The 55,106-nt window shown below is 66.0% G+C and carries 58 protein-coding genes (1 of these 58 running past the window's edge); 34 read left to right on the top strand and 24 right to left on the bottom strand.

Annotated features, from left to right (window positions below):
• Together AC1DQ3_RS31335 and AC1DQ3_RS31330 are read left to right on the top strand one after the other, a co-directional pair.
• Window positions 1–47, top strand: partial view of an FAD:protein FMN transferase gene (locus AC1DQ3_RS31335; RefSeq protein ID WP_477124009.1) — the end only. 769 nt of this gene lie to the left of the window's left edge; the window shows 47 of its 816 coding nt (coding positions 770–816); its start codon lies beyond the left edge, outside the window; the stop codon is at window positions 45–47.
• Window positions 48–143: 96 nt separating this feature from the next.
• On the top strand, window positions 144–536 hold the full coding sequence (locus tag AC1DQ3_RS31330) for a hypothetical protein (RefSeq protein WP_477124008.1): 393 nt from the start codon (window positions 144–146) through the stop codon (window positions 534–536).
• A 72-nt stretch (window positions 537–608) separates the two neighbouring features.
• On the opposite strand, the gene AC1DQ3_RS31325 is transcribed toward AC1DQ3_RS31330, so the two are convergent.
• The 9 genes from AC1DQ3_RS31325 to AC1DQ3_RS31285 are packed head-to-tail and all read right to left on the bottom strand — an operon-like array spanning window position 609 to window position 12,054.
• On the bottom strand, window positions 609–2,357 hold the full coding sequence (locus AC1DQ3_RS31325; RefSeq protein ID WP_477124007.1) for a glycosyltransferase family 39 protein: 1,749 nt from the start codon (window positions 2,355–2,357) through the stop codon (window positions 609–611).
• A 37-nt stretch (window positions 2,358–2,394) separates the two neighbouring features.
• Window positions 2,395–5,460: an efflux RND transporter permease subunit gene (locus tag AC1DQ3_RS31320; protein ID WP_477124006.1), complete on the bottom strand. Its 3,066-nt coding sequence runs from the start codon at window positions 5,458–5,460 to the stop codon at window positions 2,395–2,397.
• Complete coding sequence (locus AC1DQ3_RS31315; protein WP_477124005.1) at window positions 5,457–6,533, bottom strand: efflux RND transporter periplasmic adaptor subunit; 1,077 nt, start codon at window positions 6,531–6,533, stop codon at window positions 5,457–5,459. Before AC1DQ3_RS31315 ends, AC1DQ3_RS31320 begins: the two co-directional genes overlap by 4 nt.
• Window positions 6,534–6,577: 44 nt before the next feature.
• A complete protein-coding gene (locus AC1DQ3_RS31310; protein WP_477124004.1) occupies window positions 6,578–7,945 on the bottom strand; it encodes a TolC family protein in 1,368 nt (455 codons plus the stop codon).
• Complete coding sequence (locus tag AC1DQ3_RS31305; RefSeq protein ID WP_477124003.1) at window positions 7,942–9,261, bottom strand: ATP-binding protein; 1,320 nt, start codon at window positions 9,259–9,261, stop codon at window positions 7,942–7,944. The genes AC1DQ3_RS31310 and AC1DQ3_RS31305 overlap by 4 nt, the downstream gene beginning before the upstream one ends.
• 8 nt (window positions 9,262–9,269) lie before the next feature.
• Window positions 9,270–9,941, bottom strand: coding sequence for a response regulator (locus AC1DQ3_RS31300; RefSeq protein ID WP_477124002.1), 672 nt, complete (start codon window positions 9,939–9,941; stop codon window positions 9,270–9,272).
• Between the two features lie 27 nt (window positions 9,942–9,968).
• The gene (locus tag AC1DQ3_RS31295; RefSeq protein ID WP_477124001.1) at window positions 9,969–10,766 is read right to left on the bottom strand and encodes an ABC transporter permease; all 798 of its coding nucleotides are present in this window, start codon (window positions 10,764–10,766) and stop codon (window positions 9,969–9,971) included.
• Window positions 10,763–11,443, bottom strand: coding sequence for an ABC transporter ATP-binding protein (locus AC1DQ3_RS31290; protein WP_477124000.1), 681 nt, complete (start codon window positions 11,441–11,443; stop codon window positions 10,763–10,765). The genes AC1DQ3_RS31295 and AC1DQ3_RS31290 overlap by 4 nt, the downstream gene beginning before the upstream one ends.
• Window positions 11,440–12,054 carry a phosphatase PAP2 family protein gene (locus AC1DQ3_RS31285; protein ID WP_477123999.1) on the bottom strand — a complete coding sequence of 205 codons (615 nt, stop codon included), beginning with the start codon at window positions 12,052–12,054 and terminating at the stop codon, window positions 11,440–11,442. The genes AC1DQ3_RS31290 and AC1DQ3_RS31285 overlap by 4 nt, the downstream gene beginning before the upstream one ends.
• Before the next feature lie 320 nt (window positions 12,055–12,374).
• Here AC1DQ3_RS31285 and AC1DQ3_RS31280 point away from each other — a divergent pair, with 320 nt between their 5' ends.
• Together AC1DQ3_RS31280 and AC1DQ3_RS31275 are read left to right on the top strand one after the other, a co-directional pair.
• Window positions 12,375–12,602 (top strand): hypothetical protein, encoded by a 228-nt coding sequence (locus tag AC1DQ3_RS31280; protein ID WP_477123998.1) that lies wholly within the window; start codon window positions 12,375–12,377, stop codon window positions 12,600–12,602.
• 204 nt (window positions 12,603–12,806) lie between these two features.
• Window positions 12,807–14,504: an adenylate/guanylate cyclase domain-containing protein gene (locus AC1DQ3_RS31275; RefSeq protein ID WP_477123997.1), complete on the top strand. Its 1,698-nt coding sequence runs from the start codon at window positions 12,807–12,809 to the stop codon at window positions 14,502–14,504.
• 421 nt (window positions 14,505–14,925) lie between these two features.
• Here AC1DQ3_RS31275 and AC1DQ3_RS31270 read toward each other — a convergent pair whose 3' ends face one another.
• From AC1DQ3_RS31270 to AC1DQ3_RS31230, 9 genes are all read right to left on the bottom strand, one after another.
• The gene (locus AC1DQ3_RS31270; protein ID WP_477123996.1) at window positions 14,926–15,741 is read right to left on the bottom strand and encodes a shikimate dehydrogenase family protein; all 816 of its coding nucleotides are present in this window, start codon (window positions 15,739–15,741) and stop codon (window positions 14,926–14,928) included.
• A 45-nt stretch (window positions 15,742–15,786) separates the two neighbouring features.
• Window positions 15,787–16,764, bottom strand: a complete 978-nt coding sequence (locus tag AC1DQ3_RS31265; protein WP_477123995.1) for a 2-hydroxyacid dehydrogenase — start codon at window positions 16,762–16,764, stop codon at window positions 15,787–15,789.
• Window positions 16,765–16,784: 20 nt separating this feature from the next.
• Window positions 16,785–17,729, bottom strand: coding sequence for a sugar kinase (locus tag AC1DQ3_RS31260; RefSeq protein WP_477123994.1), 945 nt, complete (start codon window positions 17,727–17,729; stop codon window positions 16,785–16,787).
• A complete protein-coding gene (locus AC1DQ3_RS31255; RefSeq protein WP_477123993.1) occupies window positions 17,726–18,514 on the bottom strand; it encodes a sugar phosphate isomerase/epimerase family protein in 789 nt (262 codons plus the stop codon). Before AC1DQ3_RS31255 ends, AC1DQ3_RS31260 begins: the two co-directional genes overlap by 4 nt.
• Entirely contained in the window at window positions 18,511–19,245 is a 735-nt protein-coding gene (locus AC1DQ3_RS31250) for an amino acid ABC transporter ATP-binding protein (RefSeq protein ID WP_477123992.1), read from the bottom strand. Before AC1DQ3_RS31250 ends, AC1DQ3_RS31255 begins: the two co-directional genes overlap by 4 nt.
• A complete protein-coding gene (locus tag AC1DQ3_RS31245; protein WP_477123991.1) occupies window positions 19,232–19,882 on the bottom strand; it encodes an amino acid ABC transporter permease in 651 nt (216 codons plus the stop codon). The genes AC1DQ3_RS31250 and AC1DQ3_RS31245 overlap by 14 nt, the downstream gene beginning before the upstream one ends.
• Window positions 19,879–20,637, bottom strand: a complete 759-nt coding sequence (locus AC1DQ3_RS31240; protein WP_477123990.1) for an amino acid ABC transporter permease — start codon at window positions 20,635–20,637, stop codon at window positions 19,879–19,881. Before AC1DQ3_RS31240 ends, AC1DQ3_RS31245 begins: the two co-directional genes overlap by 4 nt.
• Before the next feature lie 55 nt (window positions 20,638–20,692).
• Window positions 20,693–21,496 carry a transporter substrate-binding domain-containing protein gene (locus tag AC1DQ3_RS31235; protein ID WP_477123989.1) on the bottom strand — a complete coding sequence of 268 codons (804 nt, stop codon included), beginning with the start codon at window positions 21,494–21,496 and terminating at the stop codon, window positions 20,693–20,695.
• Between the two features lie 269 nt (window positions 21,497–21,765).
• The gene (locus AC1DQ3_RS31230) at window positions 21,766–22,821 is read right to left on the bottom strand and encodes a LacI family DNA-binding transcriptional regulator (protein ID WP_477123988.1); all 1,056 of its coding nucleotides are present in this window, start codon (window positions 22,819–22,821) and stop codon (window positions 21,766–21,768) included.
• A 248-nt stretch (window positions 22,822–23,069) separates the two neighbouring features.
• Between AC1DQ3_RS31230 and AC1DQ3_RS31225 the strand changes: the two genes are divergently transcribed.
• On the top strand, window positions 23,070–23,507 hold the full coding sequence (locus AC1DQ3_RS31225) for a hypothetical protein (RefSeq protein WP_477123987.1): 438 nt from the start codon (window positions 23,070–23,072) through the stop codon (window positions 23,505–23,507).
• 134 nt (window positions 23,508–23,641) lie between these two features.
• Here AC1DQ3_RS31225 and AC1DQ3_RS31220 read toward each other — a convergent pair whose 3' ends face one another.
• Both AC1DQ3_RS31220 and AC1DQ3_RS31215 read right to left on the bottom strand, forming a co-directional pair.
• Window positions 23,642–23,839 (bottom strand): hypothetical protein, encoded by a 198-nt coding sequence (locus AC1DQ3_RS31220; protein WP_477123986.1) that lies wholly within the window; start codon window positions 23,837–23,839, stop codon window positions 23,642–23,644.
• A 149-nt stretch (window positions 23,840–23,988) separates the two neighbouring features.
• Entirely contained in the window at window positions 23,989–24,372 is a 384-nt protein-coding gene (locus tag AC1DQ3_RS31215) for a hypothetical protein (protein WP_477123985.1), read from the bottom strand.
• Between the two features lie 314 nt (window positions 24,373–24,686).
• On the opposite strand from AC1DQ3_RS31215, the gene AC1DQ3_RS31210 reads away from it, so the two are divergent.
• On the top strand, window positions 24,687–25,130 hold the full coding sequence (locus tag AC1DQ3_RS31210; protein WP_477123984.1) for a BON domain-containing protein: 444 nt from the start codon (window positions 24,687–24,689) through the stop codon (window positions 25,128–25,130).
• A 545-nt stretch (window positions 25,131–25,675) separates the two neighbouring features.
• On the opposite strand, the gene AC1DQ3_RS31205 is transcribed toward AC1DQ3_RS31210, so the two are convergent.
• Window positions 25,676–26,044 (bottom strand): hypothetical protein, encoded by a 369-nt coding sequence (locus tag AC1DQ3_RS31205; protein WP_477124032.1) that lies wholly within the window; start codon window positions 26,042–26,044, stop codon window positions 25,676–25,678.
• A gap of 713 nt (window positions 26,045–26,757) precedes the next feature.
• Between AC1DQ3_RS31205 and AC1DQ3_RS31200 the strand changes: the two genes are divergently transcribed.
• The 20 genes from AC1DQ3_RS31200 (at window position 26,758) to AC1DQ3_RS31105 (ending at window position 45,620) form a co-directional block, all read left to right on the top strand.
• Window positions 26,758–27,561: a DUF1120 domain-containing protein gene (locus AC1DQ3_RS31200; protein ID WP_477123983.1), complete on the top strand. Its 804-nt coding sequence runs from the start codon at window positions 26,758–26,760 to the stop codon at window positions 27,559–27,561.
• A gap of 360 nt (window positions 27,562–27,921) precedes the next feature.
• Window positions 27,922–28,650: a beta-ketoacyl synthase chain length factor gene (locus tag AC1DQ3_RS31195; protein ID WP_477123982.1), complete on the top strand. Its 729-nt coding sequence runs from the start codon at window positions 27,922–27,924 to the stop codon at window positions 28,648–28,650.
• A complete protein-coding gene (locus tag AC1DQ3_RS31190) occupies window positions 28,643–29,422 on the top strand; it encodes a lysophospholipid acyltransferase family protein (protein WP_477123981.1) in 780 nt (259 codons plus the stop codon). Before AC1DQ3_RS31195 ends, AC1DQ3_RS31190 begins: the two co-directional genes overlap by 8 nt.
• Window positions 29,409–29,681: a phosphopantetheine-binding protein gene (locus tag AC1DQ3_RS31185; RefSeq protein WP_477123980.1), complete on the top strand. Its 273-nt coding sequence runs from the start codon at window positions 29,409–29,411 to the stop codon at window positions 29,679–29,681. Before AC1DQ3_RS31190 ends, AC1DQ3_RS31185 begins: the two co-directional genes overlap by 14 nt.
• 90 nt (window positions 29,682–29,771) lie before the next feature.
• Complete coding sequence (locus tag AC1DQ3_RS31180) at window positions 29,772–30,029, top strand: acyl carrier protein (RefSeq protein WP_477123979.1); 258 nt, start codon at window positions 29,772–29,774, stop codon at window positions 30,027–30,029.
• A 6-nt stretch (window positions 30,030–30,035) separates the two neighbouring features.
• Window positions 30,036–30,584: a COG4648 family protein gene (locus AC1DQ3_RS31175; protein ID WP_477123978.1), complete on the top strand. Its 549-nt coding sequence runs from the start codon at window positions 30,036–30,038 to the stop codon at window positions 30,582–30,584.
• Window positions 30,577–32,286 (top strand): ApeI family dehydratase, encoded by a 1,710-nt coding sequence (locus AC1DQ3_RS31170; protein ID WP_477123977.1) that lies wholly within the window; start codon window positions 30,577–30,579, stop codon window positions 32,284–32,286. Before AC1DQ3_RS31175 ends, AC1DQ3_RS31170 begins: the two co-directional genes overlap by 8 nt.
• The gene (locus AC1DQ3_RS31165; RefSeq protein ID WP_477123976.1) at window positions 32,279–33,022 is read left to right on the top strand and encodes a glycosyltransferase family 2 protein; all 744 of its coding nucleotides are present in this window, start codon (window positions 32,279–32,281) and stop codon (window positions 33,020–33,022) included. Before AC1DQ3_RS31170 ends, AC1DQ3_RS31165 begins: the two co-directional genes overlap by 8 nt.
• Window positions 33,019–34,074, top strand: a complete 1,056-nt coding sequence (locus AC1DQ3_RS31160; protein WP_477123975.1) for an LpxL/LpxP family acyltransferase — start codon at window positions 33,019–33,021, stop codon at window positions 34,072–34,074. Before AC1DQ3_RS31165 ends, AC1DQ3_RS31160 begins: the two co-directional genes overlap by 4 nt.
• A 39-nt stretch (window positions 34,075–34,113) precedes the next feature.
• A complete protein-coding gene (locus tag AC1DQ3_RS31155; protein WP_477123974.1) occupies window positions 34,114–34,563 on the top strand; it encodes an acyl-CoA thioesterase in 450 nt (149 codons plus the stop codon).
• Window positions 34,560–35,183: an outer membrane lipoprotein carrier protein LolA gene (locus tag AC1DQ3_RS31150; protein WP_477123973.1), complete on the top strand. Its 624-nt coding sequence runs from the start codon at window positions 34,560–34,562 to the stop codon at window positions 35,181–35,183. The genes AC1DQ3_RS31155 and AC1DQ3_RS31150 overlap by 4 nt, the downstream gene beginning before the upstream one ends.
• The gene (locus AC1DQ3_RS31145; RefSeq protein WP_477123972.1) at window positions 35,176–37,620 is read left to right on the top strand and encodes an MMPL family transporter; all 2,445 of its coding nucleotides are present in this window, start codon (window positions 35,176–35,178) and stop codon (window positions 37,618–37,620) included. The genes AC1DQ3_RS31150 and AC1DQ3_RS31145 overlap by 8 nt, the downstream gene beginning before the upstream one ends.
• A complete protein-coding gene (locus AC1DQ3_RS31140) occupies window positions 37,617–38,846 on the top strand; it encodes an NAD(P)/FAD-dependent oxidoreductase (protein ID WP_477123971.1) in 1,230 nt (409 codons plus the stop codon). Before AC1DQ3_RS31145 ends, AC1DQ3_RS31140 begins: the two co-directional genes overlap by 4 nt.
• Window positions 38,834–39,502: a DUF3261 domain-containing protein gene (locus tag AC1DQ3_RS31135; protein ID WP_477123970.1), complete on the top strand. Its 669-nt coding sequence runs from the start codon at window positions 38,834–38,836 to the stop codon at window positions 39,500–39,502. Before AC1DQ3_RS31140 ends, AC1DQ3_RS31135 begins: the two co-directional genes overlap by 13 nt.
• Window positions 39,499–40,680, top strand: a complete 1,182-nt coding sequence (locus AC1DQ3_RS31130; RefSeq protein WP_477123969.1) for a beta-ketoacyl-ACP synthase — start codon at window positions 39,499–39,501, stop codon at window positions 40,678–40,680. The genes AC1DQ3_RS31135 and AC1DQ3_RS31130 overlap by 4 nt, the downstream gene beginning before the upstream one ends.
• A 2-nt stretch (window positions 40,681–40,682) precedes the next feature.
• The gene (locus AC1DQ3_RS31125; protein WP_477123968.1) at window positions 40,683–41,153 is read left to right on the top strand and encodes a hotdog family protein; all 471 of its coding nucleotides are present in this window, start codon (window positions 40,683–40,685) and stop codon (window positions 41,151–41,153) included.
• Between the two features lie 2 nt (window positions 41,154–41,155).
• The gene (fabG, locus tag AC1DQ3_RS31120) at window positions 41,156–41,887 is read left to right on the top strand and encodes a 3-oxoacyl-ACP reductase FabG (RefSeq protein ID WP_477123967.1); all 732 of its coding nucleotides are present in this window, start codon (window positions 41,156–41,158) and stop codon (window positions 41,885–41,887) included.
• The gene (locus tag AC1DQ3_RS31115) at window positions 41,884–43,113 is read left to right on the top strand and encodes a beta-ketoacyl-ACP synthase (protein ID WP_477123966.1); all 1,230 of its coding nucleotides are present in this window, start codon (window positions 41,884–41,886) and stop codon (window positions 43,111–43,113) included. The genes fabG and AC1DQ3_RS31115 overlap by 4 nt, the downstream gene beginning before the upstream one ends.
• A gap of 109 nt (window positions 43,114–43,222) precedes the next feature.
• Window positions 43,223–44,008, top strand: coding sequence for a 4'-phosphopantetheinyl transferase family protein (locus tag AC1DQ3_RS31110; RefSeq protein WP_477123965.1), 786 nt, complete (start codon window positions 43,223–43,225; stop codon window positions 44,006–44,008).
• Window positions 44,009–44,060: 52 nt separating this feature from the next.
• Window positions 44,061–45,620 carry an HAL/PAL/TAL family ammonia-lyase gene (locus tag AC1DQ3_RS31105; protein WP_477124031.1) on the top strand — a complete coding sequence of 520 codons (1,560 nt, stop codon included), beginning with the start codon at window positions 44,061–44,063 and terminating at the stop codon, window positions 45,618–45,620.
• A 33-nt stretch (window positions 45,621–45,653) separates the two neighbouring features.
• Here AC1DQ3_RS31105 and AC1DQ3_RS31100 read toward each other — a convergent pair whose 3' ends face one another.
• From AC1DQ3_RS31100 to AC1DQ3_RS31090, 3 genes are all read right to left on the bottom strand, one after another.
• Window positions 45,654–46,322 carry an anti-sigma factor family protein gene (locus AC1DQ3_RS31100; protein WP_477123964.1) on the bottom strand — a complete coding sequence of 223 codons (669 nt, stop codon included), beginning with the start codon at window positions 46,320–46,322 and terminating at the stop codon, window positions 45,654–45,656.
• The gene (locus tag AC1DQ3_RS31095; protein ID WP_477123963.1) at window positions 46,312–46,932 is read right to left on the bottom strand and encodes an RNA polymerase sigma factor; all 621 of its coding nucleotides are present in this window, start codon (window positions 46,930–46,932) and stop codon (window positions 46,312–46,314) included. The genes AC1DQ3_RS31100 and AC1DQ3_RS31095 overlap by 11 nt, the downstream gene beginning before the upstream one ends.
• Window positions 46,933–47,433: 501 nt before the next feature.
• Window positions 47,434–47,865, bottom strand: coding sequence for a host attachment protein (locus AC1DQ3_RS31090; protein ID WP_477123962.1), 432 nt, complete (start codon window positions 47,863–47,865; stop codon window positions 47,434–47,436).
• A 470-nt stretch (window positions 47,866–48,335) separates the two neighbouring features.
• Here AC1DQ3_RS31090 and AC1DQ3_RS31085 point away from each other — a divergent pair, with 470 nt between their 5' ends.
• From AC1DQ3_RS31085 to AC1DQ3_RS31050, 8 genes are all read left to right on the top strand, one after another.
• Window positions 48,336–49,976: a trypsin-like peptidase domain-containing protein gene (locus tag AC1DQ3_RS31085; RefSeq protein ID WP_477123961.1), complete on the top strand. Its 1,641-nt coding sequence runs from the start codon at window positions 48,336–48,338 to the stop codon at window positions 49,974–49,976.
• Window positions 49,977–50,052: 76 nt separating this feature from the next.
• Window positions 50,053–50,832, top strand: coding sequence for a protein phosphatase 2C domain-containing protein (locus AC1DQ3_RS31080; RefSeq protein WP_477123960.1), 780 nt, complete (start codon window positions 50,053–50,055; stop codon window positions 50,830–50,832).
• A gap of 25 nt (window positions 50,833–50,857) precedes the next feature.
• Window positions 50,858–52,528, top strand: a complete 1,671-nt coding sequence (locus tag AC1DQ3_RS31075; RefSeq protein WP_477123959.1) for a protein kinase domain-containing protein — start codon at window positions 50,858–50,860, stop codon at window positions 52,526–52,528.
• 129 nt (window positions 52,529–52,657) lie between these two features.
• Window positions 52,658–53,062, top strand: a complete 405-nt coding sequence (locus AC1DQ3_RS31070) for an RT0821/Lpp0805 family surface protein (protein ID WP_477123958.1) — start codon at window positions 52,658–52,660, stop codon at window positions 53,060–53,062.
• 23 nt (window positions 53,063–53,085) lie between these two features.
• On the top strand, window positions 53,086–53,814 hold the full coding sequence (locus tag AC1DQ3_RS31065) for a S1 family peptidase (protein WP_477123957.1): 729 nt from the start codon (window positions 53,086–53,088) through the stop codon (window positions 53,812–53,814).
• A 240-nt stretch (window positions 53,815–54,054) separates the two neighbouring features.
• Window positions 54,055–54,513 (top strand): OmpA family protein, encoded by a 459-nt coding sequence (locus AC1DQ3_RS31060; protein WP_477123956.1) that lies wholly within the window; start codon window positions 54,055–54,057, stop codon window positions 54,511–54,513.
• A 5-nt stretch (window positions 54,514–54,518) separates the two neighbouring features.
• On the top strand, window positions 54,519–54,725 hold the full coding sequence (locus AC1DQ3_RS31055; protein WP_477123955.1) for a DUF6494 family protein: 207 nt from the start codon (window positions 54,519–54,521) through the stop codon (window positions 54,723–54,725).
• Window positions 54,726–54,877: 152 nt separating this feature from the next.
• On the top strand, window positions 54,878–55,106 hold a 229-nt coding region (locus AC1DQ3_RS31050; protein WP_477123954.1), incomplete at its 3' end, for a hypothetical protein.

Here is a 55,106-nt window from a genome sequence, read left to right as displayed (position 1 = left end):
CGCTGCTTTATCGCGACGGAAGGCCAGACGAAAGAGACGACTGCTAGCCCTTTTCCATGCCATTCCGCCCGATGTCCAATCCCCATGTTTCCGCCCGCAGGCAGCGCCGGACTTCGCGTATCAGCCGACAGCGGCGCCTCGCCTTGTACGCTGCGTTCGCGCTGCTGCTGGGTACTGGCCTGGTGTGGTTGCTGGTGCACTTCCTGGGGCTCGATCCCGAATCGACGGCGCCGTGGCAAGCCTGGAGCATGAAAGTCCACGGGGCGGCAGCGTTCTATGTGACGTTCCTGCTGGGCATCATGTGGTCGGAACACATCCGGTCTTGCTGGATCCAGGGCCAGAATCGCCTTGCCGGCGGGTTGTTCGGCGCCGTTGTCGGATTGTTGCTGGTGACCGGCTTCGGCCTCTATTACTTCAATGGCGAAAGCCTGCGCAGCCTGACAGAATGGCTGCACTGGAGCGGCGGGATTGTGGTCGGAGCGCTGTTCTGGGTCCACCGCGCGGTGGGGCTGCGCAGGGCGGCGGGCCGCGATTGAGCGCGCATGCGCCAGATTCAAAAGCTGGATGCGGGCGCCATCACGGCGCCGCTTGTCGTGGATTTGCCCCGCTCAGGGGCGCGGCGAGGAAGCCGGCTGGAAATTCGCGGCCACGACACGCCGCAGATCCTGCGCGACCACGTGCATGGGCACCCCCCGCGCCGTCAGCTCGCGATAGGTGTCGGGCGACATCACGGCCATCGCTGGCGTGGCCGCACGCCAGCGGGCTAGGAAGGCGTCGAGCGTAGGCAGCCATTTCCCCGGCTCCTGGGTGGTGCCAAACTCCAGCTCGTCGGGGTGTTCCACCATCACCAGCGGATGGCCCAGGTAGAAAGGCAGCGTGTGGTCGAGCATGCGCACCCCGTAAAGCGGCATGTCCGCCTTGAGCACCGGCTGGATGTCCGGCACCAGGCTGGCGCCCGAGGCCGGGCCGCCGATCGATTCGTGTCCCAGCAGCGCGGCGGTGAAGCCGATGAACAGGGACAGCGCATAGGCCACGATGCTCGGCATCAGGCCGTGGGTGCGCAGCAGCCGGCGCGCCAGCCACAAGCCCGCCAGCATCAGCACGAAGGCGACGGCCACCCACACGGCGTACACGCGATATGCGGCATTCGGCGTGTGGTTGGAATGCAGCGTGGCCACCACCGGGCTGGCCAGCAAGCCGATCGCCATGATAGCCAGCATGCCGTTGAGCTGGCGTTTCCAGCCTCGCTCGTCGATGCGTTCCAGCGCGACCGCCGCCAGCATGCCCAGCGCCGGGAAGATGGGCACGATGTAGCCGGGCAGCTTGGAGTCGGACAGGCTGAAGAAGACAAAGATGGCGCTGGCCCAGACAGCCAGCAGCAGCGCCGGCCGGAATGGTCGGAACGGTTGGAATGGCCTGCCGGCCGCCGCGCGCGCCGCGGCGCCATCGTCGCGGATCACCTGCCACATGCGCGGCGCCAGGCCCAGCCAGGGCACGAAGCCCGCCACCAGCAAGGGCACGAAGTACCACAGCGGTCCCCCGCGCGAATGCACCTTCGAGGTGTAGCGCTGCCAGTGCTCGTGGATAAAGAAGAAGTTCGGAAATTCGGGATTGCGCTCGGTCACCAGCCAGAACCAGGGCACCGTGACGATCAGCATCAGCACGATGCCGGAGACCAGGTGCAAGCGGCGCCACAGGCCGAAATCGCGCGAGATCAATGTATAGATCACCAGCACCAGCCCCGGCAGGGCGATGCCCACCAGGCCCTTGCTCAGGATCGCCACGCCCATCGCCACCCAGCAGGCCCACATCCAGTAGCGGCGCGCGGCCGGCGTGGCGGCCGGATGCTGGGCCAGCAGCATGAAGGCCAGCACGCAGGCCATGGCGCCGGACAAGGTCATGTCCAGCGAATTGAAGTGCGCGGCGACGCTCCACATCGGTGCGGCCACCAGCACCAGGCCGGTCAGCAGGCCGGCGCGGATGCCGTACCAGCGGGTTGCCGCCAGCGCCGAGACCAGCAGGCCGGCCATGCCGGACAGCGCCACGCAGAGGCGGGCCTGCCACTCGCCCACGCCAAACAGCGTGTAGGCGATGGCCGTCGCCCACATATGGAAGGGCGGTTTCTCGAAGTACTTGAGCGCGTTGTAGCGGATCGTGACCCAGTCGCCGCTGGCGAACATTTCGCGGGAGATTTCGGCATAGCGGCCTTCGTCGGAACTGAGCAGGTGGCGGGCATCCAGGGTGCCGAACCAGACCAGCAGGACCAGCAGCCCGGCAAGCAGCCACACGGACAGCGGCAGGCCGGCAACCATGCGGTCGGATAACGCGGGGCGTCGGGCGTCGGATGAGACAGGCATCGGATCTCCAGGCGGATGAAATCGAACGGGGCGGCGTTCAGCCATGCGCTGCCTTGCGGTGCATCAGCGCATACAGCACCGGCATCAGCAGCAGCACCAGCGGCAGTTGCACCAGCAGGCCGGCGATGATGGCGATGGCCAGCGGCTGCTGCATCTCGGAGCCCTGGCCCAGCGCCAGGGCCAGCGGCAGCAGGGTCAGGATGGCGGCGAGCGTGGTCATGGCGATCGGCCGCATGCGCTGCTTGCCGGCCTCGGCCAGGCTGTGCGCCAGGCTTTCGCGCGTGGGCGCGCCGTCGCCGGCGAGCGTGCGCTGCTCGGAGAAATAGAAGATCGCCACTTCGGTGACGATGCCGATGATCATGGTCATGCCCATCATGGCGGAGATATTCAGTTCCGTGCCGGTGACCCACAGCCCGATGAAGACCGCCGACACCGACAGCAGCGACACGCACAGGATGGCGCTGGCCAGGCGGAAACTCTCATACAGGAAGAGTAGCAGCAGGTAGACCAGCGCGGTGGCGGCAGCGAACACCATCATCAAGCCGTGGAAGGCAATCTGCTGTTGCTGGTAGAGGCCGCCCAGCGTGTAATAGCTGCCGGGCGGCAGCGCGCCGGGCCGTGCCAGCGCCGTCTTCACGTCGGCAATCACGGAGCCCAGGTCGCGGCCTTCGATACGCGCGGTCACCGCTACCATCTGCTTGAGATTCTCGCGGGTGATCTGGGCCTGGCCGCTGATCGGTTCCAGCGTGGCCACTCGCCGCAGCGGCACCAGGTGGCCGTCCGGCGCGCGCAGGGGCAGATCGCTCAGGCTGGCGTCGGTGGCGCGCAGTGCGGGCGGGGTCCAGAGCCGCACGTCCACCATCTTCGGGCCTTGCGCGACGGAGGTGGTGACGGTGCCGGCCAGGTAGGCCTGCAGCGCACGCGTGATGGCGTCCGGGTCGAGGCCTTCCACGGCCGCCTTGACCCGGTTGACCCGCACATTGATGGCGTCGCCGGCGGGATTGATGCCGTTCTTGACGTCGACCACGCCATCGATCTTGCCGATGCTGGCGGCCACCCGGCCGGCCAGCGCCGGCAGCGTGGCGGCGTCCTGGGCGAACAGCTTGACCTCCACCGGCTGTGGCACCGCCGTCAGGTCGCCGATCAGGTCCTCCATCAACTGCGCCAGCTCCACGCTCAGCCCGGGCACCTCATGCTCGATGCGCCCGCGTACGTCCTGCATGACCTGGTCGACCGGCCTGCGCGGTCCGTTCTTGAGCCGGACAAAGAAGTCGCCCTGGTTGGTCTCCGACAGCCCGCCGCCCAGGCCGGTGCCGGTGCGGCGCGAATAGGTCTCGACCTCGGGCGTGGCCGCCAGGATGCCCTCCACCTGGCGCAGCAGCCGGTCGGTTTCCGACAGCGCCGTGCCTGGCTGCGAGCGATAGTCCAGCACGAAGCCGCCTTCGTCCATGGCCGGCATAAAGCCCGAGCCCACATGCTGGAAGGCGAACGCGCCAGCGGCCAGCAGTACGGCCATCGCGGCGAAGACCTGCCACGGGCGCGCCAGCGCGCCTTCCAGCCACAGCGCGTAGCGGCGGTGGCACCAGGCGGTGAAGCGGCCCGGCGCTGCTGCCCCGCGGTGTTCGCGCAGCAGGTATTGCGCCAGCAGCGGCACCGCCAGCCAGGTCAGCAGGAAGGAGATCGCCAGGCCGGAGGCCATGGTGATGGAGAGCGCCTTGAAGAAGGCGCCGGTGACGCCGGTGAGCAGGGCCAGCGGCGCGAACACGATCAGGGTGGCGGCGCTCGATCCGGCCAGCGGGCGGAAGAACTCGATGGCTGCCAGCATCACCCGGCGGGGCGTGTCCGCATGGCTGCCGCTGGCGCTGGCCAGGCGCCGCTCGATATGCTCGATCATGACGATGGCATCGTCGATGATCAGGCCCACCGCGGCCGCCATGCCGCCCAGCGTCATGATGTTGAAGCTCATGCCGAACAATTGCAGCACCACCACGGTGGTGGCCAGCACCGCCGGCACCACCAGCACGGCGATCACCGTGATGCGCAGGCTGCGCAGGAACAGCATCAGCACCACGGCAGCCAGCGCCACGCCGATCAGGATGGCGTCGCGCACGCTGGCGGCGGATGCGGTCACCAGCTGGCTCTGGTCGTACCAGTTCGACAGCTTGACGTCGCGCGGCAACTGCGCGGTGTAGCCGTCGAGCGCGGCGCGGATGTCGCGCGCGATCTGCACGCTGTTGCTGCCGGGCTGCTGGTATACCGCCAGCACCACCGCATCCTTGCCGTCGGCGGTGACGCGCAGCCACTGCGGCCGGGTCGCGCGCTCGACGGTGGCCACGTCGGCCAGCCGCACCAGGCCGTTGTTGCCGGTGGCCAGCACGGTCTGGCGGATCGCGTCGAGATCCTTGAAGCGGGTGTCGGAGACCACCAGGTAGAGCTTGTAGTGATCCTCCAGCCGGCCCACCGCGCTGATCACATTGGCCGCGCTCAGGGCCCGCCCCACGTCGTCCATCGATAATCCATACGCCTCCAGCCGCCGCGGATCGACGCTGACGCGGGTCTCCTCGATGGCGCCGCCCGACACCTGCACGCTGGCCACGCCCGCCACGCCGGTGAGCAGGGGCCGCAACTGGTACTCCGCCAGGTCGCGCAAGGCGATGAGCGACGTCCCGCTGGCGGTCAGGCTGTAAGCGATGATGGGGAACACGGTCGGGTCCATGCGACGCGTGGTCAGGCGCGTGCCGGTGGGCAATTGCGGCAGGATCTGGCCCACCGCCGCGCTGACCTGCAGCGTGGCCGCTGTCATATCGGTGCCCCAGGCGAAGTTGACCGACACCTCGGCGCTGCCGCGGCTGGTGCGCGAGCGCACGTCGGCCACGCCCGGGATGCGGCGCACCGCTTCCTCCACCGGCCGCGTCACCTCCAGTTCCATCTGGCTGGCGGGACGGTCGCCGGCGTCGAGCGACAGCGCCACGCGCGGAAACTCCACCGTGGGGAACAGCGAGACCGGCAGGCGCAAGGCCGAGACCAGGCCGGCGATGGCGAGCAGCGCCACCAGGAACAGGATGGAGCGGCGATGGCCGTGGACCCAGCGCGCGGTGCTCATCGGGCCTGCTCCGCGGCTGCAAGGCGTATTTTCATGCCGTCGGCCAGTTCATAGTTGCCTCGGCTCACCACCGGCAGCGCGGCGTCCAGCGGGCCGCTCACGCTCAGCCACTGGCCCTGTTCGGCCAGGATGCGCACCGCCACCCGGTGGGCCGTGCCTTGCCGCACCTGGTAGAGATAGGCGCCGGCGGCGTCGCCGAGCACGGCCAGCCTGGGCACCACCCAGCCCGGCTGCTCGCCGGTGCGGATCTCCGCCCGCACCTTCATGCCGGGTACGAAATCCGCCGCGGCACGCGCGGGCAGCGTGACCACGGCATCGATCAGCTGCGTCTTGGGATCGATCAGGTCCTGCAACTCGCCGATGCTGCCCTGGACGGTGGTCGCGGGCGCCTGCAGCGGCGCTAGCGCAACGGCGTCACCGGGATGCACCCGCGCGCGCTCCGCCGGCTCGATGCCCAGCACCACGCGCAGGCTGTCGATGCGCCCGAGCCGGACCAGGGCCGCGCCGGGCTGCACGCGCTCGCCCTGGGCGACATTGACTGCCAGCACCACCCCATCGAACGGTGCCGTCACCACGGCGCTGGCCACGTCGCCGCCCAGCTTGCGCTGCGCCTCGGCATTGGCGCGCGCGTCGGCCACCGCCTTGCCGGCAGCCTGGACCTGGCCGGCGGTGGCCAGTTGCAGCGCAAACAATTCGTTGGTGCGCGCGGCCTCGCCCTCGGCCAGCGTCAAGGCGGCCAGCGCCTGGCGGTAGGCGGCCTCGGCCATGGGATCGCTGGCCAGCGTGGCCAGCGGCGCGCCCTGGGCCACGCGCTGCCCCGGCAGCACCGGCAGGCGCAGCACCTGCCCGGCGCGGGGAAAGCTGATGCTCTCCGCGCGGCCGGGCGAGACCTCGCCGAAGACCGTCATGGTCAGCGGCAGCGCCGCACTGCGGGCGGCCACGGTTGACACGCTGGCGATCACCTCGGCGGCGGCCTTGGGCGGCGGCGCGGCCGGGCGCAGCCAGGCCCAGCCGGCCAGGGCTGCCAGCGCGAGCGTGGCGCTCAGGATCAAGGGTTTGGTCAATGGGGGCATGAACGGGGGCGGCAGGCGTGCCGCATCGAAGTATGAGGTGGGAATCAGTCCGGCGCCGCGCCGGGCGGATCGCCACCGAGCAAGGCTTGCAGGCCGATCTGCTGTTCGCGCATGGCCTGCTCCAGGTCGGCGCGCTCGACTTCCTTGGCCAGCACGCTCAGCTCCAGGGTGGCGAGCGCCAGCGCGTCGATGTTGCGAGCGGCGAACGCAGCCCGCATGCGCTCGCTGGCCTGCCGCAGGCGCTCCAGCGCGGCGCTGGTCTCGGCCAGCTGGCGCTGGTTGATCTGCTGCTCGGCCAGCAGGCGCTCGATCTCGGCGTTGCTGGCATTGAGGCGCTGCTGGTACTCCGTGCGCAGCTTGTCGCGGGTGGCCTGCTGCACCGCCACCTCGCCGCGGTTGCCGTTGAAGATGGGCAGGCTCACCGTGATGCCGAAGCCGCGGGTATTGGTGTTGCTGGTGTCGCGCGAACGCTGCACACCCACGTTGAGGCTGGGAAACTGGCCCAGGATGGCGGCGCGGTAGCGCGCATCCTGCGCGGCGTAGCCGGCCTGTAACGCAAGCAGGTCGGGGCGGCGGCGCGGCAGCGCTGGCAGCAACGCGCGCACCGCCGCGGCATCGGCGGCGGCCGGGGCCATGCCGCCCTTGAGCACCAGCTCGGTGGTGGGGGCAATGCCGAGCAACTGGTTGAGATCGTGCCGTGCCTGGTTGACCTGGCGCTCCAGGTCGTGGATCTGCTTGTCGACATCCTGCAGCGCGCTCAGGTTGGGCGTGACCGCATCCAGGGTCAGCAGGCCACGCTCCAGCGCGGTGCTGGTGCGCTGGTAGCGGTCGGCCAGCACCGCGCGGGTGCGCGCCAGCAGCGACATGCGCCGGGCGGCCGCGTCGAGGCGGACAAAGAGGATGCGGGCCTGCGCCACCACCTGCCACTCCTGCCACAGGAGGTTGAGATCGGCCTGCTGCGCGTCGTTGCGCGCCGCGTCCCGCGTGCTGCCATAGGTGAGCAGGCTGCTCACCGCGTAGCTCAGGGCCGCGTTGAAGGCGGTCGACGTGCCGGGGCCGCTGACCAGCGGGAAGTCGCGCGTCAGGTTGAATTGCGGATCGGGCAGCAGGCGGGCAGCAAAGGCCTGCGCCCGGGACACGTGCGCGCCGGCGCGGGCAATCTTGAGATCGGGATTGTTCACCACCGCCAGCATGGCGACGTCTGTGATATCCAGGCCGCCGGCAGGATCGAAGCGGTGCGCGGCCAGTGCCGGCAACGGCATGCTGGCGGCATCGACCCGCACATGCGCCGGATCCGCCACGAAATCCGGCGCCGTGGGCAGCGGCTGGGGGCGGTAGAGCGTGCAGCCGGCCGCCAGCAGCAGCGGCAGGCAGGCGGCAAGGCTGGCGGCAATATGGGCGGGCCGGTTCATGCGCCGCGCTCCGGCGGGAACACCACCGCCACCGTCAGCCCGCGGCCCCCGGGGCCATCCTCCAGCAGCACCGTGGCACCGTGGCGCGCGGCAATGCTCTGTGCGATCGCCAGGCCCAGTCCGCTGCCGTGCGCGTCGATGGCGGCACCGCGATGAAAACGGCGAAACACATTGTCGCGCTCGACTTGCGTGATGCCCGGCCCGGTATCGCTCACGCCCAGCATGGGCGCATCGCCGCGCCACTCGATGCGCAGGTCGACCCGGCCGCCCGGGCCGGTATAGCGGACGGCGTTGTCGGCCAGGTTGCGCAGCAGGATAAAGAGATCGCCGGCCACGCCACGCACCCGGCATTCGGGCGCAAGCGCGTCCAGGCCCAGGTCCACATCCTTGGCTTCGGCCATCGGCAACAAATCGCGCACTACCTGCACCGCCACGTCGTGCAGGCTGACTTCGGTGACAGGCGCCTGCGCGGCAGCGGTGCCATCCTCGCTGCGCGCCAGCGCCAGCAACTGCCCGACCAGATGCGTGGTGCGGTCCAGCCGTTCGCCGAGCTTGGCCAGCGCCTGTTTTTGCTTGTCTTCGCTGTCGGCGCGCAGGGCCAGCTGCAATTGCAGCTTGAGGGCGGTGAGCGGGGTGCGCAGTTCGTGAGCGGCGTCGGCGACAAAGGCGCGCTGGGTGTCCATGGCATGCTGCAGTCGAGCCAGCAGGGCATTGAGCGCAGCGACTACTGGCATCAGCTCGGGCGGCCATCCACGCTCGTCCAGCGGCGCCAGCGAATCGGCCGAGCGGCTGCCGACCGCGTGCGCGATCTCATCCACCGGACGCAGGGAGCGCCTGACCACCAGGTGGATCAGCACGCCAAGCACCGGCACCAGCGCCAGGATCGGCAACAGCGCACCGAGCGCGAGCGAGGCCGCGAGCTTGCGGCGAAACACCACCGATTGCGCGGCCTGCACATAGCGGTCGCCGCTGGGCAGGCCATAGGTGCGCCATTCGCGGTCCAGCGCATGCAGGTTGTGAAAGCCCGGCAGGTCAGCGCGCGGCAAGGCCACCGGGTGCGAGGCGAAGGTCTGGCGGCCCTGCGCGTCCCAGGCCTGCACCACGATCTCCTCATCGAGTTCATGCGCGCCCAGCGGCGGCGGGGTGTTGCGTTCCAGGTTCGGCGGCAGCAGGCGCGCCGCCTGCTGCAATTGCGCATCGAAGACTTCGTTGGCCTCGCGGCGTACCTTGAAATAGGCGACGGCGCCGGCCACCAGGGCGCAGGCGAGCATGGCGCCGATCAGCCCGGCGAGGAGCTGGGCGCGGATTGTCTTCATGCTCGTCCTCATGCCTGGCTCCCGAGCTTGTAGCCGACCCCGCGCACATTGCGGATAAAGTCCGCGCCGAGCTTCTTGCGCAAGGCGTGGATATGCACTTCCACCGTATTGCTGCTGATTTCTTCGTTCATGTTGTAGACCGCCTCGCGCAGCCGGTCGTGGGTCACCACATGGCCCGGCTGCTCCATGAGCGCCTGCAGCACCAYGAACTCGCGCATGGAGAGGGCGACGATCTCGCCGGCGCAACGTACCTCGCGCGTGGCGGGGTCGAGCCGCACCGGGCCATGCGCCAGTTCCGGGCTGACGCGGCCCGCGCTACGGCGCAGCAGCGCGCGTATGCGGGCAAACAGTTCATCGAGATCGAACGGCTTGACCAGGTAGTCGTCGGCGCCGGCATCGAGGCCGCGCACGCGGTCGGCGGTGGCGTCGCGCGCGGTCATGATCAGCACTGGCAGCGCCAGCCCGCGCGCGCGCAAGTGCCGCAGCACCTCTTCGCCGGAGCGGCCGGGCAGGCCGAGGTCGAGCAGCACGGCGTCGTAGGTGCCGGGCGCGTTGGCGGCCAGCGCGGTTTCGGCGAGACGGCCATCGGTGACCCAGTCGACCGCATAGCCTTCACCGCGCAGGCCTTCCTCCACGCTTTCACCGATCATCGGGTCGTCTTCCACCAGCAGCAGGCGCATGGCGCGGATTCCTTGGGTTTGTGGGGTTCAGCGCCGTTGCAGCCGGTCCAGGCGCAGGCGTTGGCGCTGGTCGGTCAGGCGCCGGACCGCGAGCGAGGCGGCCAGGATCACGCCGAGCATGCTGCCCCCGGCGAGCAGGAACATCAGCAGGATCTGGTAGCGGGCCGCGGCGATCGGGTCCATGCCGGCCAGGATCTGGCCGGTCATGATGCCGGGCATGGTGATGATGCCGGCCGCCGCCATGGTGTTCATGGTCGGCAGCATGCCGCTGCGCACCGCCTGGCGCACGATCACGCGCAGCGCCGCATGGCGGTCGTCGCCCAGCGCCAGGCGCGCATCGATGGCGGCGCGCTGGTGCCAGACCGCGGTAAAGGCGCCATTGAGCGCCAGGCTCGCGGCGTTCATCACATTGCCAAGGATGATGCCGGCCAGCGGGATGGCATGGCGGGCGTCGTACCACGGCGTCGGGCGCAAGGCCGTGGTGAGCGCCAGTACGGTCACGAGCAGGGTCGGCAGGCTGACCGCCGCGGCGCCGATCAACGCATGCCAGGGCCCGGCCAGGCGCCGCTCCTGCCGGCTGCCGACCTCGCGGGCGGCTGCCGCGATCATGGCCGCCACCGTCAGCGCAGTCACCAGCGGCGACGACAGGCCGAACACCGTGCGCAGCACCAGGCCGACCAGCAGCAGTTGCACCACCATGCGGCCGGCGGCCCACAGCAGGTTGCGGTGCACGTCCAGCGACAGCGCCAGCGAGGCGCCGGCGCCGGCCAGCACCAGCAGGCTGGCCAGTGCCAGGTCATAGGCCGAGAGCGGGATCGGACTCATGCCGCCACCGCTTCCAGCCCGGCGGCGCCAAGGCGGTAGTGCCGGTCCTGCAGGCGCGCCGCCTGCGCGGGGTTGTGCGAAACGATCAGCAGCCCGAGCCCCTGCGCCTTGCAGTCGTGCAGCAGCGCTTCGACGGCGAGCGTGGTCTCGGCGTCCAGCGCCGAGGTCGGCTCGTCGAGCAGCAGGAAGCGTGGACGGCGCACCAGCGCGCGGATCAGCGCGAGGCGCTGCCGCTCGCCGGTGGACAAGCGGCTCACGGGCGAGCGCAGGATATCCGCGGGCAGGCGCAACCGCGCCAGCAGGGCCTGCGCCGCGGGCACGTCAGCCATATGCTCCATGACGTCGTCGCCCCACCAGCCGGATTCCGCCGCCACGTACATGACCTGGCGCCGCCAGGCCGGCCCGCTCATGCTCTCGCGCGCGGACTGGCCAAGCCGGACCTTCCCGCGGTTCGGGTCGAGGTCGGCAATCATGCGCAACAGCAGGCTCTTGCCTGCGCCGGAGGCGCCGGACAGGATCACGCAACTGCCGGGTTCCACGGTGAGGGTGAAGGGCCCGCGGCCGGCGCCTTCGAGGCCGCTGACGGCAAGGCTTGGGCCGGCATCGGGCATGGACGGCATCGCGCCGTCGGCGGCCAGCCGTGCCGCTAGCGGCGGCATCGTGCCTGCAGGTGTCATGGGTTGAGCCATCCGCGTGCGATAGGGTAAGCCAGCAGGTACCGGTAAAGGCGCTCTGCGCGCACCGTGGTGGCGCCAAGCAGGGGGCGCGCGAAGGCGGCCGTTGTGACGGCCGCGCAGCACGCCGCCACGGCGAAGCCGCCGGCGATATCCAGCGGAAAGTGTACGCCGAGGTAGACGCGGGCCCAGCCGGTCAGTGCCGCGGCCAGCAGCAAGCCGGCTCCGCTGCGGCGCATGAGCGCGCCAGGCGTTCGCAGCAGGGCAAAGCCCAGCGTGGCCAGCAGCGTGACGTGGTCGCTCGGAAAGGATGGGTCGGCGGCATGCACCAGGTAGGTATGGCCAATGCCCATCATGGAGGGCCGGGGCATGGGCAGCAACAGGTTGAGCACGGTGCTGCACAGCCCACCCAGCGCGACGGCCGCCAGTGCGCCGATCACGGCCTGGCGGTCCCCGGCGCGCCCGCGCAGCCAGCACGCGGCCAGCACCAGCGGCGCTGCCGCGATCAGCGCTTCGGCGAGGAAGGTGGCGCTCCAGAGGCCAGCGCCTGAAAGCCCGGCAGGGGCGTTGAGATGCTGGAACAGCGTGAGGTTGAGGGCGAGGAGCGTCGGCATCGGTGCAGCGGTGTCTGGCGATGCGACAAGGATAGGGCAGAGTGGCTTAAGGAAGTCTTAAGAGAGCCGCCTGTGGGATCAGAGATAAGCGGGCGCAGCGAGAAGCGCATCCGTACTGTGGCTTGTCGCTCACCCCTGCATTCCTGGGCGCACCTCGTGAGCGGGAATAAACCCGGCGACTGCGCAGTTCTACACGTGCACGGCGAACCAGTGCTCGGGAACGATCGATAACCCGGAAACCGGAACGCGATGCGTGCCCAAGCGTAGCGCATCACGGCGATGCGCTCTGGAAGCTATCCCTACTGGTTTTGGAGATCGTCATGAAAATCCTGAATTCGGCCGTTGCCGCTGCATTGGTATCGTTCGCAGCGCTGGCCCATGCATCCAGCATCCCCACCGATGCCGCCACCTCGGACAGCAAGACCCATATCAACGGGCCGCGCGACCCCTACACCGACGGCGCGAAAGCAGGCAGATTCGATGTCTATTCGGACGGCGCAAGAGTCACGGATCGGCGTGATCCGTTCACCGACGGCGCGCACAGCTAAGACACGCTGCCAGAACCGCGGGCGGGGCTACGCCCCGCCCGCTTTGCACCTGCCCGCTCCACGCCGGCGCAGGTAAGATACGAATTCGGCTGCGTCCCGACGCCGGTGGGCGCGCAAGCTGCTGCGTGCACGCCGGAAGGTGAATCGGCAGCGCAGGCGCCCGATGGGCAAGCGCTGGCGCATCGAGAGCGTGGAGAGTGGAGCATGTCGCCCTTTGCCTGTCTTCAAAGGTGGCGGCCGGCGGGTGTGCGATCGGTCCGACTGACTACCGGGCTGGTGCTGTTCACCTACGTAGGCACCCACCTCCTGAATCACTCGCTCGGAAATATTTCGCTCGCATGGCTGGAGCGCGATCTGCTTGTGCAGAAGTTCATCTGGCAGGGATGGCTCGGGACGGCCGTGCTGTACAGCGCGCTGGCGACGCATTTCTTCCTGGGGCTGTGGGCGCTATACGAACGGCGCTCGTTGCATTGGACTCCGGGCGAGGTGGCGCAGCTCGTCCTCGGCTTGTGCATACCGCCGCTGCTGGCCAACCACATTGCGAATACGCGGGTCGCCTTTGCGGCGTTCGGCCTGGACAAGGGTTACGCGCAGTTGCTGTACTCCTTCTGGATCGCTTCACCGCTCTTTGGCCGAGTGCAGCTGATGCTGTTGGTGGTCGCCTGGCTGCATGGGTGTTACGGCATCTGGTTCTGGTTGCGGTTGAAACCATGGTTCGGGGCGTGGCGGAGCGTGCTGCTGAGCGCCGCCGTGCTGCTTCCGGTGCTCGCGCTGCTAGGCTTCTTGCAGGGCGGACGGGAAGTGATCGCGCTCGCGCAGGATCCGGTCTGGCGCGCCGCAGCGACCCGGCCGACGATCATCGGAACGGATTTGCAGAATCTCTGGCTCGCCGGGCTGCGCAACGACTTCCTGCTCTTCGATGGTGGTGCGCTGCTGCTGGTGCTCGCAGCGCGGCTGGTGCGCTCGGTGCGGGAGCGCCGTGTCGGGAGGATCTGCGTTCTGTATCCGGACGGGCGAAAGGTATTCGCGCCGCGCGGATTTTCGGTGCTTGAGGCTAGCCGCATGGTCGGTGTTCCCCATGCCAGCACCTGCGGTGGCCGCGCCCGATGCACCTTGTGCCGGGTGCGCGTGCTCAGCGACGTGCCGCTGCCAGCGCCCGCCGAGGCGGAGCGGCGCGTCCTGAAGCGGCTGGGCGCGGATGCGCAGACAGTGCGCCTTGCTTGCCAGTTGCGGCCGACCCATGATCTCTCCGTGTGGCCACTGGTGCCGCCTGCAGCATCCACGGCCTTCTTGCAACGGCGCCAGCGGGACGTCATGCCGCAAGAGCGATTCGCGGCGTTCATGTTCGTGGATATGCGGGATTCCACAAAGCTTGCGGCGGCACAATTGCCCTTCGACAGCCTGTTCGTGGTCAGTCGCTTCCTGAGTGCGGTCAGCTCGGCGGTAGTCCAGGCGGGCGGCCTGCCAAACCAGTTCATGGGTGACGCTGTGCTCGCGATCTTTGGATTAAGCAGCGAGCCGTCAGCCGCCTGTCGTCAGGCACTTGGAGCGGTGCCGCTGGTGGCCGCCAACATTGACGATCTCAACGCCGCGCTTGGGCAGCAGCTGCAAACGAAAATCCGGTTTGGCATTGGATTGCATTGCGGCCGGGCGGTCATGGGTGAGATTGGCTTTCGCGAGCATGTCACGTTCACCGCGATTGGTGACCCGTTGAACGTGGCCTCGAGGCTGGAGCAGTTGACAAAAGAGATCGCTTGCGAAGCGATCGTGTCAGAACAGGTCTTCCAGCATGCCGGCATTTCGGCCGCAGGCCTGCCGCAGCTTGCCGCACGCGTGCGAGGCCGCGATGACCCGGTGCCGGTCCGTGTGCTGTCCAAGGCGGCGCAGATGCCTCAGGCCTGACTACGCCAGGACACAGGAAACCATCAAAGATGCGAATCGGGAATAAGACGGCCGTTGCTGCGGTTTGACTAGTGCACGGCGGACGGTTGGCAAGGATCGAAGAGATCCCTGCAAGTCGTGCGACGTACCAAAGCGCCACACCTGACGGTGTACCACTTTGGATTGCTGATTGAACCGCATTGGAGATAGTCATGAAACATCTCAGTCTGATTGTTGCCGCAACCCTCGCACTGGGGGCTGCGCACGCGTATGCCTGCGACATGGGTGCCGCTGCCGGAAATTCGTTGAGAAAATAAGTGTGCCGAGAAGGCGTGCGAGCCTAGGAACGAAGCGCAGCAAGGCTGGAGCCTTGCGAGCATTTGTGACGACGGATCGCGCGTCTTGTCGGCACACTTATTCGACGAATTTGTGATTCGGGATACTAGGACAGGCGTGCGATCTCCTCCAGCAGCGCCGCCTCCATCGCCTCGATCGGCGCGCGTGCGCAGCCGGTATAGAACTCGACCTGCGCGCAAGCCTGATGCAGCATCATGCGCGTGCCGTCGATGGTGGTGCAGCCCAGTGCGGCGGCATCCCGGATCAGCTTGCTCCTGACCGGGATAAACGCAGCATCCATGACGATCAGGTGCGGGGCGAGCTGCCCCGCGACAGGGTTGACATCGGGTGCGCGAAATCCGGCGGCGGTCGCGTTGGCGAGCATGTCGAAGTCGGCCGCGCGGAAGTCGGACAACGCGCCGCCGAAGCGCAGGCCGAGCGAAGCGGCCAATTCCTCGCCGCGCGCCGCGGTGCGGTTGAATACGGTCACCTCGGCGCCGGCCTCGCGCAATCCATAGGCCATGGCACGCGCGGCGCCGCCCGCGCCAAGCAGCGCGATACGCTTGTCCGCCAGTCCGGTCACCTCCTGGAAGGCACGTACGGCGCCGATGCAATCGGTGTTGTAGCCAGTCAGCTCGCCATCGACATTGTTGATGGTATTGACCGCTCCGATGGCACGCGCGGTCTCGTCGAGCCGGTCGAGGTGAGGGATCACGGCCTGCTTGTGCGGCATCGACACATTCATGCCGCGCACACCCAGCGCCCGGATCGATTGCACGGCGCCGGGCACGTCCTGCACACCAAAGCACACGAAGGTGTAGTCGATCTCGAGCGCCCGATAGGCAGCATTGTGGATGCGCACATTGAAGGTGAAAGGCTCGCCCATGATCGAGCCGCACAGCGTGGGAATGGAATGGGGCATTGCGGATTGTCCTTGCGGGGAAAATTGGGTGGCGATCCAGCAGTCCTAAGCGGCAATGGCTGCCAGGTCGAAGCGCGCGGCGGGCAGCCGGCCGGCCAGCGCGTCCAGCAGATTGCGCGTGGCCAGTTCAGCCATGGCACGCCGGGTCTCATGCGTGGCCGAGCCGATATGGGGCAGGGCTGTCAACCTTGGATGGCAGCGCAGCGGCGAATCCTGCGGCAGCGGCTCGGTGGCAAAGACATCGAGCCCGGCCGCGCGCAGGTGGCCGCTGTCGAGTGCATCGAGCAGCGCGCCTTCCTGCACGATCTGGCCGCGGGCACCGTTGACAAAGATGGCCCCCGGTTTCATCAGCGCGAATTCGCGCTGCCCCATCAAGCCACGCGTGCTCTCGGTCAGCGGCAGCGTGACGGCGACGATATCGGCCCGGCGCAAGGCGTCGTCGAGTTCCGTCCGGGTGGCGCGGCCCACGAGATCGGGCGGCTCCGCGGCAATCTCGTTGACGTAGAGCACTGGCATGCCGAAGCCAAGCGCCGCGCGGCGCGCGACCGCCTGGCCGATGCGCCCGAAGCCGAGGATCGCCAGGGTCTTGCCGTGGACGTCCCAGCCGAACAGGCTTTCACCAATATTGGCGGACCAGCGGCCTGCGCGCACATGGTCGGCAAGTTCGACCAGGCGGCGGCTGGCTGCCATGATGAGGGCGAATACGGTGTCGGCGGTGGTTTCGGTGAGTACGCCGGGCGTATGGCAGAGCGCGATGCCACGCCGGCGCAGGCAGGCGAGATCATAGTTGTCGACCCCCACCGAAATGCTCGAGATCACTTCCAGCTGGGCGGCTTCGGCCAGTTCGGCCGCGCCGAGCCTTACGCTGGAGCCGATCAGGCCGTGGGCGTTTGCCAGCGCGGCGCGGAAGGCCGGCAGTTGTGCCGGCTGGCGCGGGTCGGCCACGATCACGTCATGCTCCGATTCGATCCTGGCGAGCAGGTCGGGCGGAATGGGACGGAACACCAAGACATTCTTGCGCATGGGAAATCCTTGCTGTGACTTCACAGGCTGGCCGCCGCCAGCAGAGCATGGGTCGGCAGGCCTTCGGTATCGCCCCGCACCTGCACCGCCCGCGCGCCGATCCATGCGCCTCGCCGGACGGCGTCGGCCACCGGCCGGCCTTCCAGCAGCGCGCTGATGATGCCCACGGCAAAGCCATCGCCGGCGCCTACCGTGTCGACGACACGCTTGACGCTGAACGCCGGGACATGGCCGCTGCCGGCCTCGCCGTCGAAGTAGGCGCCTTCGGCGCCCAACTTCACGACCACCAGCGTGGCGCCGCGCGCACGGTAGAAGGCGGCAATGCGCTCCGGCTCGGCATGGCCGGTGAGGAAGCGGCCTTCCTCGATGCCGGGCAGCACCCAGTCGCACTGTTGCGCCAGGTCGTTCAGCGTCTCGCGCATCATCTCGGGCGTGGCCCACAAAGCGGGCCGCAAATTGGGATCGAACGAGATCGTGCGGCCGGCAGCCCGCATGGTGGAGATGGCCTGGCGCGTGGCCGCCTGCGTGCCTTCGGCGAGCGCGGGGAACACGCCGGTGACGTGCAGGTGCCGTGAGCGCCGTAGCCACCTGTTGTCGAGATGCCCCGGGTTCATGCGGCTCGCAGCCGAGTCGCGGCGGTGGTATTCGACGGGCGGATCGCTGCCGTCGTCGACCCGGCCCTTGAACTGGAAGCCAGTGCGCTCCCCGGGCTCGCAGACCACCTGGCTGCAATCCACGCCTTCGCGGCGCATTTCACCGAGCAGGTAGCGCGCCATCGAATCGTCGCCCAGGCGGCTGGCCCATCCGACCTTCAAGCCCAGGCGCGACAGGCCGATGGCCACATTGGTCTCGGCGCCGGCGGTGCGTTTGTGGAAGGTCTGCACGCCTTCGAGCGGGCCGGCTTCGCCGGCCACGAGCATCAGCATCGCCTCGCCCAGCGTGACGACATCAAGATCGGGGCTCATGCGGGGATCTCCACAGAACGCAGCAGTTCGACGTGGGTACGCGTGACCTGCACCAGGTCTTCCCCTTGCAGCGGAAACTCGATGGCACGCGCAACGTCGGCGGGCAGGCGGCGCAATACGCTGCGCCATGGCGCGGCCGATTGGTCCAGCGGCACCGCGACCCACTTGGCAGGTGCGCGCAGCACGCCTTTGCAGTGCACGTAGCCCACCTGGGTGGCGAAGGCGTGCGCGGCGTCGAGCGGATCTTCGCCCGTCCAGTGCCAGTTGCCCATGTCGAAGGTCATCGGCACGTGCTTGCCGAGGGCCGTGGTACGCGCGAAGAAATCGCGCAGCGGCGGCACGGTGCCGGCACGGGTGGTCTGGTCGTTCTCCACAACGAGTTCGATGCCGTCGTGCCGCAACCAGGGCAGCAACCCTTCCAGCGCCGTGCCTACACGGTAGCCGCCAAGCGACATCTTTACCCGCGTGGCACCAAGCGCCAGCGCCGTCGTGAAGGCGCGGTCGAGTGCTGCGGCATCGAGGCTGCCGGCTTCGCTCCAGAGGCCTTCCGGGCTCGACCAGACCACGGCCAGCCCGTGCTGCTCGGCGAGCTCGCGCTGTTCCCTGATTTCATCCTTGTGGCCACGCTGGAGTTCGCCGCGGTATTCCACGCCGTCCGCGCCTGCTGCCGCGGCAATCCGCGCCAGCGCGGCCTGTCCGTCGCGGCGGGCGAGGTCGGCGCCATAGGCGGTGAGCGAAATCAGCACCGGCGGCGGGAAAGAACTACCTTGTTGCCGCTGGGTCATTTCAGTGCTCCAGCGCTCAGGAACTGCTGCAGTTCCGGAGTCCGTGGCTGCGCGAACAGCGCCTTGGACGGGCCTGCCTCGTGCACCTTGCCCTGGTGCATGAAGATGCTGGTATGTGCCATGCGGCGCGCGAACTCCATCTCATGCGTCACCAGCACCATGGTCATGCCGGAGGCGGCCAGGCTTTCCATGACGCGCAGCACTTCGGCGGTCAGTTCCGGGTCGAGCGCGGAGGTCACCTCGTCGAACAGCATCACCTTGGGTTCCATCGCCAGCGATCGGGCGATGGCCACGCGCTGCTGCTGGCCGCCCGAGAGCTGCTCGGGGTAGCAGTCCTTCTTGTCCAGCAGGCCGACCTGGGTCAGCACCTCGTCGACGATGCCGTCGATCTTGTCCGCGGCCATCTTCCTGACGATGGACGGCGCCAGCGCAATGTTCTCGCCCACGGTCAGGTGCGGAAAGAGGTTGTAGCTCTGGAACACCATGCCCACGTCGCGGCGCAGGTCGAGCAGCCGCTTCCGGTCGTGATCCAGCTTGTGCCCGGCGACCGTGATATTGCCGGCGTTGATCGTCTCCAGGCCGTTCAGGCAGCGCAGCATGGTGCTCTTGCCGGAACCGCTGCGGCCGATAATGGCGACCACCTGGCCCGGTTCGATGGCAAACGACACACCCTTCAGGACTTCGACGGGGCCGTACGACTTGTGCACGTCTCGTGCTTCAACGATGGGCATGGAGCCTCCTTTCCATGCGCCTGGCTGCCGAGGAAAGCGGGAAGCAAAGCGCGAAATAGATAAGTGCGACGACGACGAAGACCGCGAAGGGCTGGAAGGTCGCGTTGTTGATCAGTTGGCCGGCGCGGGTCAGTTCGATGACGCCGATGATGGAAGTGATCGAGGTGTTCTTGACCAGCTGGACCGAGAAGCCCACCGTGGGCGGCAGGGCAAGCCGGACGGCTTGCGGCAGCACGACGAAGCGCAGTTGCTGCCAGCGGGTGAGGGCGAGCGCTTCGCTGGCTTCCCACTGCCCCTGCGGCACGGCCTCGATGCAACCGCGCCAGATCTCGCCGAGATAGGCGCTGGCGTAGATCGACATGGCCAGCATGGCCGCGACCATTGGCGACAGCTTGAGCCCGAGCACGGAGAGGCCGTAGTAGCTCAGGAACAGCACGATCAGCACCGGCGTACCTTGCACGACCTGGATATAGACCGTGCTGGYGAGGCGCAGCAGGGCGCTTCTCGAGGTACGCGCCAGCGCCACCATGAAGCCGGCCAGCGTGCCGCCGATAAAGGCCAGCAAGGTCACCCACAGCGTCCAGCGCGCGGCCAGGAGCAGGATTTCAAGATGATTCCAGGAGAAATCGCTGATCATTTTGCGCTCCCCGCCACCGCCGGCGTCAGCTCCGCAAGCGCCATGGGCAGGACGCGGGCAGTGCGCGCGAACCTCCTTGCGCGTGCCACCACACGGCGCCGCCTGAACACGAGATGGCCGATCAGTGCGAACATGGCGCGCAACAGCAGAGCCAGCCCGATGTAGATGAACATCACCAGGATGTAGCTCTCGAAGGTGCGGAAGGTCTGCGAATCGACCTGGCTGGCGACCGCCGTCAGCTCTTCCACGGAGATCGCCGACACCACGCTCGAAGTCAGCATCATCAGTGTGAACTGGCTGGTCAGCGCCGGATACACCTTCTCGACGGCCGGCACCAGGGCGACGTGGCGGATCAACTGCCAGCGCGTCATGCCCAGGGCGGCGGCGGCTTCGAGCTGCGAGCGGTGAACCGCCTGCAGGCCGGCCCGGATGATCTCGGTCGAGTAGGCGCCGAGATTGACGGTCATGGCTATCACCGCGGCGGTGATGGCATCGATCTGCAGGCCGACGGTAGGCAAGCCGAAGAAGATGATGAAGAGCTGGATCAGGAAGGGCGTGTTGCGGATCGCCTCGACGTATGCCCTGGCGGCGCGCTGGAGCCAGGGGCCACCAAAAGCGGCAGCAATGGCGCCGGCGGTACCGACCAGGGTGCCTGGCAGGATCGAGCCGAAGCTGAGCGCCAGCGTCATGGCCGCGCCTTGCGCGAAATGATCCAGCTGCGACAACACCGGGGTCCATTCAAATTGATAATGCATGCGGGTCTCCTGGCGCGCCGGCAGGCGCTGGCGCGCAACGTCGGACTTGCCGGATTCAGAACGTCTGCAGCGCGGGCAGCGCCTTGCCGGTCCACTGCTGCGCGATGGCGTCGAGTTCGCCATTGAGCTTGACGTAGGCGATGGTGGTGTTGAGCCACTGGCGCAGCTCGAAGGCATCCTTGCGCACGGCCATCGAGTTCGGTTGTACAGAGAACGCGAACTTGGCGTCGAACCTGCCGGCGCCGCGTGCCTTCATGATCTCGTTGCCGGTGGTGTTGGGCAGGGCGATGGCTTCGACCTGGTTGCTGATCAGCGCCTGCGCACAGGTGGCGTCGTCTTCGAAGCGGACGATATTCATGCCGGGCACGGCGAGGCGGGTCAAGGCTGTGTCTTGGGTGGTGCCGCGCGTCACGCCAACCTTCTTCTTCGCAAGCTCAGCCAGCTTGGCGTACTTGGCCGCGGCTGGCGCGAAGATGGTGAGCTCGAACGCGCTGTAGGGCGAACTGAACATGATGGCCCGGGCCCGCTCGGGGGTCGGTGCCAGGGTGGCGACCAGGAAGTCGACCTTGCCGGCTTCCAGCGCCGGAATCCGGCTGGGGGAGGTAAGCGGCACGATATCGACCGGGACGCCGAGGTACTTGCCCAGCAGCTTGGCCACGTCCACGTCATAGCCCGCGGGCTTGCCGGTGGCGTCCGTGGTGCCGAAGGGCGGGGCGCCGGTCACCACGCCGATGGTGACCTTGCCCTTCTTGACGATCTCGGCGACGGTCTGTGCCTGGACCCCGGCCGAGGCGCTGGCCAGGACCAGCAGCGTGAGCACGGGCGCGGCGATGTGGCGCAACAAGCGGTGGATGTTCATCAATGTCTCCTGCACGTTCTGTGGAATGTGTCGCTGGCGTCGCAGCGCTCGGCAAGTACGGTTCTGAAACCGGTTTCAGGATTATAGGAAACCGGTTTCAGAACTCCAGCAGTGGAAACCCTTAAGGGTCGGGATGCCGATGGCCCGGGGTGGAAATGGGGGCGCGGTCGGGCAATCCGCTAGCCGAAGGCAACGGGCCTATGCGCGGATCGCGCGCGCATGCCGGATGACCGCGGGAGAGGCGGGAGAGGCGGGAGAAGGATCGGGGATCAGCCGCGGCGGGTGGAGCCACGCTTGACCAGGGTACCGGGCAACAGCACCTGGCGCGGTGCAAGCGGCGCCCCTTGCAGGCGCTCGATCAGGCAGTTGGTGGCGACGCGTCCAATATCGTCGGTAGGCTGGGAAATGGTGCTCAGGCCGGGGCCAACCAGAGCAGCCCATTCCGGATCGTCGAACCCGATCAAGCCGAGGTCGGCGCCGAGTTGCCAGCCCAGCCTGGCGGCGGCAGCGGCAACGCGCAGCGAGATCACCGCATTGGCCGCCAGCACGGCGATGGGCGCCTTACCGGCACGCCGGTGCAGGGCGCGCAGCGCGTCGTCCAGGGCATCGTCGTCACCGGTACGGGCTTCGAAAACGGTTCCGCTGAGCGAGCCTGCATGCTCCGCGATGAAGTTCCGGAAGGCCCGGGCCCGCTCGTTGCGCGAGCTGATGGCCTTGATCGGCTCGCTGATGAAGAGCAGGTGCTGGTAGCCGGCTTCGAGCAGGTGGCCGGCAGCCTCGTTGACTGCGGAAAGGTTGTCCAGGGCGACGAGGTCGACTTCCGCAGCGCCAACCTTGCGGTCTACCAGCACTACCGGTTTGCCCAACTGCGCTGCGTCGGCGAGGGCGCCGGCGTCGTGGCCCAGCGTGTGCAGGATGAAGCCCTCGACCTGATAGGCCGACAGCGAGCGAATGGCTTCGCGTTCCAGTTGCTCGTCATTGCCCAGGTTGAACAGCATGACCATGTAGCCCGCGTCGCGGCAGGCTTTTTCCACGCCACGCAGCACGGCCACCGAGAACGAGTTGGAAACATCCGCCACCACCAGCCCGATCAGGCGCGACTTGCCGCGCTTTAGCGCCTGCGCCATGGGACTCGGGCTATAGCCCAGCGCGCGCACGGCCGCGGCGACGCGTGCCTCCACGTCGGCGGACAACTGCTCGCCGCCCCGGTTCAGGTAGCGCGATACGGTAGCCTTTGAAACGCCGGCATAGGCGGCAACGTCCTGGATGGTGAGTTTCTCTGCGGGCTTCAGGCTGGACGTGGGTTGAGTCACAGGGCGTGGCATAGGGAAGCGGTCTCGGTGAAACCAGTTTCAGGATTATGCATCGCGCGCCCCGGAATTTGCCAGCACCTCGGCCGCCGGCGGATCGATCCGGGCTGCGTGCCCAATGAAAACAAGATGAATGGCAGCCCAGCCAGGTAGGAAGAGCAGGAAAGGATGCGCGCCGCGACTGGCCACCCGCTCATCTCCGGCTGGTATCGGCGCTGATCTGGGCTACATTGATTCCATCGTGATTCGACGAGGTCACTGCCATGTCCAGACAACTTGCCGTGATGATGGTGCTGCTGGCCGCCAGCGGCGTGGCGCAGGCGGCCACCAAATGCCTGAGAGCGGGTGAAGTCCTCTACACGTCGGCAGCCTGCCCGGCTGGCTACAGAAATGTCACCAGCAGTATGCAGGGCCACCTGCTCACGGTGCCCAGCGTCGCGGCAACCCTGCAGGCAAATCAGGCTTACCTGCGTATCCGCGCGCAGACGGCGGAGCTGGTCAGGGCGCAGCGGACACGGGATGAGGAATGGATCATGCGGACGCAGAACGTCTTCCTGAACCAGTGCCTGATTCTCAATTACCGGGTGCGCTCGACTGAACGCGCGATGAACGAGACTGAGTACTGGAGCCGCGCCGATCGCTACCGCGAGGATGTCGACGCGCTGCGCGCCCAGCAGTATTACCTGGGCTGCTTTGGCTGACTGCCGGACCAGGGGAGCGAGAGGACGATCACACGCTTCACGAACGTGTGGGTCAGCTTCATACCGGTGTTTTCCGCAACAGGTTTGGCTCGCGTGGGCAATGTGGTCGAGGCGTGGCCTACACAGGCCGCCGTTCAGCGTCTCTTGGCGACGTTGTCCAGAAAGCTGCGCCCGTAGCTGGTGAGGCGAGCTTGTCTGCAGTCGTGGGATTGTCGATCCAGTTGTACAAGCTGTCGACGAACGAGAGTCTTGAGGTCGGTGGGGTCCAGATCGAGATTCTCGTTTGCACTATCAAGAAGCATCAAGGCGGCGATTTCATGTGGACTGAGCATCTACGTCTCCTGGGAAGGGGATGGATTTGCTGGAAGGCCATGCAGCCGGTGGCTGCGCCATGGACAAGTCCACATACTTTCCATCGCGGCGCCGAACATCGCAATGTTGGATACATTTCCTTACCGCGTATGACACAGGATGGCGACCATCATGCCGTCGACTGCAGCCATTGCCAGTAGTAGTCGCGCTGCTCCGTCACGGTGACCGGGAGCACACTCGCCTCGCAGCAGTTAAAGATTTCGACGACGTCAAACTGGGTGACCTCGCGGCCCATGCTGAGGCGGTACGCACGCAGGCCGTCATGGGCTTTTGCAGTGCTGCCCATGGCATACACGTTCAGGCTCGATCCATGGCATCGCGGATACAAACCTTCAAGCGCGAGCACCTCCCGAATTTGGCAAAGCGCTCGAAAGAAGTCCGTTGCTGTTACATCGATGGTTTGATCACGATAGTGAGCGCGCAAGCGACAGCTTGGGTACTTGCCGCAGGCGCGAAAATGAATCTGCTCGTTGTCGTCGCCGCCGACAAGCATGGTACGAAAGTTATGCATTGAGGAATGGACAAACCACAGGTCTGTTTCTCGTGACTCATATAAAGCAAGTGTAGGGCGACCATGGCAAGACTGGTGTCGGTGTCATTCCTACAGAGCATGGTCAGATCACGCGCTTTAGGGCATTCCCTTGTGCACCAATCGTAATATCTATTTCCGTGTGTAACGTAGCGAGGTCACTGCGGAACTCGCTGCTTTCCTCGATAGTCCCTTTTTGTATAGAAGCGAAGCGCGGTCGGAGGGGCGCATGTCCAGGGCGATATGCGTCGCGGCATGCGCGGGTACCAGCAGGAGCCATGATGAAATCAAAGCAAAAGATATGCCTTGCAAGCCTTGTTGGATTGCTTTGTGCTTCGGGCCACGCAACCGCCCTGGTGGATGCAGGCAGCACACTGGTCGCAATAGATGACATTCCGCCCATGGCCAGCCCACCTGGAACGCCGGGGCGTCCCGAGCCACCCGGTGAACGGACAATGCGAAAGGATGACTTTGGGGGCGTGGCGACTTCCGTGGAATCAGCGACGAAACCCAGTGACCATGCGATCACGATGAAGGTCAAAGCTGAGCTCCTTGTTGCGAAAGGGCTCAGGCCAACCGGAATTCGGGTGAGAACTGAAAACGGTGTAGTGCATCTCGATGGCAAGGTCCAAAGCGACTCGGAGAAGCTGACGGCCTTGAATGCAGTCCGTGCAGTAGATGGCGTGCAATCGGTGGTGGATGGTCTGCAGGTGGGGAAATAGCCGCGTAGGCGGGTGGGGAGTCCACGCTCGCCTCAGTTCGCCTTCGCGCAACTGGATCGGAGCGCAGCCACTATTCCATGAGGTAAATCACAATAGTGATCACCCCGACTGCCGCGAGAGTAACGAGAACGAAGATCAGCATGGGGTTGTCCGGCCATGGTGCTCCAGTATCGGTGCAGCCAACACCATCGGATGCGCACTGATTGCATACCGGAGTTTGTCCTACTGTCTGTCATTGCGAGCGCGGTGGCGCCATGAAATTTGTGCACCCGGTTGAGCAGGCGCCGCGGGCAAGATCCGCAGCGTTCGTGAACACGTGAGAAATCAGCGCGGCATCGGTACGCTTTCCGGTGCCCGCCTACAGGTGAATTGGCCGCGAGAATTTTGCCGAATGAATGGGCGGTGGCGTAAGGTGCTTGCGCGATCTCAAGTGCCAGGTGGTAGCTTTTCACCCCACTTTTCACCCCAGCAGAATCACTCCGCGATCGCGACAAGCCCCTTGCCTACGCTCTAAATCCTGATCAGAGCGTTGAGACGCCAGCCGGCTACCAATTCAGATGCACATTCCGCTCACCCATACGCAATGTGGTGTGTTTGTCTACACCGTTATAGCTTGCCACGACCTGGTAAGTCGCCCTCGGCGCTTTGATGAGGCAGCGTGGCCCATTCGCACGGAACGATGCAACTTCGACGCCGTTGCGCGAAAGGGTGATTGCAACATCGGATAGATACTCGCCGCGTGCGCCCTCGGTGAATAGCAGACCCATATCAAAATCCTTCGCCTCCGACTTGAGCGCTTGCTGCTCGTCCTCGCCGACACCGCCGCAAACGTAGCTGACTGGGCCTACGGTCTGGCGCGCAAGATCGGCTGCATGGGCGCCAGGGCCCGCGAACATTGCAAGCGCGCCGACCATAAGAGCACAAAGGCCGCCCTGCCAGGGCTTAGGACTGCGCATCGGGCGCCGCCATATATGACGAATTGATTGCATGGAAAATCTCCAGATACGTCCATATTGATTGGACGACCTGGCATTGCAATCGTTCTGGCTTTTTTAGTTTGAACAGTGTGATTAAATGGATTGAATTGTTAATTTGATATAATTGAAGTAACATTTTGAAACTAGTGTCGAACCAATCTATTCCATGGTGATGGTAAAAATTGCGCACTTTGATAAGACGCATGGGCTTTGATAATCATATTTCCGGCTGACACATCAGAGCCAATATGTGACGTGCACTTCGACCTGACGGAGGCCGAAATGAAGTACTGCAGAATGGACCTGCACGCGAATGACAGTGTGGTGGTGGCCGCGATAACGAAAGCGAGGTTGTGAGGCGGTCATTCTTCGCGTGCCCGCAACCACGCATCCAGGATGCCCAGCGGCTCGCGCTCGACATTAGAAATTCTTCTATTCTTATGTCAGTCCTCGATCGCTAAGATACGTCTACTACGGGGGGGCGCAGGGCGGACCTGTGGTGCCGAGGCAAGACCCAGGAAGGCGCAATGCGCCGTAGGCCTGTACTCTAGGCCTGTACTTTTTTGAGTGGAATACTGCTGGGGTGGCCTGTTTTCGAACGATTGAGTCCGTGAAAGAACCGCAGTATTGCGGGCAGCAGCGCAGGTGTATTGCGTGAAACGCTCCAATTTCTGCCTCTTCGTGGATTCTCTGGTTTGAGTACTGGTTTGATACTTGTTGTCTACTTGTTGTCTATCGATTCATTCCAGAAATCGTTTCTCATGATCCAAAAAATACTTTTCTCCGCAATGTTCTCCGGGGCAGCATTTGCCGCACAAGCGCAGTCCGCTGGCTTCTCCATGACTGGCACCATTGCGCCATCCGCATGCACCATTTCACTGGGCGGTGGTGGGGTGAGTGACTTTGGAATCCATTCCAGAGAGTCCCTCGTTCTAGTCCATGTAGGCGACTCCATCTACCAATACTTCCACCCCCGGCCGCAGCGGATGTCAATGGCAGTGATCTGTCCGGCGCCTACCAAATTCGCATTGGCCTTTACCGACAACCGGGATGGCACCGCATTCGGCAGTCCTGGGGTAAGTAGCGATGAACGCTTTGGTGTAGGCACCTATAACGGCCAGAACATTGGCGGCGCGCAGTTCTGGACAGGGGTGCTTAAGATCAGAACAACTGTAGGGGGAGTGCTTCAGGACCCCGCCGCCAGGTTGAGAACCACCGGTGTTGCAGGCTCGAACTCTTCCTGGGGCAATTACCGTGACTTTACGGCCCAATACTTTCTGAAAAACAACTCCATCGCCTTCGCCGCAAGTGCCAATGCGACCGCCCCTGACGCGCTAACTGAACTCTCTGGTGATGTGACCGTGAGTGTGGGTCTAAGCAAGCCCGTGGTGGAATCCGCCACGTCTGAAATCCAGCTTGACGGATCGGGCACGGTGACGCTGATTCTGTTGTGATTCCGGATAGCGCTGAAGAACTTGGACACCACGCTGCTGCTGCACACGCGCATCTGAGACGTGCCCGAGGACAAGGCGTGGCCAGATGAATTTGAAGAGCGCTTCGGCCAAAATCCGACACCAGGCTCGGAATCAGCACCGGCGTTGCCGCCCGCGTTTCGTGCCATCGAGGGCGCACTCACCCCTTGGCACCCGGCTGCAGTCGATGGCGCATCATCCACAGATTGCTCAAGGCAGACTCGCCGCGATCTCCGCAATGCGCTCGTAGCCCTCGAGCCAGCGCAGGCTCTCCTTGGGTCCGCCGCGGCAATCCCCAGCAGGCCGGTGCGCCCTTTCTTCTCACCTGCGGACGGCATGGTAATGGAATTCGGTATTCGCGCATGGGCGGCATGCGCAGCACGATTAGACACGCAGCATGCCTGGCAGGCCTGGAGCCGCGCGCCGTGGCTGCCCGTGGGCGATGAATTGCCTACGCTCGCCGCCATGGCGCCGATGCTACGCCGCCGGATCACCGCGCTGGGCCGCGCTGCCCTGCATCCCGCTTATGCTTGCCAGGCGAACGTGGATGGCATTCCTACTGTCTTTGCGTCCCGCCATGGCGATACGCTGCGTCCCCTGCAAATGCTGGGCGACCTTGCCGACGGCGAACCCTTGTCGCCCACGTCTTTCGGCCTGTCCGTGCACAACGCCACCGGCGCCCTGTATTCGATAGACCGGGGGGACCCAGGCAACCAGCAAGCCCTCGCCGCTGGCCGCGATACCGTGGAGGCGGCCGTGGTAGAGACCTGCAGCCTGCTGGCCGATGGCGCGCCGGAAGTGCTGCTGGTCCATTACGAGGCGCCGCTGGCCAATCCCTATGCGGCATTTGCGGACGAGCCTGAGTGCCGGTTCGGGTGGGCGTGGCGGGTCGGCAAGCCGCAGGCCGGACAACCGGTGTTCAGCCTTGCGTTGTCAAGCCAGGCCATCGGCGAAGCCGCCAGCGCGACGCTGCCCCACGGGCTGGAAGTGTTGCGTTTCATGCTGGCCGGCCAGCCGGTGCTGAATCACGCTGGCGAACGCGCCAACTGGGAGTGGCGCCGCCATGGTTGAACGCCTCGGCCGTGTCTGGCGGGTATGCGCGACCGGGATGTGCTTTTCCAGCTTCGGCGTTGGTGGCCTTGTGCTGCGCGTAGTGGCGTTCCCGCTGCTGGGGCTGCTGCCGTGGTCGTCCGCGCGCCGGCAGCGGGCTTGCAAGAACGTGGTACACCATGCGTTCCGGCTCTTCCTGTGGCTGATGCGGTCCGCCGGGGTCATTCGCTACGAGGTCCTGCATGCCGAGCGACTGCGCCGCCGGGGCCTCCTGATCGTGGCCAACCATCCGTCGCTGATCGATGTCGTTTTCTTGATCGCGCTGACGCGCCAGACAGATTGCGTGGTCAAGTCGGGCTTGGCGCGCAACCCGTTTACCCGTGGGGCGGTGCGTGCCACCGGCTACGTCTGCAACGATTCCGGCGCAGGTATGGTGGATGACTGCATTGCCTCGCTGCGCTCGGGAAATAACCTGGTCATTTTCCCCGAAGGCACGCGCACGCCATTGCATGGCTCGCTGCGGCTGCAGCGAGGCGCGGCCAATATCGCGGTGCGCGGCGGCTTCGCATTGACGCCCGTGGTGATCCGGTGTGAGCCGCCCATGCTCACCAAGGGCGAGAAGTGGTATCGCGTGCCGCCCCGCAAGCCCCGCTTCATCATCGACGTGCGAGAGGACGTCAGTGTCGCCGAGTGGGTGCCGTCCGGACTGGGCGATGCGCTCGCGGTACGGCACCTGACCCATTCGCTATCCGGGTTTTTCTCCAGGGAGGTTTCCAGCCGTGAAGGTGCTTGAACAAGAAATCAAGGAATTGATCCTTTCATCGTTGTCGCTCGAAGATCTCGGCGTGGCCGATATCGACGCCGACGCACCGCTGTTCGTCGAAGGCCTGGGACTGGACTCGATCGACGCGCTCGAACTCGGGCTGGCGCTGCAAAAGCGCTACGGCGTGACCATGAACGGCGACAAGGACGAGATGCGCGCGCATTTTTCCAGCGTCGCCGCATTGGCCGCCTTCGTCGCGTCGCATCGTACCAGCGAGGCGTCGGCCTGAGCGCAGCATCGAAAACGCCTAGGAATCAAATACCACTTGCCTGACCGGCAACCACGGCCGGTCACGGCCGAAAACGGAGGAAACCCCATCATGACCCATGACGAAATCTTTGTGCGAGTGGCTGCTGTACTCGAGGAAACCTTCGAGATCGACCCTGCCCGCATCCTGCCCGAAGCCCGCCTTTCTGAAGATCTGGATATCGACAGCATCGACGCGGTGGACCTGCTGGTGAAGCTCAAGCCGATGCTGGACAAACCGATCAAGCCGGAGCAGTTCAAGGCCGTGCGCACCGTACAGGACGTGGTGCAGGCACTGGCCTTGCTGATGGATTCGCGCGCCACGGCGTGAGCGCGCATGACAGTGCGCAACCTGCTGCTCGGTGTGCTGACCGTGTGCTACCCGGTGGCGATCTATTTCGGCCTGCAACACTGGTCGCCGCGTGTGATGGCGCCGGTGCTGGTCGCATTGGCGCTGGTGCGGGCGCTGACCAGCCGCCAGGCCGCCTGGCGCCTGCTCGCGGTCGCGGCTGCCGTGCTGGCAGCGATCGTCGTGGTCTCCGATCACGCGCTGCCGCTCAAGCTCTATCCAGTGCTGGTCAATACCGCCATGCTGGGCTTGTTTGGCTGGAGCCTGCGGTATCCGCCGAGCCTGGTCGAGCGCCTGGCGCGCCTGCGCGAGCCGGCTCTGCCTCCCGCCGGGGTCGCATACACGCGCCGGGTGACGCAGGCCTGGTGCGTGTTCTTCGTCTGCAATGGCGTGCTGGCCGCAGTGACCGCGGTATTTGCCAGCGACCGCGTCTGGGCGCTTTACAACGGCGGTGTGGCCTACGCCCTGATTGGCGCGATGTTCGCCGGCGAATGGCTGGTGCGCCAGCGTGTGATGGCAGGGGGGCGGCATGGATGACTGGCTTGGCGTAAGCGGCGCGATGGGCAGGCTGGCACAGCGTTCGCACGTGGTCGCCCACGGCGCTGCCGGCGTAACCACGGCCCCTGAGTTCGTGCTGCGCGTGGCCGCCTGGCAGCGCGCTTTCGCGGCGGCGCCGGGGAGATCCTGGGCGCTCCACCTGGAATCGACTACCGAGTTCGCGGCGGCATTGTTCGGCGCCTGGCATGCGGGCAAGCACGTGGTGCTGCCAGGCGACACGCGCGCCGAAACGCTGGCCGCATTGCGCGCCCGCGCTGATGGCTACGCCGGTGATATGCCCGGGGGCCTTTGGCCGCAAGCGTCGGACGTAGCCGTCGGCGGCATGGGCTGGCCAGCGCTGCCGCTGCGCGACACGCTGGTGACGATGTTCACTTCGGGTTCCACCGGCGCGCCAGGCGCCATCGTCAAGCACCTCGCACAACTCGATGCGGAAGTGCAGGCGCTGCAGGCTGCTTTCGGCGCGAGCCTGCCGGCGCGGGCGAGGGTGCTGACCACGATATCGCATCAACATATCTACGGTTTGCTGTTCTGCGTACTATGGCCGCTCGCCGCGGCGCGCGCGATGCCGGCGGAGCGGCTGGCCTTCCATGAGGAAATCAGGCGCGCATGCGGCGATGCACCCGTATTGCTGGTTACCAGCCCGGCGCATCTGCGGCGCATGCCGCCAGGGCTCGATTGGTCGGCTGCGCGCGGCGGGCTGCAAGCGGTGTTCTCGTCTGGCGGGCCCTTGCCGCCGGAGGCCGCGGCCGATGCGCTGCGCCGTCTTGGACAAGCACCCATCGAGGTATTCGGCAGCTCGGAAACCGGCGGCATCGCCTGGCGGCAGCGCACCCGGCACGACGACCGCTGGACCCCGCTGCCGGGCGTGCAATGGCGTTGGCAGGATGGCTTGCTGGCGGTCCGCTCTGCGCACCTGCCGGACGATGGCTGGTATCTCTGCGCGGACCGTGTGCTGCCTGCCGGGGAGGGAAGCTTCACCTTGGCGGGGCGCGCCGACCGCATCGTCAAGATCGAGGAAATGCGCGTGTCCCTCGTCCAGGTCGAACAAGCGCTGACCGGGTCGCCGCTGGTGCAGGAGGCGCGAGTCGTGCTGCTCGAACTCAATGTCGGTACGCGCCTTGGCGCCGTGATGATGCTCAGCGAAAGTGGCACGGCAATGCTGGCCGGCAAGGGCCGCAGGGCCCTGCTTGCGGCGTTGCGCGAGTGCGTTGCGCAGGCCGTGCACGCTGTGGCACTGCCGCGGCGCTGGCGCTTTGTCGAGGCGCTGCCGTGCAATCCGCAGGGCAAGACGACCGAAGCCATGCTGCGCGACGCGTTTCGCCGCGTGCTGCCCACCGTGCGCTGGCGGCCAGCGGAAGGTGCGCTGGCCGCCAGCGCGGACCTGGAGGTCAGCGAGGATCTGGCCGTGTTCGACGGACATTTTCCGGGTACCCCCATCGTGCCGGGCGTGGCTCAGCTCGACTGGGTCATGGCGCTGGCGCCGGAGCGCCTGCCTGTGCCGCCGCGCGCGCAATTCCGCCGGCTTGAGACGGTCAAGTTCCAGGCCGTGATCTCGCCCGGCACTACGGTGCGCATGGCGCTGACGTGGCAGCCCGAGCGCGGCGCGCTGGCCTTTCGCCTGAGCTCGGCACGCGGCCTGCACGCCAGCGGACGCATCGTTTTCGGAGAAGCGGATGTTTAAGCCCGTGGCGCTCGTTCCCGTCTATGACCACGAACGTGCCATCGGCGCGACGGTGCAGGGAATCCTCGCACACCCGCTACGGTGCCTGCTGGTGGACGACGGCAGCAGCCCGGCCTGCGAGCTGATACTGCGCGACCTTGCCGCCAGTCATCCTGAGCGCGTTCACCTGATCCGCCTGCCGCGGAACCAGGGCAAGGGCGGGGCCGTCATGGCGGGACTCGAAGAGGCCGCGCGCATGGGGTTTACGCATGCGTTGCAGATCGACGCCGACGGGCAGCATGGTGCCAGCAGCATTCCCAGGTTTCTGGCACTGGCGCAGGCAAGCCCGGATGCCATGATCTGCGGGTATCCGGTCTATGACGAATCGGTGCCGCGCGCGCGGTTGCTGGCCCGCTACCTGACCCATGTCTGGGTCTGCGTCAACACGCTGTCGTTCGCGGTGCGCGATTCGATGTGCGGCTTGCGCGTGTACCCACTCGGGCGCGTGCTTGCCCTTGTGCGCGAGGTCAGGCTGGGGCGCCGCATGCAGTTCGATACCGAGGTGCTGGTGCACCTGGTCTGGCGGGGCGTGCCCATCGTCAACGAGCCGACACGCGTGACATATCCCGCCGACGGCGTCTCGCATTTCCGGGTCTGGCACGATAACGTGCTGATTTCCTCGATGCATGCGCGACTCTTCCTTGGCATGCTCCGGCGCCTGCCGGTACTGCTGTGGCGCAAGGTGCGGCCGGCATGAGAACGACTCGACCAGGACGTATGGCCCGGCACTGGAGCCAGATCCGCGAATCCACCTGCGTCTGGGGCGTCTGGAGCCTGTACTGGCTGTACCGCGTGTGCGGCCGCGTGCTGTTCCGCGCGGTGTTGTACCCGGTGGTGACGTATTACTGGCTCACCAGGCCGCTGGCCCGTCATGCCTCGCTGGATTACCTGCGCCGCATCCAGGCCGGCACTGGCGCGGTGGGCCCGGCGGACATGACACCGGGGCTGCGCCATAGCTTGCGCCACCTGTTCTCGTTTGCCGACACGCTGCTCGACAAGCTGCTGGCCATTGGCGGCGGCTACCGCTACGGCACGGTGCGGCGCGAAGGCACCGAGGTGATGCTGGCTCAGATCGCCCGCGGGCAGGGTGGCATTATCGTGACCGCGCATATGGGCTGCCTGGAGCTGTGCCGGGTGCTGGCCAACCAGCGCGCCGGCCTGCGTCTGACGGTGTTGGTGCATACGGCGCACGCGGCGCAATTCAATCGTATTCTCTCGCGGCTGGATCCACGTTCGGGGCTGCAGTTGTTCCAGGTCGACGATATCTCCCCGGCTACTGCGTTGCAGCTGGCCGGGAAGGTCCGCGCGGGCGAGTTCGTGGCAATCGCCGGCGACCGTGTCCCGGCGCGCGGCGGCCGTGCGGTGACGGTGCCGTTCCTGGGCGCGCCGGCCCGTTTCCCGGTGGGCCCGTATGTGCTGGCGGCGCTGCTCGAATGCCCGCTGTTCGCCATGGGCTGCGTGCGGGCGGGCGAGGGCCACTTGCTGCGCTTCACCGAACTGGTCCGCGAGGTGCGTCTGCCGCGCGCGCGGCGTGACGCGATCCTCACTGGCCATGCGGCCGCCTATGCGCAATGGCTGTCGCAACTGCTGGTCGAATCGCCTTACGACTGGTTCAACTTCTACGATTTCTGGGGGCAGGGCGGTGCCGTGCCCGATGCAGCGCGCACTAGCGCCGCCGTGGTCCAGGGCCCGGCTGCGTCCGCAGCCTGCGTTGCTCCTTCCGTCCCGCCTGCACGGCACGGTGATTGAGCGCCGAGCCCGAATCCGGATACTGAAATGGATACTGCGATGCCAAACCTTATGTCCCCAGAGCTCAGCCATGAGATCACGCTTAGCGCGGCCTTCCACGACCTCGACCCGATGAATGTGGTATGGCATGGCAACTACGTGCGCTATTTCGAGCAGGCGCGCTGCGCCTTGCTGGCGCGCTATGACTACGACTACCCCGCCATGCGGGATTCGGGTTTTGCCTGGCCGGTGGTGGACATGCGGGTCAGGTATGTCGGGCCGCTTACCTACGGCCAGTCCTTCACCGTTCGTGCCGCCATTGTCGAATGGGAGAACCGGCTCAAGATCGAATACGTGATCCGCGATACCGCGAGCAGCCGGCGCCTGACCAAGGGTTACACCATCCAGGTTGCGGTGGACATGAACAATGGCGAAATGCAATACGTTTGCCCGCCGGTCCTGATGGCGCGGCTCGGCGAAGGCGCAAGGCAGCTGGAGCGTCAGGAATGATGCGCCGCCGCATGTTGCTGGCGTTGTGCGGCGCCATGTTGTCCGGCCCGGGTATTGCCGCCGCCGCGCCGGACCTGGTGGCCGCGGTGGCCGCGCGGCTGTCCGACGCCCCGGTGATCCGCGGAGGTTTCGAACAGACGCGCCGCCTCTCCGGTTTTTCCAGGCCGCTGCTCTCGCGCGGCGACTTCGTGCTGGCGCGCGAGCGCGGCGTGCTGTGGAGCACCCGCGAGCCGTTTGCGTCCAGCCTGCTGGTCACGCCGGACCGCCTGGTCATGCGCGGTGCCGATGGCCGCGTGCAGCAACAACGCCAGGCTGATGCCCAGCCCGCCATGCGGGTGCTGGGGGAATCCGTGATCGCCGTACTGCGCGGGGACCTGCGGGCCTTGTCGGCGCGCTTCGAAGTGGCCGTCAAACTGGTCGGCAAGGACGGCTGGTCGCTGACGCTGACGCCCACCGATGCCGGCATGCGCCGCATGTTCACGCGCATCGAGCTGGCCGGGGATCGTTTTGTGCACGATGTGCGCCTGGAAGAAGGCAGTGGCGACAGCACCAGCGTCAGGCTGGTCGGCCCGACTGCCGCGACCCGGCTTGGTCCCGCTGAGGAGACGCGCTTTGAATAGGTCGGCCCTGGCCATCGGCAGGGCCGCGTACGGCCTCAGCAAGCGCGAACGGGTGCTGGCCGTTGCCTGGCTGCTGCTGGTGATTGTGTTGGCGGTACACCAGTTGCAGTTCTGGCGCGCCTCGCGGATCGATACCGATGTCATGACCTTGCTGCCCACCAGCCAGCGCACCGCCAGCGCCGATCGCGTGCTGCGCAGGCTTGCCGACGGCGTCTCGCGCGAGATCGTGGTACTGGTCGGTGCCCCCGACTGGGCCCGCGCGCGCGCCGCGGCAGATCGCTTCAGCGCTGCCGCCAAGGTGCAGGCTGGTTTGCTGCAGCCGGTCGACCGCATTGCCAGTTTCGAGCTTGACGCGGCACTGGCCTTCTACCGGCCCTACCGCGACCGCCTGCTGACCGACAGCCAGCGCGCCATGCTGAGCGGCGCCGATCCGGACGTGCTATCGCAGCAGGCGTTGACGCGGCTCTATCAGCTCTCCACCGGTCCGCGCCTGACGGACTGGGCGGCAGACCCGATCGGCCTCTGGCAGGACTGGTGGCTGTCGCGCGCGGCCATGACGCGCGTGCATGAGCACGATGGCCGCGCCGCGCTCAGTGCCGAAGGCAAGGAATGGGTGCTGCTGACATATCGCACCAGCAGGCCGGCGTTCTCGGTGAGCGGCAATACGGACTACGCGGACGTGCTTCAGCCAGGGGAACGCGCCGCCGCGCAAGGCGACGATGGCGTGCGCGTGGTGGCCGCCGGCATCCCCTTGCACGCGGAAGCCGCCGCGGTACAGGCCAGTCTTGAAATGAACGTGATTGGCTGGGGCTCGCTGGCGGCGGTCTTGCTGCTGGTCTGGTCCGCCTTCCGTTCGCTGCGCCCGATCCTGCTGGTGGGACTGTCGCTGCTGGTCGGCACGGCAGCGGCCTTGTCGGTCACCGCGCTGGTATTCGACCGGGTCCACCTGATCACGCTTGTGTTCGGGGCCAGCCTGGTTGGCGTGGCGGTAGACTTCGGCATCCACTACTTTGTCTCGCGTCAGGCCAGCCCGAGCATGTCGCCGCCGCAGGTGATGCGCCGGCTGCTTCCTGGCATGGCGCTGGCGCTGTCCACCAGCGCGGTGGCATACCTGGCGCTTGGCATTGCGCCGTTTCCCGGGCTCCGGCAGATGGCACTGTTCTCGGCGGTGGGGCTGGTGGCGGCCTTCCTGACCGTGGTGTTCTGGTTCCCCTTGCTGGATCGCGGACAGCTTGGCCAGACGCCGTTGTCGGCGTGGCTGACCGCAAGCCTGGCCCGCTGGCCGCGCGTGGGCGCGGATCGCGCCTCGTTGCTGGTGCTCGGCGGGCTGGCTCTGTTTTGCGTGCCTGGACTCTGGCAGGCGAGGGTGGCCGATGACGTGCGTCAATTGCAAAGCTCGCCGCCGGCGCTGATCGAGGCACAGCGTACCGCAGGGCGCTTGCTGGGTTCGCCCGGCCCCGCGCAGTTCCTGCTGGTGCGCGGCGACACGCCCGACCAGGTGCTGGCACGCGAGGAGACGGTCAAGGCGGCGCTGGCGGGCGTGGTGGCGCGCGGTGAGCTGGAGGGCTTCCTGGCCATTTCCGACTGGGTGCCGTCGGCGGCCCGGCAGCATGCCGACGCCGCCCTGACCGGCGGCCTCGAAGGTGCAGTGCGCGCGCACGTGGCGCGCGCGGTGGGTGGTGCCGTGGGGATGCCGAATGCCGCCGCGGCAGACCGCGTACTGACCTTGCCGGCCTGGCTCGCGGACCCTGTCTCCGCGACCCTGCGTCACCTGTGGCTGGGTCGAGAAGGGCAGGGCTACGCCAGCGTCATGCTGCTGCGCGGGCTGGAAATGCCCACCACCTTGCCGTTGATCGAAGCGGCAGCGTCCGAGCTGCCAGGCGTCGAATGGGTCGATCGCGTCGCCGACCTGTCCTCGCTGCTCAAGCACTACCGCGTACTGATGACCTGGCTATTGATCGCCGGCGCGGTGGGCGTCGCGCTGCTGCTGATGTGTCGTTATGGCAGGCAATCGTGGCGGGCGCTGGTGCCAACCTTGCTGGCAGCGGTGTTCAGTGTTGCGTTGCTGGGCTGGCTGCACGTACCGCTGCAACTCTTCTCGGTGCTTGCCCTGGCGCTGCTGCTTGGCGTGGGCGTGGACTACGGGATCTTCCTGCTGGAGCATCCCGGCGATGGCGAATCGTGGACGACGATCGTGCTTGGCGCCGCCAGCACGCTGCTTGCCTTCGGCCTGCTTGCCCTGTCGTCCACGCCGGCGCTGCATGCCTTCGGCATGACCATGCTTTCCGGCGTGGGCGCGGTATGGGTGCTGTCGCCGTGGTTCCGGCCGCGGGCGGCGAGCAGGCACGCACACTGGCGCCGGAGCGCAGCAGACCAGGAACGCTTGCCAGACAAACAGATTCAACAGGATCAACGATACAAGCGGGGTTGCGAATGAATGCCGAAAAGGTGGATGTCCTGATCATCGGCGCCGGCCCCGCGGGCTCGGTGGCGGCGGGTCTCTTGCGCAAGCGCGGCATCGATGTCCTGGTGATCGAGAAGGAAACCTTCCCGCGCTTTTCGATCGGGGAGAGCCTGCTGCCGCAGAGCATGGCTTACATCGAAGAGGCGGGCATGCTGCAGGCAGTGGTCGAAGCCGGCTTCCAGTACAAGAACGGCGCGGCCTTGGTGCGCGGCGACAGCTATACGGAATTCGATTTCCGCGACAAGTTCTCCGCCGGCTGGGGCACTACCTACCAGGTCCAGCGCGCGCGTTTCGACGACGTGCTGATCCGCGAGGCGCAGAAGCAGGGCGCCGAGGTACGCTTCTCGCACCAGGTGTGCACCGTCGATGTGGAAGGAGAGCAGCCCAGCGTCACCGTGCGCGATCCCGATCGCAACGTGTATCGGGTGCAGGCGCGCTTCCTGCTGGATGCCTCCGGTTTTGGCCGGGTCCTGCCGCGCTTGCTTGAACTGGAGTCGCCGTCGAATTTCCCCGTGCGCAGTGCCATCTTCACCCACGTGGATGAACGCATCCCGCCCGGCACGTTCGATCGCAACAAGATCCTCATCAGCGTGCACCCCGAGCATATCGATGTCTGGTACTGGACCATCCCGTTCTCGGACGGACGCTGCTCGCAGGGCGTGGTCGCGGAAAAGCGCTTCCTGGATCAGTACACCGGCAACGAGACCGAACGCCTGAAGGCCTTGGTGGGCGAGGAGCCCGGTCTTGCCAGGCTGCTGGCTAACGCACACTGGGACACGCCGGCACGGCAGATCGCGGGCTATGCGGCCAATGTGAAATCGCTGTGGGGTAAAGGCTACGCATTGTTGGGCAATGCAGGCGAGTTCCTCGATCCCGTGTTTTCGTCCGGCGTGACCATTGCCTTCAAATCTGCCAGCCTGGCCACGGCCTGCGTGGCTCGCCAGTTCAACGGCGAGTCCGTGGACTGGCAGGCGGACTACGGCCGGCCGCTCAAGGAAGGCGTGGATTGCTTCCGCACCTTCATCGAGGCCTGGTACGAAGGACGCTTCCAGAAACTGATCTTCCATTCCGATGCCACGCCGGAAATCCGACGCATGATCTGCGCGATCCTGGCCGGCTACGCTTGGGACCGCACCAACCCGTTCGTCACCGAGCCGCGTCGGCGCCTCGGCGCACTGGAGCAGTTTTGCGGCGTCTGACTGTCAACCATTCCACCATTGGCATCGCGCAGGCGGCCAGGCGCCTGCGGACCCGGGTGCTGCTGCGTATTGCCGGCGGCACCTTGATGCTGGCGGGATGCGCCGTACCGGGGCCCAACCCGGCGCCTGGCATTTGCGCCCAGGCGCCCGTGACCGCAGGGCAGGAGGCCTTGCCGTTGCTACGCTTGCCGCCGGCCTCGCTCGGACGCGAGCTTGCGCTGCAGCAGCAGATCACCGTGGTGTACCGCACTCCGCGCGGCGAGGAACGCCGCGAGATCCAGGCCTTGCTGGAGGCCACTGCCACCCACACGCGGCTGGCAGCGCTGGCGGGCGGCCAGGTGCTGGCACGGCTGGACTGGGACGGTCGGGACCTGCGCGTGGTGCGCTCGCCCTGGGCGCCGCCCGAGCTTGTCCCGGAACGCATCCTGAGCGAGATGCAGTTGTCGCTGTGGCCGGTCGAGGCGATTGCCGCGGTCTTGCCGGCCGGCTGGCGGCTTGATGACGGCACCGGCAGGCGCGTGCTGCGCGCGGGCGCCGAGGCGGTCGCGGAAGTGCGTTATCCCGATGCGCGAACGATCGAATTCGAGCAGTATCGCGACGGCTACCGCCTGACCATCCGCACCCTGCCGGGAGAGGCGCAAGGAGGCCAGGATTGAACGTCTACATCAGTGCACTGGGCGTGATCTGCGCGTTGGGCGACGGCATCGACGGCGTGCGCGCTGCCCTCTGGCGCGGCGACGGCCCGCCAGACGGCGAGGTGACCGACCGCTACAGCCCCGGCCGTCCGCTGCAGCTCGGCACGGTCAACGCAGCGTTGGCGTTGCCGGACGACACGCCGCTGGTGCACCGCACTCGCAACAATGCGCTGTTGTATCGCGCCGCGCGGCAGCTCATGCCCCAGGCGCAGGCAGCCATTGCCAGGGTTGGCCCGACGCGCGTCGCGGTGGTGATGGGTACCAGCACCTCGGGCATTGCCGAGGCAGGCGTGGCTGTGCGGGCGCGCAGCACTACCGGCGCGTGGCCGGCGGACTTCCACTACGGCCAGCAGGAACTCGGATCGCCAGCGCAGTTCCTGGCCGGCGTTTTGGGCGTGACTGGCATCGCCTACACGCTCTCGACCGCTTGCTCGTCGAGTGCCAAGGCGCTCGCCGCGGCCGCCCGGTTGCTGCGCGGCGGCTTGGCGGAGGTGGTGATCGCGGGCGGCGCCGACACGCTTTGCCCCTTCACCATCGCTGGCTTCAGTGCGCTGGACTCGGTGTCGGACACGCGCTGCAACCCACTGTCGGCCAACCGCCGCGGTATCAACCTGGGCGAGGGCGCTGGCTTGTTCCTGCTTTCGGCCGAGCCGGGGCCAGTGCGGCTGGCTGGCTGGGGAGAGACGTCCGACGCGCATCACATGTCGGCACCGGACCCGAGCGGCGCCGGCGCGCGCGCCGCCATGCGGCAGGCGTTGGCGCGGGCCGGGCTGGCGCCGGCGGCCATCGACTACCTCAACCTGCACGGCACCGCCACGCCGCAGAACGACGCCATGGAAGCGCTGGCCTGCGCCGCGGTATTCGGCAGCGACCTGCCGCTCAGTTCGACCAAGCCGATGACCGGGCACGCACTCGGCGCGGCCGGCGCGATCGAGGTGGCGCTGATGTGCCTGACGCTGGCAGACAATGCTCGCGGCCGCCTGCCGGCGCACTGGTGGGATGGCGTGGCCGATCCCGCGCTGCCGCGGCTGCGCGTGGTGGCCCCCGGGGAGGTGCTAGGGCACGCGCCGCGCTACGTAATGAGCAATTCCTTCGCCTTCGGCGGCAGCAATAGCGCCGTGATATTGGGAGCAGGCTGACTATGACCACGACGCCCCTTGCCGCATTGCCGGCAATCGCCGAGGTGGTGCCGCACGCTGGCGGCATGCGCCTGCTGGACGAGCTGTTGAGCGCCGACGAGGAGCATGCGGTGGCGCGCACCACGGTGCGTGCTACCCAATTGTTTGTCGATGAGTCCGGCATGCCGGGCTGGGTTGGCATCGAGTTCATGGCGCAGGCCATCGCGGCCTGGGCCGGTGTGCGGGACTGGCGTGCCGGCCGGGCGCCGGGCATTGGCTTCCTGCTTGGTTCGCGGCGTTACGAATGCCATGAGCCAGCATTTCCGGTAGGCAGCGTACTGACCGTGCACGTGCGCGCCGATCTGATTGGCGACAATGGGCTGGGCATGTTTTCCTGCGCCTTGTTGCTGGGCGAGCGCGTGGTGGCGCACGCCACCATTTCCGTTTTCCAGCCTGCCGACGCGCAGGCCTTCTTGCAAGGACAGGGACAATAACCATGACGAATGGGACCGTGCTCGTTACAGGGTCATCGCGCGGCATTGGCCGGGCCATTGCACTGCGCCTGGCGCGCGAGGGCTACGATGTGGTCGTGCATTGCCGGGCCCGGCGCGACGAGGCGGAATCAGTGGCCGACGCAGTGCGCGCCGTGGGCCGGACCGCGCGCGTGCTGTGCTTCGACGTCGGCGAGCGTGAGCGGGCCGCGGCCGCGCTGCTTGCGGATATCGCAGCGCATGGCTGCTACTACGGCGTGGTCTGCAACGCCGGCATCGCACGCGATGCCGCTTTCCCGGCCATGACCGGTGCGGAGTGGGACGAGGTCATCCATACAAACCTGGATGCCTTCTACAACGTGCTCAACCCGGTCGTGATACCGATGGTGCAGCGGCGCAAGCCGGGCCGCATCGTCACCCTGTCTTCGGTATCCGGACTGGTGGGCAACCGGGGGCAGGCCAACTACAGCGCGGCCAAGGCCGGCGTGGCCGGCGCCACCAAGGCGCTTGCCATCGAACTGGCCAAGCGTGCCATTACCGTCAATTGCGTTGCGCCCGGACTGATCGAAACCGGGATGGTCGAGGAACACGTGCTGGAAGAAGCCCTGCGCATGATCCCGGCTCGCCGCATGGGCATGCCCGGCGAGGTGGCGGCCACCGTTGCGTTCCTGATGTCCGCCGATGCGGGCTATATCACGCGCCAGGTAATCTCGGTCAACGGGGGGATGATCGGATGAAGCGCGTCGTCATTACCGGGGCCGGCGCGGTCTGTTCGCTGGGCAACGATTGGCCCGCGGTCCGGGAACGCCTGGACAGCGGCCGTAACGCGGTCGTGCAGATGCCTGAGTGGCGCATCTACAAGGGCCTGAATGCGCAGTTGGGGGCGCCTGTGCCGCCGTTCGTCCTGCCCGCGCACTACACCCGCAAGGTCACGCGGGCGATGGGGCGCGTGGCGGTGATGTCGGTGCTGGCCAGCGAGGCTGCCTTGCGCGATGCGGGCCTGGAGGGCGATCCCCTGCTCACCAGCGGCAAGCTCGGCATCGCCTATGGCTCGTCCGCCGGCACACCGTCGGCCGTTGCCGATTTCGGCCGCATGCTGATGGATTTCAGCACCGAAGGCGTCAGCGCCACCACGTATATCCGTATGATGCCGCATACCACCGCGGTCAATATCGGTGTGTTTTTCGGCATTACCGGACGCATCCTCACCACCTCCAGTGCCTGTACCTCGGGCAGCCAGGGCATTGGCTATGCTTACGAGACTATCCGCAGCGGGCGTCAAGTCGCCATGCTGGCAGGCGGCGCAGAGGAACTGGATCCGACCGAGGCGGCCGTATTCGATACGCTGTTCGCCACCAGTACCCGCAACGACGCGCCGCACACCACGCCGAGGCCCTTTGACAGCGAGCGCGACGGCCTGGTTTTGGGCGAAGGGGCCGGCACGCTCGTGCTGGAGGAACTGGAGCACGCCCTGGCGCGCGGCGCGCATATCCTGGCGGAGATCGTCGGCTACGGCACCAACAGCGACGGCGCCCACGTGACGCAGCCCAAGGCCGACACAATGGCGCAAGCCATGCGGCTGGCGCTGGAGGATGCCGGCCTGGCGCCAGCGCAGATCGGCTATGTCAACGCGCACGGCACAGCCACCGATCATGGCGACATCGCGGAATCGCATGCCACGCACGCAATGCTGGGCTCCGGGGTACCGGTCAGTTCGCTGAAGAGCTACATGGGCCATACCCTGGGCGCCTGCGGCGCACTGGAAGCGTGGATGAGCATCGAGATGATGCGCGACGGGTGGTTTGCTCCCACCATCAACCTGACCACTCCAGATCCGCGCTGCGCGCCGCTCGCCTACATCATGGGCGAGCCGCGCCGTGTCGAGACCGAATATGTGATGAGCAACAACTTCGCCTTCGGCGGGATCAACACCTCGCTGGTGTTCCGCCGCTGGGAGGGCTGAATCCCTTTTCCTTTTTCCCTTTTCCCTTTTCCCTTTTCTCTTACCCACAACAAGGAAGATCTGTGAGCTACTACAAGAACAACGCGCTGGCCAACACGACCGACTATGCATGTCACGCCGGTGCGGTGGTGGCGTCGCCCTCAAGGGCAGTTACGCAAAGGCCGCCAACCAAGACGGCCTGATCGCGGTGCCCGTTTTCCTGCGTACCGGATCGGTGGCCGGCCTCGCCGCACAGGCATTACCTGCGCACGCGTGGATGACGGGCGCCGAGCTCGCGCGCCTGTGCGCCATGCCGTCCGCTGCGCGCACGGCCCAGTTCATCGCGGGCCGCTGGCTGGCGCGCCACTTGCTGGCTGAAGCGCTTGGCGGCCATTGGCGGGACTGGGTGCTGTCCGGCGGCGAGGGTGAGGCACCGGCAGCAACCGGCCCGCAGCCAGCCTTCCTTTCGCTCTCTCACTCGGGCGACCAGCTTGCCTGCGCGGTATCCGATCATCCGGTAGGCCTCGATATCGAGCGAGTCCGGCCGCGCAAGGGAATGGACACGCTGCTGCAAGCCATTACCACCGAGGCCGAGCGCGCAGCAGTGTCCGCGCCCTGGCCGGGCACGGAGCCGGCCGGGCAGCTGCAGGCCTTCTACCAGATGTGGACGCTCAAGGAAGCCTGGCTCAAGCGTCACGGCGGCGGGTTGATTCCCACCATACTGGGCAAGGCCATGGAAGCGCGGCCCGCCAGCCTGGATGATGCGCACGCCTGCACCTGGTCCGGGCGCGATGTCGTGCTAGCGCTATGCGCGGCCGACCTGCGCGGTATGGCGGACAGCGCCATGCCGAATCCGCGGTGCTGGCGCATGGTGCCTGCCGAACCCTCATCCTTGCCTGTTATGCCGGCCGCTTAGCGCGCTCTGGCGCCGACAGGCCCAAGTTATCGCAATGACCGATACACAACCGATGCGTGACAGCCTTGCCGGGCAGGTAAGCCAGCCCGCGTTTGCCGCAGATCCCGTTGTCTTCGACGGCTCTCCCTTGACCATCGAGTCCGTGGTGGCGCTGGCGCGGCGGGAGGCCGGCGCGATGCTGTCGGTGGATTCGCGATTCCGTTCCCGTATCGCGCGCGGCATGGCGTTTCTCGACCGGCTGCTCGAGGAAGACGGCCGGATCTATGGCGTGACCACCGGATACGGCGATTCGTGCGAGACCGCGATTCCCGTGGAGCGTGCCCATGAACTGCCCATCGGGCTCTACACATTCCATGGCTGCGGCTTGGGACGCCTGCTGGACGCAGAGGAAACGCGGGCCGTGCTGGCGGCCCGGCTGGCGTCGCTCTGCCAGGGATACTCGGCCGTGAGCCCGGATCTGCTTGAGCAACTGACGGCGTTCCTGGCCCATGACGTGTTGCCCTGCATCCCTGCGGAAGGTTCGGTCGGCGCCAGCGGAGATCTCACGCCGCTGTCCTACGTGGCCGCCACGCTGTGCGGCGAGCGGGATGTGGTGTATCAGGGACGGCGGCAGCCCGCCGGCGAGGCGCTTGCGGCGATCGGACGCCCGCCGCTTCGTCTGCGTCCGAAGGAGGCGCTGGCCATCATGAACGGTACCGCGGTCATGACCGGGCTTGCCTGCCTGGCATGGCAGCGGGCCGCCAGCCTCAGCCGTCTGGCCTGCACGATTACGGCCTGCGCTGTCGCCGCGGTGGATGGCAACCCCTATCATTTCGACGCGGCGCTATTCGAGGCCAAGCCCCATCCGGGGCAGACGCGTGCCGCGCAGCGCATCAGGCAACGGCTTGGCGATACGAATGCCCCCCGGCATTCGAGGCGTCTGCAGGATCGCTACTCCCTGAGATGCGCACCGCACGTCATCGGCGTGCTCGAGGATGCGCTGGACTGGTCGAGGCACTGGATCGAGACCGAACTCAACAGCGCGAACGACAATCCGCTGGTCGATCCGGACGAGGAGCGGTTGCTGCACGGGGGACATTTTTACGGCGGGCATATCGCGTTCGCGATGGATGCGCTCAAGATCGCCGTGGCCAGCACGGTGGACCTGCTGGACCGCCAACTGGCGACCTTGGTCGATCCGCGCTTCAACCACGGCCTGCCTGCCAACCTCTCTGGCGCCACCGGCTCCGATGCCGGGCTTCATCATGGCCTGAAAGCCCTGCAGATCGGCGTTTCGGCGTGGACCGCCGAGGCACTCAAGCAGACCATGCCGGCCACGGCATTCTCCCGCTCCACGGAATGCCACAACCAGGACAAGGTCAGCATGGGCACCGTTGCCAGCCGTGATTGCCTGCGGGTGCTGGAACTGGCGGAGCAGGTGGCTGCTGCCATGCTGATCGCGGTGCGCCAGGCCGTCGCGCTGCGCCAGCGCCTTGGCTACGCCCTCCCGCCGCCGCTAGCACCGTTCGCTGACAGGCTGAATGCGGCGATTCCCTTTATCGGGCGCGATCGCGCGCTGGAGGGGGAACTCCGCCGTCTGCTCAGCGAGGTCCGGGAGTCGAGATGGCAATGACCGTGCGCGGCGCCGTTGGCAGCTCTATTCCCGCTACTGGCCCTGGCTTGTTCGTACCGCCTGCACGAACGTGTCCAGGTGCACCGGCTCCGCGTCGGTGACGGCCCAGTAGTTCATGCCGTTCTGGTACCAGCGCGCCATGGCGTAGCCGTCGGCCGAGTAGACCGCAGGCGCCGGGATGCCGCTTTGTGCCGGGAACACGTACAGGTCAATCGGGTGCTGCTGGTACCGGTAGATCAACACCGCGACGGTGCGGTGGCCTACATAGTCGACCCGGCCGCCGGCAAGAGGAAAGCCCTGCGCCGCAAGGTCGACGACCGGCGGAGCATAGTCGAGCCTGCCGTTGAACCATGGCTTCACAGTGTGCTGATCGGTTGACACAACGTCGACCGGATGCTGCGACAGCAGCGAACGCACGTGACTCGACAGGATCTCATCGCCCAGCATGGCGGTTCGCGGTGGCTGACCCAAGGCAAGCACACCAACCACCAGCGCGGAGGCTGCGACACCTGCAAGGCCACCGCCAGCCCAGGCCAGTGCAGGATGGGTGGCAAGCTTGCGCCATGCTAACCAGGGCGGATGGCGGGATTTGCGTGGTAGCCCGGCTAGCACGCGCGCGCGCAGATGCGGCGGCGCGCGATAGTAGAGCGACCCATCGTGCAGCAGGCCGTGCAACGAATTCCCAGTCTTGTCATCCTTCATGATGCACTCCCATCGAATGTCCCGGCACAGGCGAGCGGGAAAATGCGATGCCGTCGTCATGGCTTCGGGCGGGGGCTTGCGCGGCGCGCACAGAGGCGCTGAGAAGATGGCGGCCACGCGCCAGCCGCGACATCACGGTGCCGATCGGAATGCCCGCGACGATGGCAATATCGCGATAGCTCATGTCCTCCAGTTCGCGCAATACCAGCACCTCGCGATATTCCACCGGCAGTTGTTCAAGCGCGCGGTGGACCAGATTCGCATCTTCCCGGCGGACCGCCAGCATTTCGGGATTGCTGCCGATGTCGTCGATCCATCCCGGCAGACGCTCGTCGCCGTGCAGCGTCTCATCGTAGGGCGTGCGGTCGGCTGCGTCGCACCGCCTGCGCCATTCCGTGAACCATGTGTTCCTGACGATGGCAAGCAACCACGCGCGCGCGTTATCGCCCCGAAAGCTGTCGAAGAAACGGAATGCGCGCAAGTAGGCATCTTGCACAATGTCGTCCGCGTCGCTTGCGCTGCCGCTCAGCCAGCGTGCCAGGTTGTATGCTGCGTCCAGGTGCGGCAGCGCCACTTCAGAGAAGCGGCGGGACTCGTCGGTTGCATCCACGGTACTCTCCTGTGCCTAGCCTACCTATGACTGGCCTTGGCTGCGATTTATTCCCGGGGCCAGGTCCACGCCCTGTGTGCCGTCGGCATCCGCCATGTGGGTAGCAGCTGGTTATTGCCCCCTCGCTTGCGTCTGGCACGGTGACCCGGCCCGCGATCATTGGTATGGGGTTGCAAAACCTCTGGCTTGCCGAATTGCGCAACGAATTTTTGCGCTTCGAGGGGGGCGTTGCTGCTGATCCGCGCCCGGAAGGACGGCATGATGGCGCGCTTGAACACGCTGTATGGAGGAGGCTGAACAAGGGGTGATACGCAGGGCCAGCTCAGGGCATTTGCCGAATGAACTGCTAGCGCGGGAAGACACGCTGCAAGCATGGCCTGCCTGGCACTCGCCAGCGCGGTATCGATGTCGCGCGAACGTGGTGCCGGGCGGGCAGGGGCGGGAAGCCGGGTTCTCGGAGCGGGAACCTGGCTTTCCGTGGCTGACCGATCAGAGTCGGCCTCAGCCGCGGTTCAACCGGCGCTGAATGTCAAGGGGCTTCAGCTTCGAGATATTCTCATCGAGCTCCTCGAACACCGCCTTCTGGGCCGCCTTGCCCAGGTGCTCGCGCAGCCTGCCGAGAAACTTCGGCGCGGCGGCCAGGCGAAGCTTGTCGTAGCGGTGCTCCAGTCCGGCCTGTTCGAGGAATTGCCCTAGCATCCGCGCAAACGCATCGTGCTCCCGCTCGATCGGGTCGGTGCGGGGCGGCACGGAATGGCCCGGCTCGCCCTTGCCAGCGTAACGTCCCTGGGCATCCTGGCGCAGCTCGCCGTCCCTGGCGCGTCCCAGCGGATTGATAAAGTCCTGAATTTCCCGGAAGTCGTTTCCCGTTCCCTGTGCCTGGAAAATCCGGGCGCGACTGCTATCGGCGGCTATGGTCCAGATCGTCGTCATCACCAGATCCTCCTGTCAGGCCGGGTCATGGTTGAAGAATAGGCCCTGCGGCGGTGGCCGTCTAAGTGCAATGCCTCTCCATTGACGAAAACGAGAGCCCACGTGGAACATGCGGTGCCGCCCAGGGGAGCGATGTATTCAGAGGGTGACTTTGCACCGGTCACGATGCCTGCCGCCAGATGGCGAAGCGATTGCGCATAACCTATACTTTTTTGATAAGAACCACCATAGCGTCACATTTCGCGCCGTGCAGGCGCATTTCAAGTGCTCGGGGGAAATGCCGCTGGCAGTGCGCTCCGATGCGCCACCTGCCGGTGCCATTCAGGGGCGCGCATGCGTTGGCGATCTTCACCTTTGTCCATGTTGCACCTTAGCCCCACCGTGATGGCGCTGGGTGCGGCTTTGTCGCTTGGCGCGATAGGAACCGATTGTTCCAAAAACGTTCCCCGGCAACCATAACGGAGACCGGGATGACGCGCATCATCATTACTCATCTGTCCGGCTCGAAGGCACATCAGATCGAGCAGTTCGAGGCCGACCGGTTCGATCAACTGATCCTGGGCCGCGATCCGGCCGCTACCGTCGTCTTTGACCCGCAACACGACGATCTGGTCAGCCGCCAGCATGCCGCCATTCGCATCGGGAAAGACGCTCCGCCTCGCTACACGCTGGTTGACCTGGGCAGCAGCAACGGCACATTCCATAACGGCAGCCCGGTCAAGGACGAGGCGTTGCTGGCGCCGGGCGACACCATCGAACTGGGCGAAGGCGGTCCGCGCCTGGCCTTCGATCTGGATCCGCGGCCGGTTCTTGCGCCTGCGCCGACGCGCGTGAACGCAAAGGCGGTTGCTGAAACCAGGGTGGGCCACCCGTCGGTTCCGGCTCAGGCTCCGGCTCCGGCTGTCCCGGCTCAAGCCACGGATGATCGCGTGGGTAAAGAGACCGTGGTGCGGATGTTGAATCAGCAGAGCCGCTCGAGCGGGCGCAGGCTGCTCATCGGCGCCGGTGCGGTTGCGGTGCTGGGTGCCATTGTCGTCGGCGCGCTTGCGCATTTTGGCATTCTGTTCGGCAAGAGCCCCGAGGCAATCGTCGCGGATTTCGGCGGGGCAACCGTGGTCGTGGAAGCCCGCTGGCACATCGTGGACAAGAACACGGGTCGCCCGGTTTATCAGCGTATCTGCATCGTCGAAAACCTGCGGCTTCCGTGCTTTATCCAGATCGATAACAATCCCATCCAGCGCTGGCTGACGACGGACGACGACGATCATCGCGGCATTCCCATCGAGGTGGGTGGACGCGGCAGTGGCTTCGTCGTCAAGGACCAGGGCTTTATCCTGACGAACAAGCACGTCGCGCAGGGATGGAAGGTGCCGGGCTGGATGGATTTCGATTCCAACGGCGGCATACTGATTCGTGTATCGACGACTGGCCAGGGCGAAGTCAGTCTCGCCCGGATCAACCCAAAGGCTTTCAGGCAGCTTAAAGGCTGGGACTTCGACCACCCGGTGAGATTGATCCGGCCGAACTTCGGCGTACCGGGAGGCATGGCGCTCGGCGCCATGTCCCTGGCCGTTCTCGAGGGGCGCAACGAGAGCCTGTCGGTACGTTTTCCCGATACGAGGGACAGCATCGAGGCGCGTCTCGTCAAATCCTCCGCCGAAGCGGATGTGGCCGAGATCAAGATTGACGCGACGCGCAAATTGCCCACCATCAATCTTGCCTCGGTAGGCACCCGGCCGCGCGTTGGCGAGCGGGTGACCGTGCTCGGTTATCCCGGCATTTCCGAAGAGAAGCACGCGATCGTTCAATCGAGCGAAGGCGGCAATATTACGAATCTGGTCGAACTGATTCCGCAGCCCACGGTAACGGAGGGCATCATCGCGAAGGTCGGCGACACGGTCAAGGCAGACAAGAATGTGCAGACCTACGATGACCTGGGCGACGTCTATCAGCTGACGGTGATGGCTACGGGCCATGGCAACAGCGGCGGCCCGGTGTTCGACCGCGACGGCAAGGTGATTGGACTGTTTACCTATTCCCGCTCAATGGGCGATGAACGCGTCACATTCGCAGTGCCGATCAAGTACGGACTCGATTTGCTGCTGAACTGACGCCCACGGGAAGATTGACATGTACGCCGACCAGTCTCGTCCAGCGGATCGATCGCGGCTTTTGGTCAGGTGCGCGATGCAGAGCGACGTTGGCTGCGTCCGCAGCCACAACGAGGACGCGGTCGGTTGCATGATTCCACGCGAGGACGATCCGTTCGCGCGTGCCGGAGCGCTCGCTGTCGTGGCCGACGGGATGGGCGGGCATGCGGCAGGCGAAGTGGCGAGCGAGATTGCGCTGCGCACGGTGCTTCATGCGTACTACCGTAGTTCGTGCGCGCCAGCGGCGGCGCTGGAAAACGCATTTGTCGCCGCCAATCAGGCTATCCGCGAGCGTGCCGCCGTCGACCCCGCTTGCGATGGGATGGGAACCACCTGTAGCGCGGTTGCCATTGTCGAAGGCCTCGCGTATATCGCCCACATCGGCGATAGCCGGATCTACCTCCTTCGCCAACGGGAGTTTCGGCAGTTGACGGAAGACGATTCGCTCGTCGGCAAGATGTACCGCGATGGTCTCCTGACGGCGGAAGAGGCCAGCATGCACCCCGACAAGAACGTACTGTTGCGGGCACTCGGCGCGCCGGACCATGCGCCAGCTATTGCAGCGGATGGTTTTCCGCTGGAGCATGACGATGCGCTGGTGCTATGCACCGACGGCATCAGCGACCAGATCGAGGAAGCGACGATTGCATCGATGGTCACGCGGCTTGACCCGGTAGACGCCTGCCGCAAGCTGATCGAACTCGCTCGCGTGGCGGGAGGGCTGGATAACGCGTCGGTTGCCATCTGCAGTTTGCAGCGGCTGCCGGCAACGGGTGGCGCGGCGGTTCGCTCGACGCAACCGACCCGCCCATTCTGAACGTAATGCTGTTGACGGACTCGCCATGTCAGCCAGACAGATAGGCCACTACGAAATCCGCACCCTGTTGGGGCGGGGCGGGATTGGTGAAGTCTATGGTGCGTTCGACATCGAACTCGAGCGCGATGTGGCCATCAAGACCCTGAGGCCTGAACTCAGCCTGGACAGGGCATTCCTGGAGCGCTTTCGCTCGGAGGCCACCAGCCTCGCCAAGCTGAACCATCCGAACATCGCGACGCTGTATGCGCTGTTCAAGGACGACGAGACGCTGTGCATGGTGATGGAGCTGGTTCATGGCCACACGCTCGAGACCGTCCTGCAGCGTATCGGCCGGTTTCCCGTGCGGGATAGTCTCGCGGTCATTATTCAGGCCGTCATGGGGCTGCGCTACGCACACAAAATGGGGGTGATTCACCGCGATATCAAACCGTCGAACCTGATGCTGACGGATGGCGGCACGCTGAAGATCATGGATTTTGGCATTGCGCGCATTCAGGGTTCGCAGCGCCTCACGCAGCAAGGCGACATCGTCGGCACGCTGGCCTACGCGTCTCCCGAGCAACTGCGGGGCCATGAAGGCGACGGCCGAAGCGATCTGTACAGCCTCGCGACCGTGCTGTACGAACTGATTTCAGGACGATTGCCTTTCAACGCCACCAGCGACTATGAACTGATGCGCGCGCAGGTGGAGACGCTGCCGCCACCGCTGGCCCCGCTATGCGGGGATCTCGATCCCGGCGTCGAGAAGGCGTTGATGCGGGCGCTTGCCAAGGCACCCGAAGACCGGTTCGACACGGTGGAGGAATTTGGCCGTGCGCTGGGGGCTGCTACGCTGCTTGCGGATGCACCGGATATCGTGAGCGATGGCGTCCTTCGGATGTTCAATACGCAGGACCTGAAGACGACCCGAGTCGAGAGCGTGAATGCAGTAACCAGTACAGACGTCAGTGCAAGTATCAACACTAGCGTTAATCCGAGCGTAAATACCCGCGTGAACGCAGACGCCCAACCGCGTGGCGCCGGGGATTCCGCGCGACACGCCGCGCCACGTCCAACAGCTCCGACCGCTGCAAACGAAGCCCAGTCCCGGGCAGTTTCGCCGCCTTCAACCTACACCACGATGGTGAAGCCGGGTCCGGTGCGGGCGCGCCCGCCGTATCGCACTATCGGTCTCGGCGCGGCTGCCGCCGGGCTCGCCGTCGGTGCGGGCGTGCTGCTGATGACGCTGACACGGCATCCGGAGGCCTTGCCCCCAACGCCGCCTTTGACAGCGGATGTGCCGCCGCGGATTGCCGTGCCCGAGCCGCCCCCGCAGGAAGCGCCGATCGAACTTCCCCCGATCGCCCTGATTCCAAAGCCTTCGTCCCCGCAGGCTAAGCCGGACCTTGAGGGAACGGTCGCGCAAGTGCTGGATTCGGGCGCGCTGATCATCTCGGGAAAGATTGTCAACCTGTCCTCCATACACGGCGAAGACGGAAGACCTGCCCAGGCCATGCAGCGTTATCTCAAGGGCAAGGGCAACCAGCTCCAATGCTTTGCAAGGGACAAGGCCTTTCAGTGCTTCGCGGATGGGGAAGACATTGGCGAGCACGCCCTCCGGAACGGCTGGGCCCGCACGAGAGACGGCGCGCCAGCCCAATATGCCAGTGCCGAGCAGGAGGCACGACGTGCTCGCGTCGGTGTCTGGGCCATGTAGCCAAGGGAGAGGGCGATTTCGCCTAACAGTCGGAGGATGGATGCAATGAACAAATGGACTTCAGTAATTGCCTGCGCCGCAACCGCCGGCGCGGTGCTTGCCGGGTGCGCGCAAGGCGATTCATCCGGCATGAGCAAGACCACTTCGGGCGCATTGATCGGTGCCGGCACGGGCGCAGCGCTTGGCGGCCTATTCAGCCATGGCAACGCGGGCGCGGTGATCGCCGGAGGCATGGCGGGCGCGCTGCTTGGCGGCATCATTGGCCGGGAGATGGACGAGCGCGACCGCGAAGCGCGCCAGGCGGCATTGAAGCAATCCTTGCAGACCGCGCAGAACAACCAGCCAAGAACCTGGCATAACCCGAAAACCGGGAATTCCGGCACCATCAAGCCGCTCAGCGGATATACGAAGTCGGCGAGTGCGCAGACGTGCCGGAACTTCACCGAAACCTATGTCAAGGAAGGAAAGTCATACGAACAGACTTCACGCGCGTGTCGCAACGCACAGGGAGAGTGGGAACTTGCCAGCCAATAACGTGATTCGAGTGTGATTCGGGCATGGTCACCAGGGAACGGCGCGGACGCACCTTGCTGTTGTGCCGGATATTGGCATCCGGGGCGATCGGCTGTTGGCCCGCGTGCGAAGCGGCCGACGGTATCAGTCATCTCGCCGGCAAGGCCAAGAGCCACGATGGGATGCTTCGCAGCGGTACGGCGTTCTTTGTGACGCAATCCGGAGAGATGCTCACCAGCGCGCACGTTGTACGCGGTTGCCAGCAGATCGATGTCTGGCCAGCCGACCTGAAACGTCTGCCCGCATCGCTTGTGGCCATCGACGACCAGAGGGACATAGCGCTGCTCGCCACCAACCGTACCGTAGAGACGGCAGCGCGGCCGATTGCCAGATCCGTCCGCCGGGGCGCGCCGGTCTATACGATCGGCTTTGGCCTGACGCCATCGACACCGCTGGTGCCGGTCATGACGCTCGGGTCCGTGCGAGGCACTGTTCAGCCGAAGGGCCACCGTCTGTTGGTGCTGCGCGCCGCGCTGCATGAAGGCAATAGCGGAGGCCCGGTGGTCGACGCGCAGGGGGCGCTGCTTGGCATGATCGTGGGGCGGTACGCGGACAAGCCTGAACTCAGCGTCGCGGTGCCAGCACAGGACCTTGGGCAGTTCTTGGCCGCGATGTCGGCCGCGCCGGCGCCATCCATGCCGCCGCCGGCTCCGGAGGTGAAGCCCGGCGCGAGGCTCAGGCAGATTTCGGCGCTCGTTCAATGCGCGGATTAGGGGGCTTGGGCGAAGCTGGCGAATGTTATCTCCCTCCTATAATGAACGGCGAGGATGCTGACGGTGCGTCGCACGGCGTGGAAGCACGGCAATACCTGGAGTTTCAATATGGCAAATATCATGCACTTTCCTTCCAGTTTGCAGCGGCCGGTCCGCGTGTTGTCGGCGGCGCTTTGCATCCTGGCTGCTTGTCCTGCCGCTCATGCCGGCGACAACGTGATGCGGGAAGAGGACATCAGCGTGGAATCGATCACCAATGCCTTGACCCCGCAAGATGCGGCCGACAGGACCGAGACGCTCGGCATCGTGCACCGCGATGTCCCGGCGGCGCAGGAACTGGGCAGCCCGGCGAGAAATCCATCCGCGCAGTTGCTGATCACGTTCAACAGCAGTTCGTCGAAGCTGACCGCTAGTGCGCGTGCTGCTCTCGGCAAGGTTGCCCGGGGGCTGCAGTCAAGCAGACTATTGCCCTACAAGTTTCGTATCGAAGGGCATGCGGACCCTCGCGGCGCGGCAGATGTCAACCTGAAGCTTTCTGCTAGCCGCGCCACGGCGGTGGCGGAGTACCTCACCCTGGAGGGCGGCATTGCCGCCGACCGTCTGACGCCGGTCGGCAAAGGCTCCACCGAGCCGCTGAATATGCAGAATCCCACTGCCCCCGAGAATCGCCGCGTGACCATTGTCACTGTCAAGGATTGACCGCGATGAACGAAGAAACCTTCAATCTCAGCATTCGCAAGTTCCTCAAGGTCGTTGGCGTGAGCTCGCAGCGCGAGATCGAGCAGGCGGTCTCCAGCGCGATCGCCGCCGGCACGGTCACCGGCAGCGAGCACTTCCCGGTCGTGGTCACGCTGGAATTGGCTGCCTTGAACGTCAAGATCCAGTTCAGCGGAGAGATCCAGCTTGAGTGATGCTGAATGCCCGGCAAAGCCTTTGCTGGTTGCAAGAGGCCGAAGAGGCTCTTATGGAAATTTCCGGAAAAAAGCTTGCCAGCCGAATAGGGAAGCCTTAGTATTCGCTCCCCCGTCGCACGAAGCATTGCCGCAAGGCAGGCGGGGAGAAAATGAAGCGGGGATTAACTTGGGCGAGCGATGCTCGCCGGGGTAAAGAAAATTTCTCGAAATGTTTGATTAATCGCAGAAAGTTCTTTATAGTCTCGTTTCTCTGCTGCGGACAACGCAGCGACGCGGTAAGCAAAGCGAACCGGGTGCCGTTCTTTAACAAACAAACAACCGATAAGTGTGGGCGCTTGATAGCGGATGCGGAAGGCTTCGGTCTTTTAGCTTACAAGT

It is taken from the genome of Cupriavidus sp. 01T418, from assembly GCF_056398885.1.
The sequence above is the reverse complement of the archived record's forward strand: the minus strand, read 5'-3'. Positions and strand labels throughout refer to the sequence as shown.

Excerpts from the sequence above, each read along its gene's own strand:
- AC1DQ3_RS31325 (WP_477124007.1), bottom strand. The coding sequence starts at position 2,357 with ATGCCTGTCTCATCCGACGCCCGACGCCCCGCGTTATCCGACCGCATG.
- AC1DQ3_RS31320 (WP_477124006.1), bottom strand. The coding sequence starts at position 5,460 with ATGAGCACCGCGCGCTGGGTCCACGGCCATCGCCGCTCCATCCTGTTC.
- AC1DQ3_RS31315 (WP_477124005.1), bottom strand. The coding sequence starts at position 6,533 with ATGCCCCCATTGACCAAACCCTTGATCCTGAGCGCCACGCTCGCGCTG.
- AC1DQ3_RS31310 (WP_477124004.1), bottom strand. The coding sequence starts at position 7,945 with ATGAACCGGCCCGCCCATATTGCCGCCAGCCTTGCCGCCTGCCTGCCG.
- AC1DQ3_RS31305 (WP_477124003.1), bottom strand. The coding sequence starts at position 9,261 with ATGAAGACAATCCGCGCCCAGCTCCTCGCCGGGCTGATCGGCGCCATG.
- AC1DQ3_RS31295 (WP_477124001.1), bottom strand. The coding sequence starts at position 10,766 with ATGAGTCCGATCCCGCTCTCGGCCTATGACCTGGCACTGGCCAGCCTG.
- AC1DQ3_RS31290 (WP_477124000.1), bottom strand. The coding sequence starts at position 11,443 with ATGACACCTGCAGGCACGATGCCGCCGCTAGCGGCACGGCTGGCCGCC.
- AC1DQ3_RS31285 (WP_477123999.1), bottom strand. The coding sequence starts at position 12,054 with ATGCCGACGCTCCTCGCCCTCAACCTCACGCTGTTCCAGCATCTCAAC.
- AC1DQ3_RS31280 (WP_477123998.1), top strand. The coding sequence starts at position 12,375 with ATGAAAATCCTGAATTCGGCCGTTGCCGCTGCATTGGTATCGTTCGCA.
- AC1DQ3_RS31275 (WP_477123997.1), top strand. The coding sequence starts at position 12,807 with ATGTCGCCCTTTGCCTGTCTTCAAAGGTGGCGGCCGGCGGGTGTGCGA.
- AC1DQ3_RS31270 (WP_477123996.1), bottom strand. The coding sequence starts at position 15,741 with ATGCCCCATTCCATTCCCACGCTGTGCGGCTCGATCATGGGCGAGCCT.
- AC1DQ3_RS31265 (WP_477123995.1), bottom strand. The coding sequence starts at position 16,764 with ATGCGCAAGAATGTCTTGGTGTTCCGTCCCATTCCGCCCGACCTGCTC.
- AC1DQ3_RS31260 (WP_477123994.1), bottom strand. The coding sequence starts at position 17,729 with ATGAGCCCCGATCTTGATGTCGTCACGCTGGGCGAGGCGATGCTGATG.
- AC1DQ3_RS31255 (WP_477123993.1), bottom strand. The coding sequence starts at position 18,514 with ATGACCCAGCGGCAACAAGGTAGTTCTTTCCCGCCGCCGGTGCTGATT.
- AC1DQ3_RS31250 (WP_477123992.1), bottom strand. The coding sequence starts at position 19,245 with ATGCCCATCGTTGAAGCACGAGACGTGCACAAGTCGTACGGCCCCGTC.
- AC1DQ3_RS31240 (WP_477123990.1), bottom strand. The coding sequence starts at position 20,637 with ATGCATTATCAATTTGAATGGACCCCGGTGTTGTCGCAGCTGGATCAT.
- AC1DQ3_RS31235 (WP_477123989.1), bottom strand. The coding sequence starts at position 21,496 with ATGAACATCCACCGCTTGTTGCGCCACATCGCCGCGCCCGTGCTCACG.
- AC1DQ3_RS31230 (WP_477123988.1), bottom strand. The coding sequence starts at position 22,821 with ATGCCACGCCCTGTGACTCAACCCACGTCCAGCCTGAAGCCCGCAGAG.
- AC1DQ3_RS31225 (WP_477123987.1), top strand. The coding sequence starts at position 23,070 with ATGTCCAGACAACTTGCCGTGATGATGGTGCTGCTGGCCGCCAGCGGC.
- AC1DQ3_RS31220 (WP_477123986.1), bottom strand. The coding sequence starts at position 23,839 with ATGCTCAGTCCACATGAAATCGCCGCCTTGATGCTTCTTGATAGTGCA.
- AC1DQ3_RS31215 (WP_477123985.1), bottom strand. The coding sequence starts at position 24,372 with ATGCTTGTCGGCGGCGACGACAACGAGCAGATTCATTTTCGCGCCTGC.
- AC1DQ3_RS31210 (WP_477123984.1), top strand. The coding sequence starts at position 24,687 with ATGATGAAATCAAAGCAAAAGATATGCCTTGCAAGCCTTGTTGGATTG.
- AC1DQ3_RS31205 (WP_477124032.1), bottom strand. The coding sequence starts at position 26,044 with ATGGTCGGCGCGCTTGCAATGTTCGCGGGCCCTGGCGCCCATGCAGCC.
- AC1DQ3_RS31195 (WP_477123982.1), top strand. The coding sequence starts at position 27,922 with ATGGAATTCGGTATTCGCGCATGGGCGGCATGCGCAGCACGATTAGAC.
- AC1DQ3_RS31190 (WP_477123981.1), top strand. The coding sequence starts at position 28,643 with ATGGTTGAACGCCTCGGCCGTGTCTGGCGGGTATGCGCGACCGGGATG.
- AC1DQ3_RS31180 (WP_477123979.1), top strand. The coding sequence starts at position 29,772 with ATGACCCATGACGAAATCTTTGTGCGAGTGGCTGCTGTACTCGAGGAA.
- AC1DQ3_RS31175 (WP_477123978.1), top strand. The coding sequence starts at position 30,036 with ATGACAGTGCGCAACCTGCTGCTCGGTGTGCTGACCGTGTGCTACCCG.
- AC1DQ3_RS31170 (WP_477123977.1), top strand. The coding sequence starts at position 30,577 with ATGGATGACTGGCTTGGCGTAAGCGGCGCGATGGGCAGGCTGGCACAG.
- AC1DQ3_RS31165 (WP_477123976.1), top strand. The coding sequence starts at position 32,279 with ATGTTTAAGCCCGTGGCGCTCGTTCCCGTCTATGACCACGAACGTGCC.
- AC1DQ3_RS31160 (WP_477123975.1), top strand. The coding sequence starts at position 33,019 with ATGAGAACGACTCGACCAGGACGTATGGCCCGGCACTGGAGCCAGATC.
- AC1DQ3_RS31155 (WP_477123974.1), top strand. The coding sequence starts at position 34,114 with ATGCCAAACCTTATGTCCCCAGAGCTCAGCCATGAGATCACGCTTAGC.
- AC1DQ3_RS31150 (WP_477123973.1), top strand. The coding sequence starts at position 34,560 with ATGATGCGCCGCCGCATGTTGCTGGCGTTGTGCGGCGCCATGTTGTCC.
- AC1DQ3_RS31140 (WP_477123971.1), top strand. The coding sequence starts at position 37,617 with ATGAATGCCGAAAAGGTGGATGTCCTGATCATCGGCGCCGGCCCCGCG.
- AC1DQ3_RS31125 (WP_477123968.1), top strand. The coding sequence starts at position 40,683 with ATGACCACGACGCCCCTTGCCGCATTGCCGGCAATCGCCGAGGTGGTG.
- fabG (WP_477123967.1), top strand. The coding sequence starts at position 41,156 with ATGACGAATGGGACCGTGCTCGTTACAGGGTCATCGCGCGGCATTGGC.
- AC1DQ3_RS31115 (WP_477123966.1), top strand. The coding sequence starts at position 41,884 with ATGAAGCGCGTCGTCATTACCGGGGCCGGCGCGGTCTGTTCGCTGGGC.
- AC1DQ3_RS31110 (WP_477123965.1), top strand. The coding sequence starts at position 43,223 with ATGTCACGCCGGTGCGGTGGTGGCGTCGCCCTCAAGGGCAGTTACGCA.
- AC1DQ3_RS31105 (WP_477124031.1), top strand. The coding sequence starts at position 44,061 with ATGCGTGACAGCCTTGCCGGGCAGGTAAGCCAGCCCGCGTTTGCCGCA.
- AC1DQ3_RS31100 (WP_477123964.1), bottom strand. The coding sequence starts at position 46,322 with ATGAAGGATGACAAGACTGGGAATTCGTTGCACGGCCTGCTGCACGAT.
- AC1DQ3_RS31090 (WP_477123962.1), bottom strand. The coding sequence starts at position 47,865 with ATGACGACGATCTGGACCATAGCCGCCGATAGCAGTCGCGCCCGGATT.
- AC1DQ3_RS31085 (WP_477123961.1), top strand. The coding sequence starts at position 48,336 with ATGACGCGCATCATCATTACTCATCTGTCCGGCTCGAAGGCACATCAG.
- AC1DQ3_RS31080 (WP_477123960.1), top strand. The coding sequence starts at position 50,053 with ATGCAGAGCGACGTTGGCTGCGTCCGCAGCCACAACGAGGACGCGGTC.
- AC1DQ3_RS31075 (WP_477123959.1), top strand. The coding sequence starts at position 50,858 with ATGTCAGCCAGACAGATAGGCCACTACGAAATCCGCACCCTGTTGGGG.
- AC1DQ3_RS31070 (WP_477123958.1), top strand. The coding sequence starts at position 52,658 with ATGAGCAAGACCACTTCGGGCGCATTGATCGGTGCCGGCACGGGCGCA.
- AC1DQ3_RS31065 (WP_477123957.1), top strand. The coding sequence starts at position 53,086 with ATGGTCACCAGGGAACGGCGCGGACGCACCTTGCTGTTGTGCCGGATA.
- AC1DQ3_RS31055 (WP_477123955.1), top strand. The coding sequence starts at position 54,519 with ATGAACGAAGAAACCTTCAATCTCAGCATTCGCAAGTTCCTCAAGGTC.